Here is a 57671-nt window from a genome sequence, read left to right on the forward strand (position 1 = left end):
AGGTTAAAAAGAACGCCAAACGGAGCTAGAATGAACGCTATCGCCGAAGCCCATCCTGCAATGACAACTCCGATCAATGCTATAAATGGTCCCAAAACGATTACTAAATTAAAGAATCCCAAACCAATGACTGCCCAAACTGCCCGCATTACATTACCTGCTGAAGTAGTTTGCTCGACCTGACCAAGACGATAGGATGCCATCAGTTCCTTGGAAATCTGTTTAGGATTCCCAAGAGATTTGGAGATTTCCTGCTCTGACTTCCCTTCTTCCATTCCAATTTCGAAGTACTCTTCGTAATCTTGAAGGATATCTTCCCGTTCCTCTAAGGAAAGTCTGGTTAAAGAGGCATTCAATTGTTTTAAAAATTGTTCTTTATTCATTGGTTCACACCTTCCTTGATTAATTGATTGACCCCATTGGAAAATTCATTCCATTCCGTCAACAGCTCTTGAAGGTATCTCCGGCCTTTGTCGGTTAAAGTATAATACTTGCGCGGAGGCCCTTCTGTTGATTCTTGTAAATATGTCGTAAAATACTCTTCCTTCGTCAATCGTCGTAAAAGTGGATATACCGACCCTTCCGATATTTCAATTTGATCTGAAATCTTCTGTACAAGTTCATACCCATAGCGATCCTGCTTATCCAATAAGACCAGGACACACAGCTCCAGGACACCTTTCTTAAATTGTACATTCATTGCACCATCACTCCTTCCAAGAGTTCTTCAGTATAGTTCAATAAACAGTACTGAACACCGAACAATACATCTTATGTAAATAAATTACCACACGGTACTGTTCATTGCAAGGTACTATAAATATTTTTTTGGTACTACATGCGTTCCAATAAGGGTAGAAGAAAATTAGCATTATATTCAAAGCGGCAAGAGAATACGATGTATAATAGTAAAATGTGGAAGGAGGAGTTACTTTGGCCAACAAAGAAATAACGAAAAAGCTATTCGAGTTTCTAGAACATGAATTTAATTACCTTGAAAAGGAAGGAGTCATCTCCCAGCAAGAGAAAGTGAGGATGTTAGATTCCTATGACGTAAAAGGAAATTTGAGCTTCATCACTATTCTATTATCCATTGGGGCACTTCTTTTAGGTTTAGGCGTATTGACCTTCGTAGCCAGCAACTGGATTTATTTAAGTAAAGCGGTTAAATTCCTGCTTATCATTGCATGCCTAATCGGAGTGAACTTTGCTGGCGTGAAGGTGCAGGTACGCTTTCCCAAAACGTCACGAAGTCTGCATTATGCAGGTATTCTGATCTTTGGTTCAGGGATTTTTCTAATTGAGCAGATGTTTAATATCAGCATCAACTTCAACAGTTCCTTTTTATTATGGGCGATCGGTACGGTATTCATTGGATACTATTTGAAGGATGTCTTCGTTCTCCTTTTTACCTCTTTCCTGCTTTTCATTTATATTAACGGAAGTATATTCGTTGATGAAACAGCTTATCCGCTTGCCATTCTTGTATTTCTGCCGGCTTTATACATTCTGTTAAAGAAATTCGATTACCCTAAATATCTGACCTTTTTCATTAACGCTTTAGCCATCAATACAATTGCCTTATTTCTTATGGAATTCGTGCCTAAGCTGGAGTTTGAAAATTCGAATACGATTGTCCTTTCCATTCTGTTTGTTCTGGGAATCGTGCTTGCCTATATTCCGGTAAGAGCCAAATTACAAAACATCACCCACATACAAGGGCATATCTTACATGGTATTACTGCACTCTTCCTTACCTTTGATTTTTCAATCTGGTTCCCTTTAGCTTATTTCGTTTTTCTGCTTTATCTCATTCTAAAAGGCAGTTTGACCAGTATCGTGATAATATGTGTACTGATCTTCAGATATTACATCTATTCTTTTGACTTCCTGCCAAAATCACTTACATTCATCATCGGCGGAATCATGCTTATCGGTTTTGGCTTCTTCTTCGAAAATCAACGAAAAAAAGGAGGGGAGCTCAATGAATAATCCATTATTCCGGCCACTTATCGTATTTTCCATTCCAGTCTTGATTCTGTTAGTCTTGGCGTTTCCTCCGGTCTGGACAACAATGACAGGAGATGTAATCAAGATCAAAACAGCCCCGGTCGACCCGACTGACTTGTTTAGGGGAAGCTATGTGGCTTTGAAATACGAAATTGAATCCGTTAAGCCATCACAGGTCGATGACTCGATTAAAACCGAGTTCCATACAAGAAATATGGGGGATTTTAAAAAGGTATATGTACGTTTAAAACAAAATAAGGATGGACTATATGTTGTCGATTACGTAACGAAAGAAAAACCCGGCAAAGGCGTTTACCTTAAAGGGAAATTGGAAATCCCATATGACCTGCACAATGCTGAAACCATTCAGATCAGATACGGTTTGGACAATTATTTCGCATCCGAAGAAAAGGCAAAGGAAATGGAGAAGGAAGCATTGGCCAATCCTTCAGTCGCCGTCGTAAAGGTTCGTAATGGGAATGTTGTTTTAACGGATATCATCATTGAATGAATGAACCCGGAAATGACTAGCAAAAAGAGCATCGGTTTTACGATGCTCTTTTTTGCTGGACTTTTTTCATATGAACATCAGATGTTACTTAATGACTCGCTTTGCCCCTATATATTTTTCTTTCCAATACTTATCACTCATTTTGACGACCTTGACCCCTTTGGTGGTGGTCCCGATAAATGTACCATTTCCATAATAGATTCCTACAAAAGAAACCTGCCCTTTCTTACCTGTCGCATAGAAGACCAAATCTCCCGCTTTTAAATCTTTTTGCTTAACGGCCTTTCCGATTTTATACTGTTCCGCACTCGTTCTTGGAATCTTCATTTCTGTCGCGGCATTTTTATATACATACTGGGTTAGACCGCTAGCATCAAACCCTTTTGGGGTCGTCCCCCCATATTTATAATTGCTTCCCACCTGCTTCTTTGCCAAAGCGGCAACTTCATCGCCATAATTGATAGAGGCTGAAGCATTAGCCGGATTGAATATGAATGCCATCAATAATGCTCCGATCAAAACTATGGCTGCAAGCCATTTTGAAACTGGTAAACTATAACTCATCCTTTTTCCTCCCCAAACTGAAAATGAACCACAATTTTAAATGTATGCTGCATTTCGGTTTTCAGACCAAAATCATTTTAATTAGTGCGATCATCATTTCTGCAAAAAAAAAAACAAATAAACAGATAACGCCGTTGTGTAGCAAGTTACGGTGTTATCTGGTATATTCTACTCTTCAATAGATGAAAGAATAGTGCCCATTACTTAGGCTCATCGTATTGTCGTGCATTCTCACTATCGCTTAGACCTTTAGTAGTATGATCGACCACACCGCCGACCCCAAAGAATGTAAGCGCTATGAAGTTAATGATGCCTAAAGCCCCGTTCAATGCATCATCAGTAATGGTAAAGCCTATAGGGGTAATGAAATTGTTTATGAACGCGGCAACCATCTGCGCCAATAATAAAAGCCCAGGAAGGAGTACCGTGAATATAAACGTCGGATTCTTAAAACGCACTTTCCAGTTGATCATTGCTTTTCCCCCTCTCTATCATATTAAGTCCGAAATAGTTGCAGACTTACTATATATTATGCGGCTTGTCCTTTTTACGTTCGGAAATTCCATAAATAATCTATCTCTCTAGTTTCCCATTAACATGAAAAAGCCCATCAGTGGATGGACCTTCTCTTAAACTATCAAATAGTTTTAAAAAACGATAGAGCGCCTCACTTTAACAAGTAAGTAACAACTTTCTCAAGCTCTATATACTCCTTTGCGTGCCAGTTGATTCCTTCCTTTACTTAAATAAGCTTCTGCCTCTATAGGTAATTTGGAAGTCACCGTCCGCTTACCTTTTCTCTCAATCTCCCCCGGAAATGATACTGGCGGCAAGTCCTCTGCCAGCCAAAATGGTTTATACTGCTGAGGCAATTTATAACCTGACTATATTGAACGCTTGATCTCAAACTCCATTTTTTTCCTCCAAAAACAATCCGATCCGTTCGGCAGCTTCTGTCAATCTTTCGGCCGGCTGGACCAAGGCCATCCGAACATACCCTTCACCCTGCTTCCCAAAAGCATCGCCTGGAACGACCGTGACCCCTGCTTTTTCAATCAATGCATAGGAAAAATCACGTGATTTCCAGCCAGCAGGAATTCTGGCCCAAATAAACATGGTAGCTGAGGTTTTCGGCACATGCCACCCCCCTCTAGCAAGACCTGATATCAATGCATTACGTCGGGACTCATATTCCTTAACCTGTTCGGACAGCAGCGAAAGATTGGAAGTCAGTGCCATCTCGGCAGCTTTTTGGATAGGATAAAAAACTCCATAATCGATGTGTGATTTCAACGTTCCCAGGATGTTCAGCACCTCTTGATTACCCACCGCATACCCGATGCGGCAGCCGGCCATGTTAAAAGTTTTGGAAAGTGAGTTAAACTCGATCCCCACTTCCTTGGCACCAGGAATGGACATAAAACTAATTTGCGGATGATCATCAAAAATCAATTCGGAATAAGCAAAATCGTGAACCACCATGATCTCGTTCTTTTTCGCAAACGATATGACTTCCGCAAAGAAAGCTTCATCAGCAAGGGCGGTGACAGGATTTCCTGGATAACTGATGATCATCATTTTGGTCTTTTTCAATATTTCTTCCGGAATTCCGTTGAGCTGCGGCAGGAATCCATTTTCGGCAGTAAGCGGCATCGGATAAATGATTCCGCCGGCAAGCTCTACACTCGCTTCATAAATTGGATATCCCGGATCTGGCACCAACACATAATCTCCAGGGTTTATCATCGCCGTTGCCAAGTGTGCAAGGCCATCCTGCGATCCCATCAGTTGGAGGACTTCCCTTTCTGCATCCAGCTCCACCCCATAACGCTTCCGATAAAAATAACCGACTGCCTCATGGAATTCAGGCGTACCTTTTAACGTATACCCATAGGAACTCGGATCCTGCGCATACTTCACAAGCGTATCCACTACGAAATCAGGCGGTGGTAAATCCGGACTTCCTACACTCAAATCGATAACATCCAGCCCACGTTTCATTGCATCCTGCTTGCGTTCCGCCAACTCTGAAAATATCCCTGTTGTGAATCTTCCGACTTTTTCAGATGGAGTCATATTCATTCTACAATTCCCCTCCATTAATGATTTATATCTATCATTATAGCAATCAATCTCGAGTACTTTAAGAATTCATCAGTATATGTTCCAGAGCCTCATCAAGATGAGGGAATTTAAATGCATACCCCGCCTTTTCCAATCTCTCAGGTATGACCCACCGGCTTTTTAATATCAATTCTGTTTCGGTACCCATAAAGAAAGCCCCCATTTCAAGCATGGGTGTTGGACAGGGCAGTCCAATCCTAATATTCATGAGCTTTCTCAAATGAGCCATCAATTCACGATTTGTAACTGGATTCGGAGATGAACAATTATACACCCCGCTCGAATCCTGATTCTTTCTCAGAAAAAGGACAATGTTAAATAAATCTTCTAAATGTATCCAACTGAATTTCTGATTTCCTGATCCTTGATGGCCCCCCAGACCAAATTTAACCAAATTCCTATATGGGGTCATCACTCCCCCATCTCCCAATACAATGGCGATCCGTAAAGCAATTTGTCTCGTCTTGGGTAATCGGAAATCGAAAAATGAGCGCTCCCACGCTTTCGCCACATCTACGGAAAAGCCTGAACCGATTACACCATCCCCCTCTGTCATTGGTTTATCCTCAGCATGCCTGTATATCGTTGCAGTACTTGAGTTTATCCATAATGAAGGAGGATTTTCACATTGTTCAATCGCCTTACCTAGCACTTCAGTCGTATCGGTTCGTGAATCCAATATTTCTTTCTTATTCTTGGCATTGTAGCGGCAATTGACCGTTTTTCCTGCTAGGTTTATTAACATATCCGAATTATCGATCGTTTCCCTTATTCCTTCTATATCTTCCCAGCCAGTATGCGGGGTTTGCCTGGAGATGATCCTTACCTCATATCCCAAATTCCTGAAATGCTTTTCAAAGTATTGACCGACAAAACCAGTCCCGCCAGCTAGAACCACTTTCTTTAGCATATATCCAACCCGCTTTCTTTTATGAGTGAATAGGTCCAATGATAACCAGTTCAGCCCTTATTGTGAATTACTTCACAATTATACCATATTATTACATCGACTGGTATCACCACTACATAACGTAAACGTGTTCAACAAATGGTGAACTTGTCCAAGCACAAAGGAATAATACACATAAATTAGTAATGTGAAAATTTATTAAACAAAGGGATGATTGCAGTGTCAAACAAAAAACTAAGAAGAACTGGTGAATCCGATAATGCTGGTTCCACAACTGGCGGTTCAGGTAATGGCAATTCAGAAAATGGAAATAGCAGTGTTAGGACTGCCTTGAGAAGAATCTTAAAAGATTTATTAAACAATAATGGAGGTACTTCAATCAAGGAACCTATTTCAATCAAGAAATTCAGAAAAGATTAAGAGATTTCTTTTTTGAGATTAACATGGAAACCCTTTGGAATATTCTAAAGGGTTTCTATATTAATAAACAATAATATGATCTCCGCTTTTTGGTTTAATAGAGAAAAAGGAGAAGTTATGATGTATTTTCGAGACTGGAAACCTAAAAAAGATATCAAGACTTTAACGGATATTACAATAAGTAATTTTCGGGTTTCGTCTGATACAGTGCATGAAATTTTGCAAAAGTCCCATAAGGTACTTGTAATTTGTAATGATAAAGGTAAAATAATGGGATTTCTTTGTTATAATCTTTATTTATATAAATTCGCTCATGTTAATTATGTAGTCCTTGACAAGAAATATAGAGGAAAGGGAATTCTGCAATCCCTTTTACCGAAATTAGTGGCTCATGCGAGAGAAAAAGGAATCCTTGCAGTGTCCGGTTTGGTAAACAGAAATAACCCTGAAGCATTGCAGAAATTTAAAGACTTTGGCTTTAAACCAATTTTAACTTATCAAGATGACATTCTAATTCAATCCTTTTTATAACAAGGGCCTCCTGCCCCAGCTTTGCGTAATTAAGAAGATAGATTGTGAAAACATGGATTAAATATGAAGCATGTGTTCCTCCATACAAAACTAATGAAACCGCCTGTAAATTCTGCACGAATTCATGGGCATTTTCCCTGTACTCTCATAAATAATAGTAAAAAATTCGCTACCTCAAGTAGTTCATTGAATTTTCTATTTTTTCAAATGAATCCCATTATTTTCACCATCCATTCGTGTATAGTGAATGTATACCTGCAAAAAGGGGGATCTTTATGAAATCGATAGAACTTATCATCTTGAATCTGGAAGAGGTTAGAAGAAGAAACATTAAACTATGGACTTCAATACCTAAAGGCACACTACATTGGAAGCCAGACGACAAGGCAATGAGCTGTTTAGAAATGGTTAGACATGTCCTTGATAGTGAGCATTACTACCATTTATCCATTAAAAATCAAGGCAGCTTACCCGTTTATGAATCACCATTTGAAAAACAGCCGCTTATCTCTGTCGAAGCCGAATTAAACTTTGCGGAACCTTACAGGCGTGACTTTTTGGAAACAATCCTATCCTTCAGCGAGGACGACTTATCCACTATTAAAATTGACCGCTCCGATATTGGGTATATCAGGGATTTAGGAGATATGTTGCTAAGGATCGCTTATCATGAGTCTGTACATACTGGTCAATTATTGGACTACTTAAGAACTGCTGGAGTTCCTAGAATTAGCGTTTGGGATTAACTGCATCATTTTCATAGGGTAATTCATCACGGTGAAGCACCCAGACTGTAGGCAAACTCGATGGAAATCGTGTTTGCCTACAGTTTTTTTATTGCTTGTACAATTTGGACATTGATTTTCACTCCAGGCACTTGCTCCAATTAACTTAGTTTTAAATTCCCCTGTACTTTATTGTTTTAAAATAGACTGGATCTGTTTGATTATCGTGGAGCATCAGGGAACATATGAGCTGCATCTGCGGCAAAGGCTTCCGGTTTTCCAACTTTCTCAATCAATTGTTCAACAAGTGGCTCTAAGTTTGACTGTCATGTGTATTTCCAGGTGTTACAATCATTGATCATCAAGAAAATGTTTCATGTAAGAAAATTGTGGAAAAGTAATGGTATAGGAGGGATAAGAAATGTTATCTAAAAAACCAGCGGCCAGAATGGTTAGCGCCGTTATTCTAACCGGCTCCCTTTTAGGGGCAGGTGCATCGTTTCCAACAGAACCGGTTGGGGCTGCATCCACAATGGATTCCGCTTCTGGCATAGCTAAGGAACACGCTCTTACCACCTTACACGAAATCTACAACAAAGCTTTTTCAGGGGAAATGCCTTATACTGCCTTGGGTTTGAAAATTGATGAAAACACCCAAAAAGAAGTATATGACACATTTGGTCCTCCCCCTGAGCCAGGTAACACAGATGAAACTTTTGACTATTACCATGCAGAAATGGGGCATCCAGGATTTGCATTTGCCTATAACGATGACAAAACCATCTCACAAATCCGATATTTTGGGACAAATGTAGAACGGGACCATAATCTTGGAAGCATCACTCCTAAAGTTTTAGGAAAACAACTCGGCAGTGCTGACGAAATACGCCATATTTCCAGTACGAATGAAGACAACTACATTTACAAGACAGGGAACTATGAACTGCAATTCATTGTCGGTGAAGATCAAACTGTGGATCATATCAATCTACTCGAAGCTAAATAATATAATTGTCGCAGGCTGTAGAGAAAGAAAATTTTCTCTACAGCCTTTTTTGTTTCATGCCCTCCCCTTCTTTCTTCTTCTTCCAAACCGCTGTCACCTTCCCGTAACATATTATGGAAGCAACCCGGCCATTTAATTTACAAAATCCATACTCCCCCCAAACGGGCTCTTAATATTTTCACAATAAAATTAGCTTGTTCAACATTATTTCAATATATGGAGGGTGTCCGAAAGATGATTAATAAGTTCAGGGCTTTCACAGGAACGGTTCTAAGCATAGCCATCCTATTTCAGGGTCTTCCGGTCGCGGTTGCTGCAAATGATTCAGCAGACACTCAGACAAATCCGGGAGGCAGATGGATGAAGGGGGAATATCATGCCCATACCACTCAGTCCGATGATGCCGAGGGCTCACAGAGCCTTGAGAGCTTGCTAAATAACGCATTTGATAAGTATGGTATGGATTGGATGGGAATTTCCGACCACTTGAGGATGTCTTCAAGGGATGCTGAGGGAAATTTGATTACAGGTGGGCCGATACCGCTATCTCAGGGAATCATACAATATCAGACCCCGAAAATGGAGCAATTGCAAAAAGAGGGCAAATTTAAAAGTAAAGTCATCTTTTCAGGCTTCGAATGGGATATGCCCACATACGAGCATGTCGGCATAGGAATTTTGGGAGACAAGCCGGGCTCACCGAAAAGTCTGAAAGCTGGCAATCAGTTCGAATATCTGTTCACCAACCAGGATGAAAAGAAGTTTGATCCTGATGATGTAGCCGTCTGGAGAGCACAGGATCAAAGAGCTAATAAGACATCCGAGGATGCTCGAACAGCATTGGCATGGCTCGAGAAAAATTATAAGAATACAAGTTATGCCATATTGAACCACCCATCAAGAAAAAGGGTGTACAACATATCTGATTTTCGCGACTTCAACAATATAGCCCCGGATGTCATGTTCGGGTTCGAAGGTATGCCAGGTAACCAGATGGAGCCGGATAGAGGCGGTTTAAATCTGACAACACCGGAAAACAGGACCTACGGCGGTTCCGATCACATGCTCGCTAAGGTAGGTGGTGCTTGGGATGCCCTTCTTGGGGAAGGCCGTAAGTTCTGGAACTTTTCCAATTCAGACTCCCATTTTGAAATCAGTGAAAACCGCCTTTACTCAAGCGGCTACTGGCCAGGTGAATATTCCAAGAATTATACATGGGTAAATGGTTCATCGATGCAATCCGTCCTTGATGGCATGCGATCAGGGAAATCCTTCTCCGTTTTTGGTGACTTGATCGACGCCCTTGATTTCCAAGCTAAAAACCGAAACAACAAGGCAGATATGGGCGGGGATCTTAAAGTTAAGGAAGGACAGATGGTCAAGATCACCATCCGATTTAAAAGCCCCCAAAAGAACAATAACGGGGACCCGGTCAAGGTGGATCACGTGGATCTAATTTCCGGGGAAGTAACCGGGAAAGCAGTACCTGGTACACCTGCTTATAATAAAGCCACCAATGATACGACAAAAGTGGTTAAACGCTTTACAAGTAAAGACTGGAAAACCGATCGCGATGGTTTTCATACCATCACTTACAAGTTCAGAGCAAATAAGGATCAATATTTCCGTTTGCGCGGCACGAATCTCGGGGTTAATGTCTCTGGAGAAACGATGGACGGTGAACCGCTGATTGATGCAAAGACTGAAATCGAGGATAACGAAAAACGCTTTTTAGAAATAAACAAACGTAACTATAAAGACCTTTGGTTCTATTCGAACCCTATCTTTGTTAGTGTAGAGGATAAAAATCATAAAAAACGTTAAGTTAAAAAGAATCCTGAAATAGTTCTGGACAGTCCAAAAAGCCCCTCTCCGCTTAGCTAATAGTTGACGTGGATAAGGGGCTTTTTGTCTCCTTAGAATGGATATCGGTTCAGCTCCTTCCCTGGTTGACGATACACCTTTCTTTTACTTTTATTTTCACATCAATGCGTGAAAAACCGTATAATTCACCGAGTTTCATTAACACTAATGATATAAGTTATTTTCATTGACTTTTTTCCTTTTCTTGTATAGTATCACAGAGTATCAATCCCTATCAGATTACTAGGAGGTTTACCCAAATGAAAAAAATGGTTGCACTTTTATCGCTATTGTTAGCTTTCACGGTTGTACTTACCGCTTGTGGTACCGATACAAAAAATGAGGCAAACGATACCGACAATAAATCTTCTTCACAAGAAAGTCTATATGATAAAGTCAAAAAAGATGGCGTATTAACTGTTGGAACGGAAGGTACATATCCTCCTTTCACATTCCACGATGATTCAGATAAACTAACGGGGTTTGATGTTGAAATTGCTAAAGAAGTGGCAAAACGCCTTGGAGTGAAAGCTGAATTCAAGGAAACACAATGGGACGGCATGTTTGCAGGCTTGGATGCAAAACGTTTTGATATGATCGCAAACCAGGTGGGCATCGATGAAGACCGTCAAAAGAAATATGATTTCTCTGACCCATATATTCAATCAGGGGCCGTATTACTGGTACACAAAGATAATACGGATATTAAATCCTTCGATGATTTAAAAGGCAAGACCTCTGCACAATCTTTAACGAGTAACTACAATGACATAGCCAAATCTCATGGTGCTGAAGTTACAGGTATTGAAGGATTTTCTCAATCCGTACAGCTTATTGGTTCTAAACGTGTAGATGCCACGATCAATGACAAATTATCGTACCTTGATTATAAAAAGCAACACCCGGATGCACCTATCAAAGTGGCTGATGAGGAAGAAAGCGGAGTTGCAAGTGGTTTAATGTTCAGAAAAGACAGTGGCAAATTAGTGGAAGAAGTAAACAAAGCACTTAAAGCAATGAAAGACGACGGCACGTACGCGAAAATCTCGGATAAATGGTTTGGTGAAGATGTTTCTCCTAAGTAATATTTTCACCGACCCCGAGCGTATGAACCAGCTTGTTTCCATCGCTCAAACCTCCCTCTATCCTATGATAGAGGGAGCTATTCAATATACGATTCCACTAACATTGATCACATTCGTTCTCGGCCTTATTCTTGCTGTACTCACAGCATTGGCTAGATTATCTTCCATAAGGATTCTTCAAATAATTGCGCGTGTATATGTGTCAATCATCCGCGGGACACCTTTACTTGTGCAATTATTTATCATTTTCTATGGACTTCCAAATTTAGGTGTAACAATCAATCCTTTCATATCGGCCATTATAGGATTCTCTTTAAATGTGGGAGCATACGCTTCAGAAATTATCCGAGCAGCCATTTTATCCATACCAAAAGGGCAATGGGAAGCAGGCTATTCAATCGGGATGACATATACCCAAGCTTTAAAGCGCATCATTTTGCCTCAAGCTGCGCGGGTATCCATTCCCCCATTATCCAATACGTTCATTAGCCTTTTAAAAGATACATCGCTTGCCTCACTCATTCTGGTAACGGAATTATTCCGTAAAGCTCAAGAAATCGCTGCAAAAAACTATGAATTTCTACTACTTTACATAGAAGCAGCTGCTTTATATTGGATTTTGTGTACAATACTATCTTTCATTCAAGGAAGTTTAGAGGACAGACTTAATCGTTATGTAGCAAAATAAGAACCGCAGTAGTTAAAGGAGATTTTAAAATGATCAACATTAAGAATCTTCATAAATCGTTTGGTGACCTTGAAGTATTAAAGGGCATCGATTTGGAAGTGGAGCAAGGTAAAGTCATTGTATTGATCGGTCCTTCGGGTTCAGGTAAAACAACCTTTCTTCGGTGTTTGAATCTCCTTGAAGTACCCACGGACGGGACGATTGAAATTGATGAAACCATAATGGACTTCAAAAAATCCGTTAAAAAAAATTCAATTACATCTTTTCGCAGTTTAACAGGGATGGTTTTCCAAAGCTATAACCTCTTCCCCCACAAAACAGCATTGGAAAATGTAATGGAAGGACCCATCATTGTAAAAAACATAGCCAAACATCAAGCAAAGGAAACGGCTGCTGCCCTGCTTACAAAAGTCGGCTTAGGTGAGAAAATCGATTTTTATCCGTTTCAATTGTCCGGCGGACAGCAGCAACGAGTCGGAATTGCAAGGGCCCTGGCCATGGAGCCAAAGGTCATGCTATTCGATGAACCCACTTCCGCTTTAGATCCCGAACTAGTTGGAGACGTGTTACAGGTCATGAAAGACCTGGCGAAAGAAGAAGGCATGACAATGATCGTGGTAACCCATGAAATGCGTTTCGCCCGTGAAGTCGCCGACGAAGTCATTTTCATGGATGAAGGAAAAATAATGGAGCGGGGAACACCCGAGCAGATCTTCACAAACCCTAAAGAAGCGCGCACACGTAAATTCCTCAATCTGATTCAATAAAAAAACGGTGCTATTAAAGCACCGCTCGCAGCCCCCCCCATTTTTTGAAATGGGGGTTTTTTGCCCACCATCAAATTAATGAGATGCTGGGACCTGTCTAGTCTGTGTCCGTGCATGGTATAACTGAAAAAGAAGCAAAGCAAAAACGGAAAGGATCGCTCCCGATATAAATGGTAAATCAATCGAAATTGAAAATAACCAACCGCCGATCGGAGGACCTGCAATCCTGCCGAACGAGTCGAAGGAAGATAACAGTCCAGTGACACTGCCATGGCCCGTCATGGAACTTTTGGTCAGTAACGCCGAAATTGCCGGACGGATGAACCCATTTCCCACTCCGAAAATCGTCAGGAAGATCGCCGATGTCCAAAAGCCGGAAGAAAACAGGATGAGTATGAACCCAGCTGCCGAGATGATGATTCCCATTCGGATGACCGCTCCTTCTCCATATTTCTTTGTCATCCTACCCACTAATCCACCTTGAACGATTGCACTGCCAACTCCCATGATCATAAAGATATAGCCTAATTGGACAAGACTTATATCAGCCTTTTTGGCTGCAAAATAAGCAAAAGTCGTTTCTAGTCCTGCCATAGAAAGAGTGACGATCAATTGCAGAAAGAACATGGTTTTAAGTGGCCCTCTAAAGGCTTTCCACATAGATTCTTTATTTTTTGACTGCTGGGCCCTCTTTTCAACTGTATGTGATTCCTTCAGTATCGCAATCACTAAGAATAAAGTAATCAAAGAGGTAATTCCAGCAATGTAAAAAGGTAAATTCAAACTTGATTTGGAGAATACCCCTCCAATCGCCGGACCAAAGATGAAACCAAGCCCTGTAGCGGCCCCGATGATCCCCATCCCTTTTCCGCGATCTTCCGGCGTCGTGATGTCAGCCACATACGCCATTGCGGTTGGCATGTTTGCCGATGACAATATCCCGCCAATAATCCTTGCTACAAATAATACCCATAAGGAATCTGCCGAGGCCGTGATAAAAAACGAAAGAGCCAAACCAGCAATCCCGATTATCATGACAGGCTTACGTCCTATCCGGTCAGATATACGTCCCCACACCGGGGCAAAAAATAATTGCATTAATGAATAAACAGCCATTAAAAGTCCAAGCTCAGTAGGACTGCCACCAACCTTTTCTGCAAGAAACGGAATGACGGGAATAATGATCCCAAATCCGACCATGACTAAAAACATCACTAAAAAAAGAACAGGTAACACTTTTTTTGTTTCCATTATTTTTTTCTCCTTTTACTCTTCCACATTCGCTGCATAAGCAATGAATTCCTGAATCATATTACTTAGCATAATCTTCCTGACAATACTTTAAACAGTTTATCATACAACCTTTACCAAATCAGTATGAAGAACGATCTTCTTACCCAAACCACCTTAACTAAATACAGAACAGATAACAGGATTCCTGATCTGAACATAAATTTTTCATGTAATCGCACTTTCGTGAAAAGAATGGATGGGTTCGTTAAAAAACTTTCCCTCCCCTTATTTTTTGTTAAGGGGTACTCTATACTGTAGGGTATGATTGATGTGTAGGAGGTAAAAGAATGTCTAATGATCAGTGGATTTTAATTATTGACGATGAAGAAGATTTGGCACGTCTCATGGAGACGGTTTTACATAAAGAAGGTATCCCGAATATTGTTACGGCGGGGACGATTGCGGATGGGTGGGCAAAGTTTCAGAAGTTCAATCCATCACTAGTCTTGCTAGATATTATGCTGCCAGATGGTGAAGGCTATGATTTATGCAAGCAAATTCGGGAAGTGTCGAACGTGCCCATTTTATTTTTGTCGGCAAAGGATGAGGAAATTGATAAGCTTTTAGGTTTGGCGATTGGCGGGGATGATTATATTACCAAGCCATTCAGTCCGAAGGAAGTTGCATATCGGGTAAAGGCGCAGCTGAGGCGTGCGGGCTTTTCAGAGGAAAAAGCTGCTCCGAAAAAATTTCAAATTGGTCCTTTTGAGCTTAGTGCAAATGAAAATGAAGTGAAAAAGGATGGCAAAACGCTAGAGCTCACAGCTAAAGAAATCGGACTGATGAGCTGTTTTATGCATCACCCAAATCAGATTTTAAGCAAAGAAACTTTATTTGAACATGTGTGGGCCGATGATTACTTTGGCTCTGATAATACAGTTATGGTTCATATTCGCCGTTTACGCGAAAAAATCGAGGCAGATCCTTCAAACCCTTCTTTTTTAATAACCGTTAAAGGACTTGGTTATAAATTACAAACCAAGGGTGAAACAAGATGAAGTGGAAATTGACACGGCGCTTTTTAGGATCCGTTGTGACAATTGTTGTAATCGTAGGAATCGTAAATACAATTTTACTTTTATGCTTACTCTTTGTTCATTTCGACACGGAAGAGGAATCTGCGGAAAACTTTAGCCGATCTTTTTCACAATATGTAGAACTGATAGATGACAAACCAATGGTAAATGAAGATGGGCTGGAAAAACTGCGGAACAATAACGCCTGGATACAATTTTTGAATGATAAGGGCGAACAAGTTTCTGCCTATTACACACCTCAAAAATTGCAAACCGTATATTCTCCTGTTGAAATCGTCCAAATGTATAAGTATAAAGAAATTGATGCAGAGACGACTGTTTTCGTCGGCGAAGCTCATGATTTCAGCTATTTTGTAGGGGTTAAAGATCGAGGAATAGGCCGATATGTAATGTCCTATAATTATGTTCACATTTTAAAGTACATCAACATCATACTTTTACTGTTTTTAACCGTGGATATTATTATCGCCCTAGTCATTGGATTATTATTTGGTAAAAGATTAACGACACCACTTAACACTTTAATAGAAGGAATACAGCAGCTTCGCGAAAGACGTTTCAAAAAGATGAGTATACCAAAAGGCGTTTATGAAGATGTATTTCACAATATGAATGAACTATCTATAAAGTTGGATCAGTATGAAAAGGAACGTGATCAACTCGACCAAATGCGTGAGGAATGGATTAGCAATGTTTCTCATGACATGAAGACGCCACTTGCTTCCATCCATGGATATACAGAATTGATGAAAGATAATGCCACTGAATTAACACCACAGGAATTGTATGAGTTTACATCCATTATTAATAGACAGTCCGTATATATGAAAGATTTATTGGATGACCTCAATTTAACGATGCGTTTGCGCAACCAACAACTTCCTTTGCAATTTGAAGTTGTTGATATCGTTGGGTTTATAAGAGAAATGACGATCGAGCTTTTAAATGATTCACAATTTGGTGATAAACAGGTTGAGTTTGTGGCAAATGTGGATAAAGCAACACGTAAAGTGGATAAAAAATTACTGAAACGGGCGATTTTTAACTTTATCTACAATGCGCTCGTACATAATGATGAAAATGTCGTCGTGAAAATACAAATTGATGATATTGGTCCACAATCGGAACTTCATACCAAAATTACCATTGCCGATAATGGCCGCGGTATTCCCGACAAAGACTTGGAACAGGTTTTTGAACGCTACTATCGAGGTACGAATACTGCCAGTACACATGGGACCGGTTTAGGAATGGCCATTGCAAGGGACATTATTCTGGCTCATAAAGGTAAACTTGATTTGACTAGCGTTGAAAATAAGGGAACCACAATTACGATACTTTTATAATTATTTAAAGGGCTGTCCATAATTTACAGACAGCCCTTCTTTCATTTATTTTGTTCGTGCTTTTTTTGGAATATCCTCAAATTTCACTTCATCATATGACGAAACCTCATCACCATTTTTCACGTACATCTTTAAGTAAGCGTCTTTTCGAAGATTTTTTTGTGCCGTGAATTCAAGTGGTATCGTTTCACCATCTGCATTTTTGGCGTCCAGTTTATAAGAATAGTAAGTCATCACTGAACCATCATCCAGTTTGGTTTCATGTTGTACCCCATCCTCTGTAATTTGCAAATAATAATTATCGGCATTCATGCGGTTAAAGTCCATTTTAGTAAGTGCGAAGACACCTGCCGCTCCCAAAATAAACAAAATGCCAACTACCATAATAAATTTCTTCATCTCGATCATCCTTCTGTTTTATTATTTTGTGTGATAATACGATTATAGGAAGCTACCGTTAAGATATAATACAGACCGTAAATGACCGTATAGGCGATCATCCAGATCAACACAGGTTTTTCCAGGTCCATCATCAATAAGCCCGAGAAGGCTTTTAAAGCAACCGCACTGTGTAATAACCCCACTGCCAGTGGAACGAAAAAGATTACAAACACTTGTGATGCAATGGACTTCCGCATTTCTTTTGCGTTAACGCCCATCTTATGGAGCATATTGTATTGTGATTTATCTTCCTCAGCTTCCGTTAGAACTTTAAAGTAAATGATACTGCCTGTTGCCGCTAAAAAAACAAGACCAAGGAAACTTCCGATAAAGAGCAATGAGCCTACACCTTCAATGCTTGTTTGAAAATCTTGAGGGGCACTGGAAAATAGCGCTTCTTCAGGCAATTGTTTTGCAATTTCCCCCGATAAATCAGTGGAAGCTTGATCAACTCCGATAACACGATAGTTTAGGGCTTCCCCTTCTTTTTGCAATGATTTAAATTGATCATTCGATACAACCACTGCAATGCCTGCTGTTTTGGCATTTAAAACTGTTTGTGTTTTAAAGCTTTGGAATGTGATTGCCGTGTTGTTTTCTGTCCTGATCGTCTTGTCCCTGTATTCAGATGAAAATCTTTTGTCATATCCAATATCTAAAATGACTGCTTTGCCATTATTCACAAGCAATGCATCCTTACCTTGTACTTCTGCTAATTTGTTATATGTTCTTTCATCGATTATCGTGTAAATCCTTTTATCAGAGCTATCGAATGCTGATCCCTCGCTAAGTTCTTTTGTATTGAATGTGACAGATAGTGCTTCGACATTTTCATCATACTTTGTATCTGGCAATATAGCGCTGACTTGCCGATCGCTTTTTGCATCCGTTTGCTGATACATGAAGGTGTTCGGATCAACGGTCATAACTTGGTCATTCGCGTTATAATAAAGGCCATAAACCGCACCGCCAGCCGTTACCGTTGTAGCACTTAACACTGCAATTACGGTCAATGTCCGTGCATTACCCCGAATACGATATAGCAGCTGCGAGATCGTCATCAGATGCAGGCCTTTCCATAGCCATTTTTCATTTTTCTTAATCACCGCTAACACATAGCCTGTCACGCTATGAAACAATAAAAACGTACCGGCAATAACGGTTGTCAAAATGATGAGTGCCGTCATCAAAAAGCCGACTTTTTCCCATACTTTAGAAGTAAATAGATCTTGCATCGCCAACCAATAACCCATGACAATCAGAAAAATTCCCAGAATGGCTACAATCATCGATGGCTTCGGAGCCGCTTCCCCTTTTTTCGTTGCATGGAAGAGATCGATTAGTTTAAATTGATAAATCAACCGATAGCCCTGGAATGATGTCACCAAGAAAATAATCAAAAATACGATTGAGGTGTTCAAAGCAGCAGATTCCGAAAATGTAAATGGTGCTATGACATCATAGCCCATTAAATAGATCAAAATCGTCATGAACCCTTTTGAACAAAGAAATCCAAGTAAAATCCCCACAACCAATGAAACCAAGCCTAGCAATAGGTTTTCAAAGAAGAGCATAAAACCGATCTGACGATTACGTACGCCAAGCAATGCATATAATGCCACTTCTTTTTTACGTTTTTTCATGAAGAATGAATTGGAATAGGCAATAAAAATGGCAACGAAGAAAATCAGGATGACAGCCGCACCACTCATTAATGAATCCAATTTCTGTGATGAAGCCGTTTGTTCTGCAACTGTGTCACTATATTTTAATGTTACAAATGTAAAATAGATGATAATGCTAAATACCATGGATGCGATATATAAAAAATATTGGGAGAGGTTTCGAGCAATATTCTTTCTCGCCAGACTAAATAACGTCATCTACCTCACCTCCAATTGTTGCAAGGACATCCATAATTTCTTGGAAGAAAGCTTTACGTGATTGGCCACGACGATATATTTCTGTTGAAAGCGTACCATCCTTGATGAAAATGATCCGCCGGCAGAAGCTTGCGGCATATGCATCATGTGTCACCAACATGATGGTGGAATTATTATTTTCATTTAGTTCACTTAAGCTTTCCAGCAGACCTGTTGCTGATTTTGAATCAAGTGCACCTGTGGGCTCATCTGCCAGAATCAATGCAGGCTCTGTCACAAGTGCCCTGGCTGCAGCTGTCCTTTGCTTTTGCCCGCCGGAGATTTGGTATGGATATTTGGCTAATAAGCCTTCAATCCCAAATACTTTAGCAATACGATTCACCAAGTTAGTAATTTCTTTCGCTGGAATTTTTGCAATCGCCAGTGGTAATAATATATTTTCCTTAACAGTCAATGAGTCAAGCAAATTGTAATCCTGGAAGATGAAACCAAGATTATCACGTCTGAAATCCGTTAAGTCTGCCCCTTTCATATCGTGAATGCTCGTATCATTCATGAAAATTTTCCCTTCAGTCGGCGAATCTATGGTTGCCAACATATTGAGCAACGTCGATTTCCCCGCTCCAGAAGGTCCCATGATTCCTACAAACTCCCCTTCATGAATCTCAAAAGATATATTTTCCAACGCTGTGAAGGCAGCGCTTGATTTACCATATGTTTTTTTTATATTTTCCACTTTTAATAATGGTCCCATTTGTTTCACCTCTTCAGTATTGTTGATACTTATACTTTACATGCCCATTCTTACAGCATCTTTGTGCCAACCTTACAGCAAGCTTAAATCCATAAAAAAAACGCCTGCCATTTAAATAGGAAGACGTTTTTTTATGGATTTTTTGAAAGTAAAAGTATTTAACTTTGCTTCAGAAGCCTGCGATCGATTACAAAATTACCAAATGGAATGAATGAAACGATGAAAATCATCGCCATTTTTAAAAAGGACCATTTTGATATGATGCTCACATAAAGTAATAAAAGTCCAAATACAACAAATAAGAAACCATGGATGCTGCCTAAAATGAGTGTTGCTTCCCCAATATCCAATATGTACTTAATGGGCATACCAATGGCAAGCAATAAAACATATGAGATTCCCTCAATTATTGTAATAAACCGAAACCAACCAATAGCTGTCGAAAACATTCGCTCATCCCCTTATTCATTGTACAAGTACGGCACACAAATCCAGCTTCTTGTCCCCAATCCAAAATCTGTTACTTCATCATATTATATTACTGTGCCATCCACTAATAAATAGTACCAGGTTTGCCTAAAAATAGAACAACAAAAGCCCAATCCAAGGATTGGGCCTGTTAACAACGCAAGGTTCAAATTTACTTAAAGACGTTCAATTTCGAAACCAATTCGCTCCCTCATCCATATGCACGAAGGGAATATCCGTATCAATTACACCGTTGATTCGTTTTAACTCAACATCTTCCCCTTCGAGCCATTTTGCAAAATCTATTGAAGTCGGCTCCTGGTTCCCTCCCAAGGCAATCCAAGCTTTCATCTCCTTAGGTAAATAAGCGGATGTATGAATCGTTCCCGCCCAGCTGCTATATAAATCCGAGAAGACACCTTGATTGGTATCATTAAACAACCTATAAGCATCGTAGGCAGATGAAAGTCTTCCTTCCTGATCTTGGATGATCTCCAATCGGCGTTTTGAATCGATAAGATGGTTACGGTTTTCATTTTTCATGATTTCAAAGTGATTTGTACAGGCATTTGACGTGCGCACCTCTACATTTCTCGGGGAGGTTTCAACGATATAGGTACTTCCGCTTTTATCATAGACGACGTAAGTGAAAGAATGACGATGCGGGATTTCCTTCAACATCGCGACCGCTTCCTGAACGTTCGCACAAGATTCAACAATCAGTCTGCCAATCATGCAACAGATGAAACCATCGCCAGGGTTCTTGCGATTCATGAAGTTATAGCCTATCACCAAACCTTTTTCATTCATTCCATCCATTCGACCAGTCCCTCGCTGACTCGGGCCGATGCTTGAATACCCTTGATCGGTTGGCTGGAATAAGACATAGCGTCCTTCATAGGTCTTTGGGTGGTAATCATAATTGCGAATGAGATAATCATCGCCTGTCATGATGGAACAGCCCGACCGAACATAATCCAAACGGTATCCACCAAACTCTTGCAGCACGCGGTCAATTGGCCATTTCAGCGCTTCTTGCAACCCCAGTAATTCTTCCCAAACTCCAGGGGCGAATTGTGTAATGGCTTTCCTGACCTCTTCTTCTTCAACCGTAAACCGAGGCTGCCTGATCTTCCACTGATCTTCACGATTTTTTACCGTTAGTGAATCTTTTAATTCCTCCCCTTGCATGTATCCAAACTCATAATGTGTACCCCGAAATTGTATGACATCACTATATATCTGCTTCACGGCTTATCCCTCATTTACAGTAGTTGCTATTCAAGTTAAGAATACTTGAAGTATTGTTGAAAATAAAGAAGATAAGCCTTTAAATTTATGAAACAACTCACCACCCCGTACCTCCCTCATAATCTGTAACTAGGCACATTTATGAGGGGGACGGATCATGGAGATGGAATTAACGGCACTCCATTGGATTTATGTTGTATTCATTGCATTGATAATCGGGTTTATGGTAAAACGTCGTGATACTACCCTCATCTGCATAATTGGTATTTTCCTTTTGGCTTTAGTGGCTACAGGCAGTTTAGCCTCTTCCATAAGCGGGATATTCAACAGCTTCATTTTCGCAATCACGGAATTAATGTCCACGATATTAATCATTTCAATCATCGTTGCCATGAGCACGGTTTTAACGAAGTCGGGCATTAATGATGTCATGATTGCACCGTTTGCGAAATTCATTAAAAATCCTACACTTGCCTTTTGGGTAATCGGAATCGTCATGATGATGATATCCTGGTTTTTCTGGCCATCACCTGCCGTTGCCTTACTTGGGGCTGTTCTGCTCCCTGTTGCTTTACGGGCTGGTTTACCTGCTCTTGGTGTAGCGATGGCGATGAACCTATTTGGTCACGGAATAGCATTATCAGGGGATTTCATCATTCAGGCTGCCCCTAAACTAACGGGCGATGCGGCTTCCATACCAGTCGGTGATGTCATCGCTGCGAGCATCCCACTTGTCATTACAATGGGGGTCGTCACCACCCTCTCCGCCTTTATCCTTTTAAAGCGGGATATGAAGCTGGGAAAAATCAATGCGGCGGATAATGAGGGGATCGTCCAAGATCAGACAATGAATGAAGATTTGCTTACATTGAGACAAAAGAGGTTTTTTGCCATTTTCATTCCGATTGCCTTTCTGTTGGATGTTGTGGCATTGTCGATTTTGAAGTTGCAAGGCGGAGATGCAACGGCATTGGTTGGGGGCACTGCCGTTTTCATTTTGCTGATTTTATCCCTTGTCGCACATAAACAACAAGGTCTTGAAAAATCAACGGCCTATTTGATTCAGGGTTTTCAATTTGGCTTTAAAGTATTCGGACCCGTCATTCCGATCGCCGCATTCTTCTATCTAGGTGATTCTGGATTCAATCAGATCATCGGTGACTACTTACCAAAAACATCCCTCGGCATCGTCAATGACCTTGGTGCCGCCTTGGCAGCCTCCGTTCCTTTAACGAAAGAAATAGCCGCCGTCACATTAACGGGCATCGGTGCCATCACTGGCTTGGATGGATCGGGCTTCTCAGGCATTTCTTTAGCGGGATCTGTCGCCAAACTTTTTGGCACGGCAATCGGTGGCGGAACCGCCACCTTGACTGCACTCGGGCAAATAACCGCGATTTGGGTTGGCGGAGGTACCCTGATTCCATGGGCACTGATACCAGCAGCTGCCATATGTAACGTCAGTCCCTTTGAACTTGCCCGCCGGAATCTGCTTCCGGTAACCATTGGTTTAGCAGTGACTACAATTGTCGCGATGTTTCTCATTTAATCGATTTGCGCCGATTTGTGTGGACTTTACATTGAAAAAGGACTGAGTAAAAAATCAGTCCTTTTTCATTTCAATCCGATATAATTGTAGAATTCCGTCGATATATTCCTATTTTCGGAGGTATAACTGTAGATTTCGTCGATATATTTTTCCTTCATACCCAACTTATTCGTTATTGAATTTCTTTTTTGAAATCCATATGTTCGTTACCAATATCGCTACTGCCGTCAACTCAAGTGCCGCTAATGCACCCCAAATCGCTTGTGAATTGACTGTGCCTAAAATCAGTACTTCCATGGCATGTTTACTCATGCTTGCCGGATTCACATTGTCTATTACCGGACTTAATCCAACTATGATTCTACAGCCGAGGAGAAATACTATCGAAATTAATGCAATAATACCCTGACTATTAAAAATGGTACTGATCATCGTCGTGAATGAAACGATAAATAGGATCCACAGCAGATAGAACAGCAAGGCCACTATTAAATCCGCAAAGTCAACGCTCGTAAACAAGAAAACTGCATACAGATATGAAACCAAATATCCCAATGCTATACTGAAGGCAACAAACAGATAATTGGAAATGATCTTCCCGCTTATGTAAGATCCAACCGTCACGGGCCTTGTAAGAATGAAAGCCAGCATACCATTTGCTTTATCGGATTGTACGACTCCCATCATGGAAACGATGATGATCATGACCCCTAGCTGATCAAATTGAGACCCTAAGGTACTGGCAAGAACTTCGCCGCCTTTTTGGGCTGCCATGCTTGGATCAATGGTGATCCCTTGGGCCCCGCCCAGTGCCTCTAATATTGAAGGTAAATAATAACTTACGACTGGTTGAGTTATTCCTAAAAATACAAATACAAGCGGCAGCCATATCACTTTATATTCACGTACCATCTGAACAAATTCCTTTTTAGCCAAAACGGTAAAATCACTCATTTTTCCACCACCAATTTTAAGAAAATCTCTTCCAATGTATCGTTATCTATTTCGAACCTTATAAGATCAACATTATGCTCCAGAGCATTCGCCAGTAACATATTCTTGTTTAATTCAATATCTTCCACTTCTATCTTCAATTTATTTCCAATCACCTCTACACCTTTGACAAAGTTCAAGCTTTTAACGTTTTCAATCCATTTTTGACTTTTAGAGGTTATGTCGACATTGATTTTATTTCCACTATCCCTGTTTAATAATTCTGATATTGTTGTGTCCTCAATTTTTTTACCGCTTTTTATAATGACAAACCTCTCACATATTTCTTCTGCATCGCTTAATATATGCGTCGATAATAAAATTGTCGTATCTTTCTTTATCTCTTTTATGATATTCAACACTTCTCTCCGGCCGATTGGATCTAATGCCGAAACCGGTTCATCCATGACAATCAAAGCTGGTTTATGTAACAATGCCTGTGCAATTCCAAGCCTTTGTTTCATTCCGCCTGAAAAAGTCCGCACCTTTGAATTCTCTTCCCCGCTCAACCCCACTTTCGACAATATCTCTGGAATGCCGCTTAATAATTCTTCCCTCTTGATACCCGAGAGCTGCCCCATGAATGTAAGGGTTTCTTTGGCAGTCATCCATTGAAAGAAGTTAGGATATTGTGGTAAGTAGCCTATTTCCTTTTTCATTTTTGAAATTCCCTTACCATCAAGCAATACTTCTCCCCTAGTTGGATCAATAATATCTGCAATGACTTTTATTAGTGTCGACTTACCAGCCCCATTTGGCCCAATCAATCCAACACATTCCCCAGATTGCAATTCCATTGAAAAATTATTGACCGCTGTTTTTTCTTTGAATTTTTTTGTGACATTATTAATCTCCAATTTCATATTCTGTCACTGTCCTTTCTACCAATAACGAAGTAAAGAATTGGACCGATAGTATTTGCAAAAATAATGATGAGTGTCCACAATAAAACATTTTTCCGCGTCTTTCGATTTCTGTATAAATCAATTAATGCAATAAGGATTAAAATCATCCCAATAGCAATTACCGGTAAAATAATCGGCAGAATAGGCATGAAATCAATATCTTTCAATTCGTTCCATCCATAATGCAATTTCATATATACCACTCCTTAATAACAAATTTTATTATCATTATCAGTAATGATAACATTTAAATTGGTATTTTTCACCTATTTTTTTCTTGATAAAATATTGTTTGAGGTTTTATTGTTATTTATAATGATAATATTATCATGTTAGATAATATATGATATTTATTAAGCTTTATTGCATGAAGACATTACAATTGAAATTATTTCATTTCCAATGTGAGGAGAATAAGATGATTAATAAAGCCGAAATTTTAATGCATCCTGTAAGAATGAAGATTACCCAAGCTTTAATGAGAAACAGGGAAAATGGTTTAACGCCATTAGAAATGTTAAAAATCATTAAAGATGTACCCCAAGCAACATTATATAGACATATACAGGTTCTATTTGATTCAGGGGTCATCCGCATTGTAAAAGAGAAAAAAGTGAGATCCGTTTCCGAAAAATACTATGTTTTAAATGAAGAAGAAGCGCGACTTAGCGGGGAAGAATGGAAAAAATATTCTAATGAGAAAAAGGTGAACTACTTTTCTTATTATCAATTATCCCTTATGACTCAATATCAAAACTATCTTACTAAATTAGAAGAAAGAGATTGTGCTGAAGATGGTTCAACCTTTTCCCTTTTAGAACTAAAGCTTGATGATGAAAGCTTTATTAACTTTCAAAATGAATTGAACGATTTAATGGTAAAATACTACAACGCTACGAAACAAAGTGCTAAACAAGACTCTCCTATTCGAACAATCGGCGTTACAATCATTCCGGAATCATAAGTAAATGAAAAGGCTGTTCTCAAACCTTGGACTAAAAGAACCATGAATACTATAGATTCACCAACCAAAATGGTTGCAGTCTCCGTTTTGAAACAGCCCTTCATTATGGAAGAAACTCCAAGGTTAAAAAGGATATCCCCGCTGTCAGCAGGTTCCCAATGCTTCCTTGATACTGCTGTACACTTCATCCCACAGGTGTTTTTCTTCAGCAAAAGCCGCAGTTATCTTTTTGATGACTGCTTTTTGCGCTGCCTCGAAACGTTCATCACCCTTGGCAGGCAGGTCTGACCTTAACTCCATTACATACTCTTGTACCTTTGGTGCACGTGGTCCCCAAATAGCTTTTTCTTCACCATTCTTATCAATGAATATAAAAATGGGAATTGAACGCGCTGTTCCATTCGTTAAGTATTGATCCATCAGTTCAAGATTTTGGTCTCGTAAAACCATCCGAGTTTCAATATTTGCCTCTTCAGCTATATTCAGCAGTATTGGAATGTTCATCATTGCGTCTCCGCACCAGTCTTCAGTAATGACAATGGCTCGAAGTTCCTTCGTCTTTAATTCATCGAAAAAACCTTGGTCCTCTGCAGAAACGGAAAAACCCTCCTGAATCGATTGTAAGTTTTCTTTATGAACCTTCATCGAAGATACAAATTCTTTAGCGGGAATCCCCTTTTCAAACCATTCATTCAGTGTCGTCATTCTTTTTCTCCTATCTATTTTTAAGTTAAAAATACCATAAACCCCTTATTTTTTCATTGTTTCCACCCTGAAAAATAAAATTCCAATTTGGTAAATTAAAACCATGTTTTCTTTCCCGTGTAAAGGGAAAACTCTAAATACATTCAATAGCTTACTAACTAACTATTTTATATTCATTAGAACATTGTTTTCTAGTTTAGGAGATGAAATTTGTGGAAGGTTTTTTCTTTGCGCTACTCCCTGCATTGACATGGGGCAGCTTAGTGCTTGTTTCCGAAAAGCTCGGAGGCAACTCTTATAATCAAACACTAGGCATTACAATCGGTTCATTACTGTTCGCCATCATGATGTCTTTCATCAATCCGCCGGAATGGAGCAGTACAGTGTGGATTGTCGGTATCATTTCCGGGATAGGCTGGGCATTCGGGCAGTTATTTCAATTCAACAGCGTCAAGGAAATCGGGGTATCGAAAACCGTTCCAATTTCAACAGGACTGCAAATTCTCGGAAATACGTTTTTTGCAGTGATCATTTTCAGGGAATGGAATGACAGGTTGACAATCATCATCGGCATTGTTGCAATAATCTGTTTGATTACAGGTGTCTTGCTGACGAGCTACGGCGATGGTGATAACAAAAAAGCAGGAAGCATGAAAAAAGGGGTTTTTTATCTTGCCATATCAACGGTGGGTTATGTTACATATGTCATTGTCGTCAGATGGAATGAAGTTGACGGATGGTCGGCGATCCTGCCGCAAGCAATTGGCATGTTCCTGGCTGCCCTGCTCCTATCCATCAAACATAAACCGTTTAATAAATATGCCGGAAGAAATATTCTAACCGGAATGATGTGGGCAGTCGGTAATATCGGCCTCCTGCTCGCCAATCCAAAAGTGGGCGTTGCCATCGCATTCTCATTTTCCCAAATGGGGATCGTCATTTCCACTTTAGGCGGCATCTTTCTTTTAGGCGAGAAAAAATCCAAAAAGCAAATGGTCTTCGTCATCACCGGGTGTGTACTCGTAATTGCTGGCGGAATCATGATCGGCTTTACAAAAGAATAGTCAAAGGAGCGATAAATGATGTATGACGATTTAGAGAAAAAAGTGGTAGTGATCACTGGGGCGGCAAAAGGGTTAGGAAAAGCCATGGCCGAAAGGTTCGGTAAAGAAAAAGCGCATGTCGTATTAAATTATCACACTGAAAATGGCGACCATAAGGAAATCATCAAAACGATTGAAGCGGCAGGCGGGAAAGCCGCAGCCATTCAAGGCGACGTTTCAAAGGAGGCGGATGTGAAGAAATTGCTTTCATTCGCTGTGGACACCTTTGGCACAATCGACATCATGATCAACAATGCTGGTATTGAAAATGAAGTGCCTAGCGAAAAATTGACTCTTGAAGATTGGCAGAAAGTCATCGATGTAAATCTAACCGGAATGTTCCTGGCAAGCAGGGAAGCAATCAGTTATATGCTCGATCATGGTATTAGGGGGAATATCATTAACATGTCTTCCGTTCATGACCGTATCCCTTGGCCTCATTTTGTCCACTATGCAGCAAGTAAGGGCGGAGTCAAGATGATGACAGAAACCCTTGCACTTGAATATGCTCCTAAAGGGATTCGCATTAATAATATTTCACCCGGTGCGATCGACACACCCATCAATGCCGAAAAATTCAATGACCCAAAAGCTAAGCAAGAAGTCATCGACCTGATACCGATGGGATATATCGGAAAACCGGAACAAATTGCGGCTTGTGCCGCTTGGCTAGCTTCCTCCGAATCTAGCTACGTAACGGGAATGACCTTATATGCTGATGGCGGAATGACCAAATACCCAGGATTCCAAGCTGGAAAAGGCTGAACTTAACTAAAGAAAAGAACCATTGCAATGACTAAAAAGAATAAAACCAATAAAAAAACCAATGGTGAAATGACGCGTTTGACCCAATAAAGGAAAAGGTTCTTACAACCGGAAAAAAGAGCAATCCTATAAAGGATGCTCTTTTTTTTTCGCTTATTTCTACCTGGCAACAGTATCATATTTCGTTTTATTTCATTTTAGGATATTGTATTTTCTTTATCACGGATATCGGGCCCTTCCCAAGCTTAGTGTTCACTATGAATCATATTAAAAAGAATTTAAAGGATTGAATCATAACCGTGAAAAAAATCGATCATATTTCAAGGACGAAATAAAAAAAGATGATCCCATTTAATCTGAGATCATCTTTCCCTTACTGCCGGCTAAGTGTTAGCGAATGCCTTTCATGTAGCCTTGAATCTTTGGTGATAAGGCCATCAGGGCAAGTCCAAGGACCATTGAGGCAACACCGATCACTCCAAAATAAGCCATTTCGGTTTGAGGTGTGTAGAATCTGACGATCTGTGCGTTCAGTGCTTGTGCTGCTGCACTTGCCAGGAACCACAGGCTCATCGTTTGTGCCGAGAATGCGGCCGGAGCCAATTTTGTAGTAGCTGAGAGTCCTACAGGAGATAAACAAAGTTCTCCAAGTACTACAAGGAAATAACTAAGTACAAGCCATAGCGGATTGACTAATGCGTCCGATCCACCGAAATAAACAGGAAGCAGGATCACCAGGAATGATAAACCGGCGAACAGTAAACCGATTGAGAACTTTTGAGGAATGGTCGGCTGACGCTTTCCTAGTTTAATCCATAACCATGCGAATACTGGTGCAAGGGTAATGATGAACAAAGGGTTCAAAGATTGGAACCATGCCGGGTTTATTTCTATTCCAGCAAAATTCAACTGTGTCCGTTTGTCTGCATAGCTTGCTAATATAGTTGCACCTTGCTCTTGAATCGCCCAGAACATGACGGCTGCTATAAACAAAGGAATATAGGCAATCAAGCGTGAACGTTCAACAGAAGTCGTTTTCGGGCTGCGATACATGAAAATGAAATAAAGTGTCGGAATAACGATCCCTAGGATACCTACAAGATTAATGAAGGTTTCAATCGTTAAGATGCCTGCAGAAGCCGTGATGCCGATAATGGCAGCTATGATTAGTGCAGCTATCCCCAATTTAGTGAATACTTTTTTCTTTTCATTCTGTGATAATGGGTTAGCAGGAAGAGTTCCAGCCAGGCCCAGGTTCTTTTTCTTTGTTGTAACAAAGACGATGAGTCCAATTAACATACCAATTGCCGCAAGTCCAAAACCAAGATGGAAGCTATAGTCCATTCCGACTGTACCGACAACAAACGGTGAAAGGAATGCACCCATGTTGATACCCATATAGAATATACTGAAACCGGAATCCCTGCGTTCGTCATTTTCTGCGTAAATTTCACCGACAATGCTGGAAACATTCGGTTTTAATAAACCAGTACCCAGAACGATAAGTACCATGGAAACAAAGAACATGGAGAGACTGCCTGGTACAGCAAGGACAATATGCCCGAGCATGATCAAGATACCACCGTAAAATACGGCTTTTGAAGTCCCGAAAATCCTATCGGCGAGCCATCCGCCAATTATACCTGACATATATACTAAAGATCCGTATATGGATACAAGGGCAAGGGCTGTGGGTTCATCAAGACCTAGTCCCCCTTTAGAAACTTCGTAATACATATAGTAAACAAGAATGGCCTTCATGCCATAATAGGAGAAACGCTCCCAGAACTCAGTAAAGAAAAGGGTGAATAGTCCTTTAGGGTTTCCAAAAAAACCTTTTTGAGGTACACTATCCACAATTTTCTGTTTATTTATCGTTGCCATACCTAGTCCTCCTTTTATTATTGTATAATAACATTTTATTTTCTCTATTGTAAACAAATATTTAGTATATTTAAATAATTAAATTCAAAATAAATAGAAGTGCCTTTCCACCACACAAGCCAAAGTCCGGATTTATACTAAAAAACAGTCCATATAATCTAATAGAAAGCGGCCATCAATGATATATTACCCTAACTTCACTAATGGTATTACTTTGGTAGCCATGCACATATTAATGAGAATCAAAATGGCAAATTTTGAATAATCAAACCATTACCGTTATATACACCGTATAATAGATATAAAAACGAGGAGGCACCTTAATGTTCGGGATCATAACCGTCGTGATGATTTTTTCCATCCCTATACTTGGAATACTGACAACCCATTTTGAAAAACAGTCAAAAACCAAACACAAGATGCTGCAAGTTGAATTGGAACTTGAAAAACTTAAACATGAAAACTTTCTTATGGAGACGGAAAAAATGAGGCTGGAACTGGATCAGATGAAATTCGAACAAAAAAGAGACGAGCCAAGGTTACTGTAAACAAGTAACGTTGGTTCGTCTTTTTTAATGAGTTTTGTACCGTTTTAAAAACCCTCCGCCCGTCATAAGAATTACAATAGAGCCATTTTAATGGATATATTGATCGCCAACAAGAAGGTCTGACAGCACCTTTGTCGGGATGATGAACTCGACTGCCCCCATATATCCCGGCGCAGCTTCGTAGCTGTTAAAGGCAATGACTAGCTTGCCATCTTCGTTAATATAAAAGTTTTGGTTTTCATCGATGCCTTTAAATGCAGTAAGATCATCATCTTCGACCCAATATATCTTTTCCGGATCTTCAGCCATCTGCCGCTTCATCTGTTCCTTGATGTTTTCGCTGATCACCCGAAGATAACGATCATCTTTAAATAAGCTATTTAACGTTAAAAGCACTTCGTTCTTCTTGTCGACTGTATCGAATTGACTTTCCGTGGAACTGGAGGCCTGAATCGTATCCGTATAACGCTGTACCGATAATATCGTTTCATTATCCGTCAATATCACATATCCGCTTTCCACCGAGATATTGCCCTTTTCCCCATCCTTCAGTTTTGACATGGAGTCCGTGAATTCCTTATATAGCTGTTTGCTTTCCGATAAGTATTTATCATTCAAGCTATCTTCGAGCTGTTTATTCTCCAGACCGGATATAGCAGGTGTTTTGATTACTGCCGAGGAATTATTCGCTTCTTCTTTCCATTCGACGAAGGTAATCACTTTGATGACCTTCTCGACTATTGGAATATCACTCATGGCTTTCGCCGCTGCCGGGCTGATGTTTACGGAAGCTGTCACGATTAGAAGGACTGCAGCCGCTGACAAGAGGATATTCCTGCCAACCCTCGGCTTCTTCCTTGGCTTTTCATTCAAGGCTGCTTGAACGACATCATTCAATTCCTTTGGTATCGGTATTTTAAGATATTCTTCCCGCAGATCTTTTAAATTTTTTTCCATCTTTTCGTTTCCTCCCGTTCAGTCATGTTGATCCGCAATAGTTGCAGCGCCTTATATAATCTCGTTTTAACCGTGCTTACGTTCTCTTCCAGCACTTCCGCTATCTCGTCCAACTTCAGGTCCTCAAAGAAACGGAGGACGACTACCGTTTTGTACTTGACTGAAAGTCCTTCCAGGGCCTTTTGCAAATCCAGGTCAGGATAGTGATCTTCCTCACCGCTGCGTAAGTATTCTATTGTTTCGTCATCGGCGACGGTCAGTTTCTTTTCCTTCCGCAATACATCCAGTGCCGTTCGGACGATGATCTTATATAACCAACTATCTATAGAAGCAGCGTCTTTGATTTTGCTGCTGGAGGCTAGCGCTTTCCTGATCGATTCCTGCACGATATCAAGGGCATCATCTTGGTTTTTGACATAGTAAAAAGCAAGTCTGTACAAATTATCTTGCCGTTCGGTTATCCGGGCCGCGAGTAATTGATTCATATCTGGATTTTTCATTGCATGATAGAGCTCCTTACATTTAAATTCCGTATCCTAGGTACATAGAATAGACGTTGATGGAGCCATAAAAGTTTGAAAATGAGCAAGGAAATATATAAATATAAAAAAATGAAATTTTTTACAAACTTTTAAGACTTTTGGCGCGTCTATATAGTAGAATGATTATCGAGGTGGAGTGCATCATGAGAAAATTAAATTATAAAAAAGTCTTTATTTTTCTATTTTGTCTAACAGCTGCTGTGGGAACATTGGGGTTAGCCATCAAAAGCCTTGCTTTTGATAAGAAAAGAACCGTTTCGGCCTATACAACCGATAAAAATTACCCAGAAGCCGATATTCAAACGTATGTGAAAGATAATACGAAAGGCGGATATTCAGCCAGCAGGCCCGTTCTGCATTTGGAAAATATCGACAAGCAGCTAGAAGCCTACATAAAGAAAGAAATTAAGGATTATGAAAAGAAATGGAAAGCATCCGACGGAAAAGCTTCCGAGCTTAACCTCACCTATACGATCCTCCATTTCAGCAAACAGACCATTACGATTTCCTTCGATAAATATGAGCAAGTGGAAGGAAAGAAGCAGTCTGGAACCCAGATCTTCACTTATGATATTCCATCTCAGCAAAAGCTCTCCATGGAAGACATCTTTGCCACGGATACTGATTATTTATCCGTTTTATCCGATATTGTTTTTGAAGAGTTAACGGAGAAGGAAGAAGAAGGCATTTCAAACAGTCTCATTAAAAAGGAAAACAAACTGAAGGCAGCCAACTTCAATTCTTTTTCAGTCTTGAAAAATACGCTTGTATTCTACGTTAAGACTGATGATTCAACCAAGACCCATACAATAGCCATCAAGAAGGAACTTTTTAAAGATAGTTTGCTAGATTCATATCAAAGTCAAGATTTGAATGAGGATCGTGTAAAGGAATGGCAGCCGAAACATATCGTTGCCAAACTGCCCGTGCAAAATGAATGGATCGACCCTTCAAAAAAGGTCATTGCCTTGACGTTCGATGACGGGCCGCATCCAAGTCATACCATGTCCATTCTTGAGAACCTGAAAAAGTATGATGGTCACGCGACGTTTTTCGTGCTTGGAAGCCGCGTTCAGCACTATCCGGAAGTTCTTCAAAAAATGCTGCAGCAAGGAAATGAGATCGGCAACCATTCATGGGATCATCCGCAGCTGACGCGCTTAAGCAAGAACAAAATCGAAGATCAAATCGAAAAGACCCAAGACGCTGTAGAAAAAGCTACAGGTGCTGAGCCAAATCTCGTCCGTCCCCCATATGGAGCGATTAACAATAATGTGCGTGAATACATGGAGGATATGAAAGTCACACTTTGGGATGTCGATCCCGAAGATTGGAAAGAACGCAATGAAAAGAAAATCGTAAACAAGGTGATGAGTAAAGCCAAAGATGGCAGAATCATATTAATGCATGATATCTACCAAACTAGCGCCCAGGCTGCCGGAAAAATCATCAAACAACTGCATGACCAAGGCTATCAACTGGTCACAATCTCGGAATTGGAAAAGGTAAAGAAGGATCGTGAACTTTCCGGAATTACCATAAGTGAATAATCAAAAGAAAAGAGCCTGTTTCGTGATTCGGAACAGGCTCTTTTCTTTCAAATAAAATAAAGCAGGCCTTTGATCTTATAGCAAAGGTCTGCTTATTATTTCATTCACCAAGATCTACATTATGATAAACTTGTTGAACATCTTCCAAATCTTCCAATGCATCAATCATTTTTTCGAATTGTGCTTGTGCATCTTCTGGAAGGGTTAGGTCATTTTGTGCAAGCATCGTCAGCTCTGCCACTGTAAAATCGCTGATTCCTGCATCCTTGAATGCTTGTTGTACAGCATGGAATTGTTCAGGCTCGGCATAAACGATGACACTTTCTTCTTCTTCCATGATGTCACGTACATCAACATCCGCTTCCATTAACAGTTCAAGAACATCATCAGCCGTTTTACCTTCAATCCCGATGACAGCCGTTGCATCGAACATATAAGCAACAGATCCGCTGACACCCATATTCCCGCCATTTTTCCCAAATGCGGCACGTACATCAGATGCCGTCCGATTCACGTTGTTTGTCAATGCATCCACGATGACCATTGAACCATTTGGACCGAATCCTTCATAACGGAGTTCGTCATAGTTTTCTTCCGAACCGCCTTTTGCTTTTTCAATCGCACGGTCAATTATCGCTCTTGGGACATTGTACGTTTTCGCACGCTCAAGTACGACCCTTAATGCCTGATTGGATTCTGGATCTGGTTCACCTTGTTTTGCCACTACATATATTTCCCGTCCGAATTTAGCATAAATCCGACTAGTATTAGCATCTTTTGACGCTTTTTTTTCTTTAATGTTATTCCACTTACGACCCATTATATTCCACTCTCTTTCATCATTGATATATATGAATAGATTATTAAGATACGGCCCTAGGAGAAAACCCACAAAGGGGGAATTCCTTTGAAGATAGGCTATACGTTTACTAGATTATATTATACATCAATTGTATAATTTTGAAAAAGTCCTGCACATCCCTCACTGGCATTTATCGGTACTTTGCGCTATTTCTTATGAAATACTATGGAAAACATCAGCAGTGGTATAGTATGAAGTGATCGGAAAGGAGAGATGATCCATGAAGGACAACCAAATCATCATCGGGATACCCGGTAAATGGAAGGACCGGACAGAATTGATTCAAACGGTCGCTTCCCAAAGCGAAGGGTATCTGTTAGCCGGGAATGTTTTTCATAACAGTGATAAGAACATTACGTTTCAGGCGGAGGTCCATGATTATGAACCCACTTTAAAAGAGAGCTTTTCTTACGCCAGTAAAGACGCCTTTTCAGAGAATGCATTAGAGGAAATCAATGACCATACCTTTACCGTTTATATAATAGCCGATGTATCCGATACCGGAACTGTTATCGATTTGATCGATGCCGGGGCAGCGATCCTAAGGGCAGGCGGAATGGCAGTGAAAATAGAAACCGCTGGAATTGCCCATTCAAAGGAAGATTGGCAGCATCTTCATTATAGCCCGGATATTCTTTCGGTATATGCCCATTTTGTCACGATCATCGGAGAGGAAGACTATTATTGTTCATTCGGAATGAAAGCCTTTGGTCTTCCGGATGCCGTGACACTTAACACAATGAGTCCGAAAGAGGCGGCTGCTCTGCTTAACACATTTAATTATTACCATGTAGGTGAACGGCCTCTCTTTAAGAATGGCGAAACGTTTAGCATTCAGCAAGATGCACCAGACTTTATATTGACGGGCCTTCAGGACTTTAGATATGAAGAAGACCATCCCTTCTACAACCCGTTTGGATTATGGAATTTAGGGACAAGTAAATAGAGGAGCGATTCGCTCCCCCAGACTGCAGGCAAATAAAGCGAGTGCCTGCAGTTTTTTTATTTTAAAAGTGTTCCAATCGACTTCAGAACTCCGCCCCCTTTCCGCCCCCTTTCCGCCAACTGTCTGCCAAGCCTCATCAAAGCAAGCGCCTGCGGGGTCTTGACTAGCCAGCCTTTTGGCAGGAGTGTTTCAATTTTCTTCCATACAATAAGGATTACAGTAAAAAACATCAAGGATACCAGCTTGGTTCGGAATAGACCATCCTGCAGTTTTCATTTTAAAAAACGTCTCATTTGATTGGAACGGAAGGTACGAGACTCCTGCGGACAAGCGTGGCCAAGGGAGACCCCGCAGGCGCGAAGCGTCGAGGAGGCTGCCGGACCGCCCGCGAAAAGCGAGTGCCTGGAGAGGAATTCAACGTCCTAGTCTTAATCATCATCCGGAATGAGACCATCCCGAACCCCCTTTTGCCGACAAACTGAGTGGAGTAATTCGCTTCTCCATTTTATTTTGTCAACCGAGTTTTTCACGCTTTTCTTCTTCATGTTCCTTCTTCACGAGGGACATGCCGCTCGCTTGATATTTGAGGATCTTTTGAATGACCGTGCCAAGATGTGCCCCAGCTTCAACAGGAGGAATCCCTCCTTTATGGATGTTGGAAATGACCATCCTCTCCGCTTCAATGGTGCCCAAACGTGGTTTATAGCATATATAAGCGCTCAATGATTCAGCACTGACCAGACCAGGCCGTTCACCGATCAACAGGACAATGACTTCAGGTCCAAGGATTTCACCGATATCATCCATCACGGCAACCCGGCCCTTTTCAATATAAAAAGGTGTACCTGTATCCAGACCTACCACTGCCAAAGATTGTTTGAAAGATAAATAGACGTCCTCCACATTTTCTTCGATCGCCTTGGCACTTAAGCCATCGGAAATGATGATTTGAACCGTTGGGGCCTTTATGCATTTGGCTTCTAACACCCGCTTTGCTTCATCCGAAAGCTTCCTGCCATAATCCGGACGCCGTAAATAGACTTCCTTATCATCGGCCTTCGTTTTCACCTTGAATAAATCCAAGCGCTTCAAAAGAATATCACTGACTTCACCATATACAGCATCGACGGCCGCCGCATGGTCAAAACGAAATTTCAGCCAAGAATCCGTTTTCGGCCGGGTGCCTGACCTGCCTACACCTATCCGTGCTGGGGTTTTCGCTATCAAGGCATTCAAATCTTCCTTATGATTCATTCCCATTTCATCCACTCCTAATGGTTAAATATAGTTGGATCACCGGCACGCTTCGTTAATTTTCCATTCTCCATAATCTCCATCTTCTCCAGCCAAGCTTCATATAATGGGGCAGGCCGCTTATCCATCGTTTGCCTCAAAGTCGCTATATCGTGGTAACTCAAAGACTGATAGTTTAACATGCAGTCATCCCCCATCGGAGTTGCGATGATGAAATTCACACCAGCAGCCGTTAAAAGTACACCCAAGTCCTCGATATCATTTTGATCAGCCTTCATATGATTCGTATAGCAAATATCCACACCCATCGGCAGTCCATGCATTTTTCCCATGAAATGGTCTTCTAACCCGGCTCGGATGACCTGCTTGCTGTTATATAGATATTCAGGTCCGATGAATCCGACGACCGTATTGACAATGTACGGATCAAAATAGCGGGCAAATCCATAGTTCCTGGCTTCAAGCGTCACCTGATCGATTCCGAAATGCGCTTCAGCCGATAACTCGGAGCCTTGCCCCGTTTCAAAATAAAGATGCTGCGGGCCTGTGCCGGTCCCATAGGCCTTCGCGATCTCATTAGCTTCTTCGAGCAATTGTACGTTAATTCCAAAAGAGCGATTGGCCGTTTCCGTTCCGGCTATGCTTTGAAAGATCATATCAGCAGGCGCACCTTGCTGTACGGCCTTCATTTGCGTGGTCACATGCGCAAGCACACAATTTTGGGTCGGAATGTTCCATTTCTGGATGACATCCTGTGTCGCATGAAGCAGCCGCTTTACGCTTTCGACCGAATCATCTACAGGGTTGATTCCAATGAGTGCATCCCCGATTCCATAGGAGAGGCCTTCTTTTAAAGAAGCCAGCATGCCATCCACATTGTCAGTCGGGTGGTTAGGCTGAAGGCGCGAAGCAAGCGTTCCTTTGTATCCGATCGTGCTATTATTCTTGGTGAGCACTTCGATTTTATTGGCTGCATGGATAAGGTCGAGGTTCGACATCAATTTGGCTGCCGCAGCAATCATTTCACTATTCAATCCCCTGCTTAATCGCTTTAAATCCTCGCCGGTCGTGTCGTCACTCAAAATATATTCTCGCAGCTCGGCAACGCTCCAATTCTTCACAGATTGATAGATGGTTCCATTGATGAGACCATCTATGATCCGCGACACCTCATCCTCTTCCGGGGAGAGCAGGGGATAGTTCCTAATGTCCGCCAAAGTCAATTCGCTAAGCACCGCTTTCGCCGCAATCCGTTCCTGGACAGAATCTGCTGCAATTCCCGCAAGTCTATCTCCTGATTTCTCTTCATTCGCTTTGGCCAGGACTTCTTTCAACGATTTGAATTGATGGATTTCCCCAAAGTATTGAGTGGATAATTTCATCGTATGATCCTCCTTTTCCTAACTGTGAAAGGTTAGCGTTTTTACTACAACCGGAACGACTCCTGTCCGAAGCAGCCTTCCTATATCCAAATAATCACCATGTTCCACTTCTGTCTGATCAATGCAGATGACCGGCAGATCCGGTTGGTTCGCTAGAATGGTTTGACCAAGTGCCTTCCCATAATCACTATCCATGACAACGATCAGAGGCTGCTGCCGATTCGGTTTTTGCTTCAGTGCCTCGGTGAAAGCGACTGCGAGCCGGTGAATGTCCCGAAATGATTGATAAGGTAAATTCGTTAAATAAAAGGCAAAATTCAGCCCCTCCTGCAAGGCGTCGTATATTGTGATCGCATCCTGAACAGCTTGTGCCATTTTCGCGGTTACATCATCAAGCCCGCCATGAAAATCGACCCGATAGACTGGAATATTACGAACTGGCAGATGAGAATCATTCACCTCGATGGTTGCTCCGCTGATTTCAGTTGTATGTGCGCCTGCTCCAAGTACAGTTGCCCGAACCGTTTCAACGGGCTGTTCCCACTCCCATGCGGCCAATTCTTCACTTTCCTTGATAGAGGCCGCAAGCATCATGCCGATATCCCGGAAGCTTTTGTCCTCCCGTTCTTCATGATAAATGCAATCACTGACACCGCCAGAGAACATCAACACTTCTATTCGTTCTGTCCAAGATGGCCCCTTCCCGACTAATAGAAGTTCATCTTCTTTTGTGAAGGAGCCAGCCAAAAACCTCGAAAGCACCTTCGCCATTTCATTTGCGATGATTGACCCTTCACCATTCAAAGGAGAGTGCCCTTTTGATTTCAGCCATTTTCCTATTGAAGGAGCAACCTTCACCTTCGCTCCGTCCCACTCCACCAAACGGCCTCCTATATGCAGTGTGCAGGTTCCGCAAAGCATGCCTGAATGGTATACGGCAATATTCGCGGTCCCCCCGCCAATGTCTATGTTCGCTACAGTCTTTCTTGTCTTGATGGAATGTTGATAGGCACCGGATCCCTTGGCGGCAATGATTCCCTCCAAATCCGGACCGGCTGCCGCTACAAGGAATTCCCCCGCCGCTTTAGATAACCGGTACACCATTTCTTCTGCATTTTGTTTGGTTGCCGTTTCCCCAGTGATGATGACAGCCCCTGTTTGTATGTTTTCAATCGTGATTCCTGCTTTTTGGTATTCACTTTCCACCATTCTTTGAACAGCAGGTATGTCAATTACCGTCTCGGATAAAAGCGGGGTCCTGAAAATGGGACTTCGATACAGAATTTCCTTATCGGTAATTTCGATTTTTGGCACCTGTCCGCCACCCGCCACATTCCTAAGCGAGAGCTCGCTGATAATAAGTTTCGTCGTACTGGTGCCAATATCAATTCCTGCACTGATGATTCGTTCCACCTGTTCATTCATTAAAATCACACCCCAGTTTTACACCACTTGGATTTCATTGCTGTTTTCTTCTTCGTTTTTCGTTTTATATTCATTAATGCCGATAACTCCTGCTGCACGATCCTTTTCTTCTAATTCCAAAGCTTTCGGAACGGACAGCCAGTAAGCAAGACCGATTCCAATCGCTCCGGCAGATAGCTTACCGACAATGATCGGTAATATTAAGGAGGGCTGAAAGTTGGCTGTGAATGATAAATGATCGCCCAATAGGAAGGCCGCACACACAGCGAAGGAGATGTTTATGACCTTATCCTTCGGCGGCATATCTTTAACAAGCTTGAACATTGCTAATATATTGGCTACCGTGGCTAATATCCCCGCACTCCCAGCTTTACTCAACCCAATTTTCCCTCCCATCGCTTCCAAAGGCTTGCCTGCATATTTTTGAATCAGGTAAATCATTGGAAATGCACCTGCCAGCATTATCCCGATATACCCCGCCGTTTCCAGGGCACGGAACTGGTCTGCCTTATCGGCCATGATCGGATGGAAACCCCAAGCACCAAATACTTTGGAAAACAATCCCGTGAAAATTTCAACGATCGAAAACACGAGTACTAGTTTAATCGCGGCGTCCAATATTTTTCCAAACCACATGAAACCTTTGATCATCAAATCCGGCAGGAAATAAAGGCCTAACGCGAGCAAGACCACAAAAATAAGAAGAGGGGAAAGATTCAGGGCAATTTCCAAATAGCTCAACGCGAATTCGTATGTAGAATCCGCATTCGTGGAAATCACTTCGCGGATTTTCGAATTCGTTGCCACCACCAGCACGCTTGAGATAAAAGCGCCAATGGGAATCGTCAGGATTCCTGACATGACACCAAGTGCCATGTATTTATGATCACGCTTCTCCAGCATCGCAAGCCCCATTGGAATTGAGAATACAATCGTTGCCCCAGACATGAAGCCGACAATCATCGCCATGATCCATCCTTCATACGATTCCTTCAGCTCGGCCGCTAATTGGTAGCCCCCCATATCCGTCGCCAAAATCGTTGTTGCGGCGAGGGCGGGATCTGCACCGATCGCAGCGAAAACCGGGCCGCATACTGTATTGATGAACCATGATAAATAAGGGATCGAGGCCATGATTCCAGCTGCCGGGATAAATATATGGCCAACGGTATGCAAACCTTCCATGAAATGTTTCCCCAAGCCTTGCTCACTGTCTTTAATCGATGCAATAGCACCGACAACGGCACACACCATAATGATATAAATAACGAATTTACCTACCATCTCCATACATATTCCCCCTGAATTCCGATTTGATTTGGCCTATCGACTTTTAAAAAAAGGGTATAAAAAAGACGCCTCTTATAGCCCAAACTTAGGTTACCCGGCAGAAATGCCTGCCTACAACCAATTTGGTCCATCAAAGCGCCATTGCTTCATCTATTTACTTGTTTTTGATCATTTGCAATGATTCGTCGTGCCACCGTCTCCATGGAAAGCTGCTTATCCATGCTTAGCCTTCTCAGCTTATTGTAAGCGACTTCTTCCGTTACATTCTTCCTTTTCATGATGATACCTTTTGCCTTTTCAATGACTTTACGATTTGTGAGAGTTTCATCCAATTGAGCATTTCGTTCCTGATACTTCTTTGTATTGGCTGCTTGCAGCAAAGCTATCTCCACTGCCGGAATCAGATTCGCCTCCGTAATTGGCTTTACAAGATAACCTACGATATTCGCCCGCTTCGCCTCATCGATATATTCACGCTGACTGAATGCGGTTAAAAGCAGGACTGGAATCTGAAAGGTATTGGATATCACATCGCTAGCCTTGAGCCCATTCATTTTAGGCATTTTGATATCCATCAAAACGAGATCCGGCTGTAGTGCATGTGCCAATTCAATTGCCTTCTCGCCATTACGTGCATGTCCAACCACATCGAAGCCTGCATCCTTGAGCATGATCGTTATATCAAGCAGAAGTATCGATTCATCCTCCACGACCAAAATCCTCTTGACCACTTCTCCCACCTACCTCTTGTATGGAAATCTTACAGAAGCCAGGGTACCTTCTTTAATCCGATGAATCGAAAACTCCCCATCCAAATCGTTTTCCACCGTCATTCGGATGATATCCAGCCCCAAAGAAGGTTTCATAGCAGGTGTATACCCGATGCCATCATCTCTTACTTGAATTTCCAATACAGGATCATCCTTTTGCAAGCATACGGTAATCTTCCCTTCCGACCCTTCCTTGAAAGCATGCTTCACACAATTATGGATGAGCTCATTCACCACCAGCGCGACAGATATGCCAATGTCGGAATCAATGGAATGAAGCTCACCATTATATTCAATGCTTAGGCATTGACGGGCATGACCCTCCGTATGAACAATCATATCGCCTATTTTCCTAATAAGCTCCAGCAGATCCACATGTTCGACCTCACTGCTTGCCAAAATGATTTCATAAACCGACGAGATGCTTAACACCCGGTTCAGACTGACCAATAAATGGGGCTTGATTTCTTCAGGGGCCCCTATCCTCATTTGCAGCCGAAGTAAACTGGCCACTGTCTGCAAATTATTCTTCACCCTATGATGAATTTCACGAATGGCTACTGATTTGCTAATCAGCTCTCTCTCTTTATCCCGCAGTTCAGTCAGGTCCCGGATGATGATGAACGTTTCATTGGAATTCTTATTGCCCAAATGGAATTTCTTTATTTGGAAAATCTTTTTACCAATGTTCATTTCCTTCATTAAAATGTCCTCTTTTGAAGCAAGAACATCGGCAAAGCCAGGAAAATATTCAAAAATGGATTCACCTAAGACACATTCCGTCATGCATATTTCCGATACTAGGTTAATGGCAGAAGGATTCGTATAGACAAGTCGATTTTGATTATTAATCAGGAAAATGGACTCCTCGATAAATTCAGGAACTAAGGAATTCTGCTGATCTTGCCTATCAAACTGATTTGAAGTTTCAGGTTCTTCATCTATCACCTTTTCCATGATCAAAACGGCGATGACCCGATTGCATTCCCCCTTGATTGGAACGACACTTTGCTGGACCATTGCTCCCTCTTGAGTCAATGCCCGATTCACGAACATGTCCTTTCCGGTACGCAATACATAAAATACGGCCGGTTCAAAAGCCTCATAGGCAAATTTTCCGACAACCGGATGATCGTAAACCGAATTCACGTAATGCCCGCATGCCTCTGCCACGACAATGGCATGCTTCCCTTCACGCACCGGACAATCAATAAACACATTCGCTTTATTCAAATTGGCTATCAACGATAAATTCGTTGATAGGTTTTCAAGAATTTGAATATCACTGTCCTGTAAAAGAGTATGCAACTCACATAAATCTCGGACAGTCATTGTCCGTTCCATAGGCAAAACTCCAATAAACGTTTATTCATGGATATTATTATTGATTATTATAGATATCGACCCTATTTTTGTCAATATTCAAAATATTCTAATGTAATGTATTCTAACATAAGATAGCGCTATTTAAATAGTATTCCCTATAAAAAAACATCCTAAATTAGCCCTTTTATCTAATTTGTATTTCTGTTCAACAAAATTTTTTCCATTTCCTAATATTTTCGAATTATTCATATTATCTAATTTATCAAATTATTTTTAGTGATTATGAACAATGACAATCCATAATCATTAAACTAATATGTAATAAATAGATACATAAGATGTCACTTAACATAACATCTGCACAAACATGCTAATAAACTAAAGATGAAGGGGGAAAAATAATGGCATTAGAAAATGATTCGAAAAAAATTCTCAGTATCGATGAAGTGACTAAATTCAAAAAAAGAAGTTTAATATGCCTCATATTTATGTCATATTATTCGTATTTATCTTCCTTGCAGCACTCGCAACTTATTTCGTTCCTGCTGGTGTTTATGAGCGAATTCCAGGTCCTGAGGATCGATTGACGATTGATCCAAATTCCTATCGACTCGTTGAACAAACACCTATTACTCCAGTAGACTTCATGACAGCTATACCAAAAGGCTTGGTAGCTGCAGGGGAGATCGTTTTTTTCACATTCATCATCGGAGGAATATTTTCAGTACTACGGAAAACAGGACTTATTGAAATAGGAGTGGATAGATTAGCAAGGCGATTTTCGACAAAAAGCATGATGTTAATTCCTATCCTCACAGTAGTATTTGCTATTATTTGCAGTTTGATTGGAACGCAGGAATTAAGTTTAGTGTATGTACCTGTCATCCTCCCCCTAATGATTGCCTTAGGATTTGATTCTATGGTTGCCGTCTCTGTAGCTTTAGTCGCAACTACCGCTGGGTTCATGACAGGCTTTCTTAACCCCATTAACACTGGGTTAGGTCAAAAAATCGCAGGTCTTCCCCTATATTCCGGTATCGAGCTAAGGATTATCGCTTTTATCATTTTTGTTACTGCAGGGATGGCTTACATTATGCGGTATGCTAAAAAGGTTAAAAATAATCCAAAGTGTAGTTTTGTATTTGATGAGGATCAAGCCAAACGGACGCTATACTTAAATAAGCCTGGATCTGAAATATATAAGGTGAATAAAAAACAGAAAATTGCATTAATTTTAACAGTCGGCTTCTTGTTCCTACTCGTATATGGCGTTTTAGCAAAAGGTTGGTTTATGTTGGAAATGGCAGGTCTCTTCATTATCATGGGAATCGTTGTCGGTTTAGTTGCCGGGTTAAACTTATCGGAAATTTGCGAAGGATTTAATGACGGATTTCGAGAAGTTTTGGTCGGTGCCATGATTGTGGGTGTTGCAAGAGCTGTCGCTGTTGTTATGGAGGATGGTCAAGTGATGGACACGATCGTTCATAGTCTAGGTAATCTTGTCGGCGACTTCCCCGCTGTATTTAGCGCTCTTGGCATGTTCATTGTACAAATGTTATGTAGTCTTTTAATTCCCTCCGGCAGCGGCCAGGCCTTAGTTACCATGCCCATCATGGCTCCATTGGCCGACATCATCGGTGTTACAAGACAAACAGCCGTGTTAGCTTTTCAGCTGGCAGACGGGATCGGTAATATATTATATCCAACATCTGGCTATTTCATGGCCACCCTTGCCTTAGCAGGAGTCGCCTGGCAAAAATGGGTTCGCTTTTACCTGCCCTTGTTTTTTATCTGGTTCATCTTATCGGGCGCTTTCTTGATCATCGCTCAAACAATTCACTGGAATGGTTAAATTCAAATTAAAGATATTACAAAATACTAAAGCAACGTTGGATTATTACGTTGCTTTAGTTGAATTACAAGCAATTAAATTAAATGAATCCGCCATTGACCCTAATCGTCTGACCCGTAACCCACTGCGCTTGTTCACTTACTAAAAACGAAACCACATTGGCAATATCATCCGTTTCACCTAATCGTCCGAAGGCATTCATTTTTTTCATCCCTTCGATTTGCTGCTCCGATTTCCCTACATTAAACAGCTCTGTGTTAACCGGTCCTGGAGCAATTGCATTGATCGTAATCCCTTTTGGGCCGAATTCTTTTGCCAAATGTCTTGTGAACTGTTCAACTGCCCCTTTTGTACCGGCATACATACTATACGAAGGAAACATCTGGCCTATTACGGAGGTTGAAATATTGACGATCCTGCCTTCCGTCTCCATATATTTCAAAGCTTGTTGGCAAGCAAAGAATGTCCCTTGGCGTTCACTGCAAACTGTTTATCAAAGTCTTCTTCCGTTGCTTCGGAAAGTGGTTTATTTATCATCAGTCCCGCATTGTTCACTAAAATATTGATTTTCCCGAACGCTTGGAGCGTTTCTTCGAAGAGATTTATAATTTGGGAAACTTGGCTAATATCTGCTTGGATAGCTACCGCATCCCCGCCGTTCTTCTTTATACCTTCAACCGCTTCATATGCCTTTTGAGAACTGCCTGAATAGTTGATCACCACTTTTGCACCCAAATCAGCAAGCTGTTCCGCTATAGCACGACCAATACCTCTTGATAAACCTGTAACCAAGGCAACTTTTCCATCCAACCGATTTTCCACTCATTTCCCTTATTTCTTTTCATGATAGGATTTAATAAACATCCTTCCAGTCTATATTTTACCACCTTACTCCCTTTACCATCTGCCTAGAGTCGCCCTTTATCTCCCATACTCATGAATTTCACCTCTTCTGGTTATAGTAAAGAAGAAAATAAACGAAGGAGGTACATTCCATGAAAAGTTCAAAGGAGTTTGTTGAAAGCATTCAAGAGCAGCAAAAAAAGGAAGAAGGCAATATGCGCCGTCAAGGCAATGGGAATCCCGCTCAGAAATTACCGAATAAAAAACATTAATCAAGTCCTTCTTCAAAAAATCCCAGCCTTAAATTTCAGGCTGGGATTCTTTTCACTCCGATGCACTTTTTTTCTTCTTCATCTCTTCGATTTCTTTAGAAAATGTTTCTTCTATCTCATTTTTATTTCCATATAAAAAGAGGTTATCCCCTAATTTGATTTTATACTCATATAGCTCTTTTCTGATTTTCACTTCTCCGCTTTCAATAAATAAAATATTGATGTCGGCTCCATGTGATATGACATCATAGGCTTTGACATCGATGAACTCCGAGTCCTCATAAATATCGATCTCCATGACCACGTCTTCATCTTCTAAAAATAGGACCTCTTCTATCGGGTGTTCCCATAATTCATAATGATTGTACATTTCACTTTTCATCTTATTCGATAATCTATTATTCAGGAATGGAACTTTCACTAAAACGGTTAAAACCAGCAGTATTCCAATAATGATGCTTAACTCCATCAAGCGTAAATCATCTGTAAGCAATGTACTGATCGATGAAATGATGACAGCAAGCGAGAATGCACCAAATAAAATTAAGAACATGCTTATTTTCCTTCGAACGGGGTGATCGATAATGGATTTTGACTCGTCAGTTGTAAAACCAGTGCCCGTCAGCATGGAAATAACCTGAAATCTTGCCACTGTGCTTTTTAATCCAGTCAATTTCATCAAGGTGACCGATATTTCAATAACAAGAACAATGATTATAAAATAAAGCAGCATAAAAAGTAAATTCATCAACATGATCACTTCCTCATCTATGGTTTACCCCAATCCCGTCAAAAGAAATCGCATTCGTTGTCTTTTCAAGTCTCCACCAATATATTCACTTAATGCAAATAACTGACATGAAAACAAAAAACACAGTAAGATCCCATTGGATCTTACTGTGTTTTATTCCTTTATTCTAATCGGATTCCTATTTCCGTTCTAATCTTGCTTTTCAGGGGAAACCCGATTTCTCAAATGGTCTTCAGCAGCAATTTTTTTAACAGCGGTGTAAATTGCTCTGGCAATTCAGCTACACTCGGAATCATTAGTCGTTCTTTGCCATAGATGTTTTTCATCGTCATCTCTTCACTTTCATCGATGCCTCCATCGGCTAAAAACAGGCCGATGACTTCGATGCCTTTTTTTCTGGCTTCCGAAACAGCAAGATGTGTATCGACAATGCCATTTTGATCATAATCGGCAGCTGCCGGCTCACCATCGGAAAACACGAGCAAGAAACGGTTTTTTTCGCGTCTTTTTTCCAATTCCATTGCGGCAACCCTGATACTGTATCCGTCCCGGTTATCTTCCTCAGGTTCAAGCTGCATGATTTTAGCTCCTGAGTTTAGATAAAGAGAATCAGAATGGGATTGGATCACATGGAAGTAGTTTGGCTGATATCCTTCTCTCACTTCATTTGCATCTTCCCAAAAGCCTACTATCGAGTGGGGGATCCTTAATTTCTTCAGTACTTCATGAAACAGGACCACCCCTCGTTTCGTTTCATCCATCTTGTTATGCATGGATGCCGAGCAATCGATAAGCAATGTGAATACGGCATCCATTTCATTTGAATCCTGGTTCTTTTTATAAAAAACCCGAGGATTCTCTTCAAATACAAGCGGCAGTAATTTCTTTGATAAACGGCCAAAAACCAAATCTTTTCTAGGTGCATTCTTTTTATTTTCCAGTGTTTTTTCAATTGTACTGGAGAGTTTTCTCTTAAACGGTTCGATATCCGCAACAAACTCACGGTAGCGCTTCTCTTCCGTAAGTGTTGGTACTTTTGCTTCCTTGATTACCTGAACCACGTCTTTATTTTCTTCACCAAATGGATGTTCACCGCTTTTACCCATATTGGTTTGTTTCTTCTCCAGCGTTTCTTGCTGATTGTATTCCTTTTGTTGACTTTCACCTGATGAACCCTGGATCGAAGCCAGTGCTTGGTCGGCATCTTCCGCTTCCCGGGCACCTCCGCCCATCAGGCTTGTTTTCGTTCCCTGCTCCAATTCAAATTGGAGAAACGTCGAATTACTCTCGCCGTTCTTGTTCTCCCGATGCCAAGTCGAAAATTTTTCATCAATGAACTCACTTTTTTCTTCGTCTGCATCATCTGTATCATCGTTCAACAGTTCATCATTTCTAGTCAGTTCATCAAATAAGGTATTTGCTTTATACTTTTCCACACTTGCAATGGGGAAAATGAAATATTCATTCATCGTATCCTCGTATCCATCATTGACACGGAAAACGATTTGCTCGCAAATCCTTGTGATATCACTGGTTTTAGTGGCTTCAAAGACCGAATGGATGAACGGTTTGAGCTTCTCCAGTTCTTCCAGCTGCCTTTCATTGGCTCTTGGAAAAATCGGATCCGGCCTGTCAGATTGAAGCAGTAAATATATGAGGCAGTATAATTCATCCAGTGCAAAACTTCTTGTGACATTCGTCGCCAATTGGCTTTCGAAATATTGTTTAAGGTAAGCCCCCCTTACCGAAAACCATTTTTTCGTGCCTGGCCTTTCTTTCTTCACCAATTCTTCCAATCGCAAATCTTCCAGCAAAGCGAATAATTGGGCTGCAAACTTCGGAAGTGAACTTTCCCCGATGCTGTCCTGGTACTCCTTCATGCTCTGGATTGTCGTATGATGCAGCGTGCCTATCGTTCTAAGGAGCACGTCTGTTTTCAATCCCGCTTCCTTCACTTCCTTATTGCCATTTTCCCAAAAATGGCTAGCTGTGACCTTATTCTCGATCAGATCAATGAAGGAGCCATAATTGTATTCGAATTCCAGCTCAGGAATGCCGGATAAAACAGTCGAGAGATCCTGAAGCTGTAAAAAAAGAGCCGTATCTATTATTGAATCATTGAACCGGATATACTTCATGAGGCATTCTCCTAGTTAGAATAATGTGTCAGCCAAGTTCTTCACGAACTCACGCTCCCGTTCCTCGTCCAACTTATCCACAATGGAACGAAGAATCGCCCGTTTCGCCGGGATCAACACACTCAGATCGCAAGCATCAAGCAAAGCCCTGATCGATGCCGCATCTTCAGCCACCTTCCCTTGATTCACGGCATTTATCAAATCACTCGACAGTTTAACGAACAAATCAATACTTTTTGGGTCCTCCAGCTTTGTATTGGTTTCTATCAATTGCTTTAACTGCTCCCCTTCGATATAAGGAACTTCAATGACGACAAACCTATTTTTTAGCGCTTCATTCAGCGGCACTGTTCCGACATACCCTTCGTTGATTGCAGCAATCACATTAAAGCCTTCTTTTGCCGTTATGACTTCATTCGTGAACGGATTCGTTATCGTCCTTCTGTAATCAAGCACGCCATTGATAAGCGGCAGAGTTTCCGGTTTTGCCATGTTGATTTCATCTATATATAGGAAGTGACCGTGATTCATCGAATTGGTCACTGGTCCAGGTACGAATTCTATCACTTGTTTTTCCTCTTTGTAAGCCAGCGTCTTGAAGCCCAATAAGCTTTCTGCATCCAAGTCGACTGAGCAGTTGACGCTGAACATCGGCTGGTTGAATAAGTTCGATAATGTCTCGGCAAACTTTGTCTTTCCAGCCCCTGTCGGACCCTTCAAAAGGATATTCTTTCCCATGCTCAAGGCCGTGATGGCATCCACCATCAACTCCATCTCGGGAGGCAGATATCCGCCGCTCCTGATCAATTCCTCAAATTGAGAAGGATTCTTTTTGCTTGCTTGTAATATATTTGCTATTTCTATTGGTAGTCGATTGATCATTATGTTCCTACACCCCTTTCTGAACATTTTAAGGCTCTTTCCCATTAAAAACAAACACTAAGAAAAGGAGCTGTCATCAAGACAGCTCCCCAGACTGTGGATAAACTCGGAATAAAACGAGTTTCCCCTGCAGTTTTTCATTCTGAAATCCGCTCCCTTACTCCGATACCAAGACTCATCAAAGCAAATTGCGTGTCACAGATTTCTTCAATCCAATAAGAGTTTCATAAAACAATAAAAAACCATAGAACTAGTTCGCTGCAGTTTTTTATGTAAAAGACGTTCCTGCCTGATTTCTGAAATCCGCTTCCTTTCCGCGGATGCCCAGCCTCATCAAAATAGGGGCGGGGTAAGACCATTCCGAACTCACTTTTGTAGACAAACTAAGGAGCTGTCAGCAAGACAGCTCCTTTCAAGAATCCATGTTAGTGAATGATATCCCTTAATAGGCTTCCTTAGGGTCGCCTTTCAATAGGTATACCATGTAGCCCAATACACCGCCGATGATGGCAGGAATTATCCATCCCACCCCTACACTATATAGTGGAAGGTATTGAGTGAAAAGGTCCGAAACGGAATCCATTTTAATGCCTGATGCCACTATTCCATCCATTATGCTGATGATGGCCGTTAATAATAAGCTTCCTAAATATACCTCCGATTTCCCTTTGAATAAGGAATGGAAGAACGTTAGGACAATCAAAACGATCGCCACGGGATAAAGCGCCGTTAACACAGGCACTGTAATGGAAATGAGCTTTGTCAAACCTACATTGGCAACAGCCGCACTGAAAACGGAGAAGATGACGACATATGATTTATACGATACAGCAGGCAGTATTTTATTGAAATACGTAGCACAAGCCGTTATCAAACCGATGCTTGTCGTCAGGCAAGCAGCGATCACAATCAACCCTAACAACACGGCACCAGCCGGTCCGAAAAAATGATTCGAGGCTTGAGCCAAAACGTCTCCGCCATTACCCAGTTGACCGAGTTTTTCCACACTTGTTGCCCCGACATAAGTTATGGACGCATAAACGATCACCAACAAGGTGGCAGCAATTAAGCCGGCTTTCAAACAGAAGCCTAACACTTCTTTTCTTGATGTTATCCCTCTATCTTTGATCGCGTTGATGACGATGATCCCAAATGCAAATCCGGCCAGCGTATCCATGGTCAAATATCCTTCTTTAAACCCCTTGAAGAAAGAATTATCTGAATAATCAGCCACTGGTGACTGGATTTCACCCATTGGGTTAATAATGGCGACCACAATGAGAATCCCGATGAAAATCAATAATAAAGGTGTTAATATTTTTCCGACGATATCGAGCATTTTTGATGGATTGATGGATAACAAACAGGCAATTCCAAAGTATATGATCGTGAATATCAGCAATGGTAAAAAACCGACATCATTAGATAGGAAAGGTTTAATCCCTATTTCGTAGGACACACTCCCCGTTCTTGGAAGCGCGAAAAGCGGTCCCAAAGATAAATAAAGAACGACTGTGAAAATGATGCCGAATAACGGGTGTGCCCTGCTTGCAAGCGATTGAACATCATTTTTCCCCGAAAAACCAAATGCCAGTATTGTAATGAATGGCAATCCAACACCAGTAATGATGAACCCTAAACTGGCCGACCACAAATTGGTCCCCGCGGATTGACCGAGCATGGCAGGGAAAATTAAGTTTCCTGCTCCAAAAAATAAAGCAAAAAGCATTAATCCTGTTACAATGACAAAAGATAGCGGTGCTTTCTGTGACATATAGAGCCCTCCATTGATTTGATTATCTTAACGAAGAAAAGTTGTCCATCAATTTCCGGTAAAAAGTGACATGAACTTCGAACCATTCTACTTATCTGTTAAAATGGACCTTCATGAAACTATGAATCATCCATAACTCTTCTTACTATAAAATTCGGCGGAACGTTTGTCAAAGCTATTTCATTCATTATTCGGAAAAATCTTTCTTTTCTTACTTCTTTCCAAGAAAACGAGAGAGACATTCAGATTCAACAGGAAATTTGAGTAAAAAGTACCGCAATTTATTTTGCAGGAAAAATGTTTTAATATTTAACCAAACTATAAAAAACAAGAATATAGGAGGTAAACATGAATACTGAAAAAGAAAAGATGGTGAGCGGGAAACCTTACATGGCCGCTGATCCGGAATTAATCACAGATAGGGAAAATGCCAGAAAGTTGACCCGGTTATACAATCAGACAACGGAAAGCGAAGGGGACGAACGAACTGCACTGCTGAAACAGCTTTTAGGTTCCACTGGGCTAAATGTATATATTGAACCCACTTTCCGTTGTGACTATGGATACAACATTTCTGTCGGGGAAAACTTTTATGCTAATTTTGATTGTGTCATTTTGGATGTTTGTGAAGTGAAAATTGGCAGGGACTGCATGTTGGCTCCCGGAGTGCATATCTATACAGCCACACATCCGCTGGATCCCTTTGAACGCAGTTCTGGAGTGGAATACGGAAAGCCGGTTACGATAGGGGATCATGTATGGATTGGCGGAAGGGCCATCATCAATCCCGGCGTTACAATAGGGAGTCATTCCGTCGTCGCTTCAGGGGCCGTCGTAACAAAGGATGTTCCTGAAGGCGTTGTTGTCGGTGGAAACCCAGCGAAGGTCATCAAGCATATTGAAGGAATTAAATAAGCAGAGCCCACTCCCCCTGAGTGGCTCTGCCTCCTTTTTTTCGTTAAATTTTCTTCAATGCTTCCGCGATTGCAATATCGCCAGAGATTAAATCAAAAGAACGCTTGTAGGTATTTTCTTCAGTCAATGACGCAAGAATCGTTCGAGCCACATCTTCACGGGCAATCGAACCTCTTTCCAATTCCTCGGCAGCTGTCACTTTTCCCGTTCCCGGTTCATTCACCAGACCGCCAGGCCGAATGATCGTATAATTTAAATCGCTTTGTAACAATGCCCTATCCGCATAGTGCTTTGCCACATAATACGGTTTGATCGCTTCATTCCAGTTTTCGCGATTATTGGCCTGAAAAGCACTCACCATGATGAATCGGTCGATTCCCAAGCTTTCTGCCGCTTCAATCGTTTTAACTGCACCATCCAGATCAATCAACAGCGTTTGATCAGCACCGGTGCTTCCTCCGGACCCTGCTGTGAACACGACGGCATCACAGCCTTTTGCCGCATTCGCAATCTCATCCACTGATCCAGTTAAACTGACGACCGCAGATTCAATTCCACTTCTCTCTAAATGCTTACTTTGCTCTTCTTTGCGAACCATCGCCCGTACACTATGATCCCGGCTATCTTTTAATAAATCTACAAGCTGTTTACCGATCTGCCCGTTTGCCCCAACTACGAATACTTTCATAAAGGTCAGCTCCCATAATGGTTAGTTTGGTTTCCATTAAAATTATTTCATGGACTCAGAGCATTATCAAACAATCAGCCCGCCGATTCTGCTTTAACATTGGAAAAAGTTTGGCAACCACCCTTATATATTTTATAATAAGAACAATACGTGTTCTTCGGAAACACAAAGGGGAGGTGTAAAGATGGCAATAAGAATGTTAATGCCACCTTCTGCAGCGTCTCATGCAAAGCCTAGTATTGGAGGCGATACTTTGCATGGGGTTGAATTAAGCTAAACTTAATCGCCCGCCTTATCATTTCTAATATTCGGCTTTGCACCTTATTTCATTCTTAATAAAGAATAAGGGGCTGGCAGAAATGAAATATGTAAAAGCGACGGCCGTTTTACCTGAAAAGCTGATCGTTGAAATTCAAAAGTATGTGCAAGGTGAAACCATATATATCCCTAAACCCGAAAAGGCCCATCACAAATGGGGAACCCGTTCGGGATCAAGGGAATTGATCGATGACCGGAATGCCTCTATAAAATATGCATTCAAGGACGGGCATACCATCCATCAATTAGCAGAGGAACATTTTCTCTCCGCGGAAACCATCAAGAAAATCGTATATTCTAAATAAGGATTACACGGGTAGCACTGATAATGATATCAGTGTTATTTGTATGCAGAGTATGTTTCTTAGCCGTTTTCCCCCTTTTAAAGCAGATGCAATTTATGTAAAGTAAAGAGAAACGGTAACACTTGCAGAAACAGGAGTGAAGAAAATGGAACCTTTTATCAGGAGCGAGCAGTATAACTTCATAAAATCCCAAACACAAATTCTCATAAATGGACACGCGACTGCCAACGATAAGGATGTGATCAACACCCTGAAAACAGTCGCCAAAGAAAGAGTATTAAGCTTATTCAGTGACTTGTACGAAGAGCAAAAACAACTGCTGGACCCAGTGGATACCATCAAAGATCCCGCACAAGCCGAAGCCTTTCTCTTACAGGTGAAGCCATTTGTGATCCCATTTAAAGAAGTAACCGAAAAAACGATAAAAAAACTATTTCCTAAAGCAAAGAAATTAAAAACCCCTTTGTTGGAAAACATCGATTTGAGAGAGATCTCATACCTAGGATGGGATGATGTCGGATCCGGAAAGAAATTCATCATTGCCCCCCATCATCATAAACTCACCGGATTGCATGGAACCATTAAACCTGCCAACAAAAAAGGGATTTGTGCCATATGCAGCCGCTTTGAAGAAGTAGGGATGTTCATGTCTGAAACAAAAGGAACCGTCCAAGGTACATTCATTAAAAAAGGGAATTATATTTGCCTGGACAGTATGAAATGCAACCAGAACATAACCAATTTGGATAAAATGACCGACCTGATCGAACGGCTTAAATAAAACGGAAAAGCAATCCTTCAATGGCGAAGGATTGCTTTTTGTCCTTGTTAAAAAATTCTCATTTTGTCCTGCCTATGGAACTCTAGTATAATGGAAGCGATACATGAAAGAAGGAATGATATATTGAAAAGCAAAATGAATAAGTTGTTTGAAGATCAAAAAAACATTCATGTGCTGTATTCCTATAATGAAATGGAACATTACCTTAACCAGGTTTTAAGTTATATCCAAGATGGCATCATGGCGGGAGATTACGTCATTCTTGTTGAAAATGACCGTATTTACCCCATTATTCAAAAAGAGCTGAGCACTCGGTTAACGGAAGATCAAATGGAGTTCCTTCATTTTGTGAACAACTTCGATTTCTATTGTTCAAGCGGCAGTTATCATCCTCCTGCAATCGAAGAATACTTTAATAAAATGGTACAGCCCTATGTGGAAAATAAAATCTCTTTCCGATCATGGGCACATGTGGAATGGGCAACCCTGGAAGAGCCGCTGCACATCATAGAGGAATTTGAGAGAACAGTAGATGAAGCTGTAAATCTACTGTCGTTTCCATTAATTTGTGCGTATAAAGGTGACAGGATGCCAGACTACCTTAAAACCATACTGTTGGAAACACATCCTTATGTCCTAAAAGACGATGATATCATCATCTGTGAACAATACTTGCCACCTAGTTTGAAATAATACACTTACACGCTTAGGAATTCCCTTAAGCGTGTTGTTTTCCGTACATTATTGAAAATTTTTGGGTTAGTTATTCTTTGGGTTTTGTGCTTTACATGTGAGTTTCGGCGCTTTACTCGTGAAATCAGGGCATTTACTCGTGAGTTTCGGCGCTTTACTCGTGAAATCAGGGCATTTACTCGTGAGTTTCGGCGCTTTACTCGTGAATTCGGTGCTTTTACTCGTGAGTTCCGGCGTTTTACTCGTGAGTTCCGGCGTTTTACTCGTGAGCACATTTTTCCCACCACACAAAAAAAGAAGCGCCATAATGGCACTTCTTTTTTTGAAATTAAGGCAATACCGATGCGCCCATCAAGTAGCGGTCCACTTCTCGAGCTACTTCACGGCCTTCATTGATGGCCCAAACGATGAGGCTTTGCCCCCTCCTTGCATCTCCGGCAGCGAAAACTCCTTCGACATTGGTTCTGTAATCGCCATAAATGGCATCAATTTTTTGATGCACTGTTTCTACGCCAAATTGAGCTAATAGCGGCATTTCCGTTCCTTCAAATCCGATTGCGATGAAAACGAATTGTGCAGGCCATACTTTTTCAGTTCCTGGTACTTCCCGGAAAATGTACATTCCGTCATCGCCTTTGATTTTTTCCATTGAGATTGTGTGCAGTTCTTTAACGTTGCCATTTTCATCGGCGACGATTTTTTTTGTTTGGATTGAATATTGACGCGGATCTGCACCGAATTTCGCTTCCGCTTCCTCATATGCATAATCAAGGGAAAACACATTCGGGTAGGCTGGCCACATATTATCAGATGTACGGGCCGTCGGAAGGATTGGATGCTTCCCGAATTGTACGACGCTCTTACATTCCTGGCGAAGGGCAGTCGCGACACAGTCAGCCCCTGTATCCCCGCCGCCGATGACGATGACGTCCTTCCCCTTAGTGTCTAAAAACTTGCCGTCTTCAAAATTGGAGTCCAGCAGGCTTTTAGTCGAAGTCGTCAAGTAATCCATTGCAAGGTGAATGCCTGTTGCTTCACGTCCTTCAATTTTCAGGTCACGCTGCTTTTGGGCACCTGTGCAAAGGATGACTGCATCATACTGATCTTGCAGTTCTTCGGCTGTTATATCTTTGCCTACTTCTGTATTGGTAATGAAATCGATGCCTTCCTGGGTCAATAATTTGATCCGGCGTGCAACGACATCTTTTTCAAGCTTCATGTTCGGGATGCCGTATGTCAACAGCCCGCCTGCACGGTCTGAACGCTCATAAACCGTGACCGAATGACCTGCTTGATTCAACTGGTCGGCACTCGCCAATCCTGCCGGTCCTGAACCGATGATGGCAATTTTCTTGCCGGTCCTGCTTTCAGGGATGCGAGGCGTGATCCAGCCATTTTCAAATCCTTTATCGATGATGGTCCGTTCAATGTTCTTGATGGTAACGGCAGGATCGCTTATCGCTACCGTACAAGACCCTTCACAAGGGGCCGGGCAGACGCGCCCGGTGAATTCAGGGAAATTATTCGTTTTCGATAAACGGTCCAATGCTTCTTTCCATCTGCCGCGATACACCAAATCATTCCACTCCGGAATCAGATTATGAATCGGACAGCCCGTTGTGACTCGGTTCAATTCCATGCCCATATGGCAGAAAGGGGTGGCGCAGTCCATACACCGCGCTCCCTGTGTACTTAACTTTTCATCAGAGAAAGGAGCTGTATACTCTCTCCAGTCGTTTAAACGAGTGAGAGGATTCCGGTCTTTTGGTTTTTCTCGCGGATAATCCATAAATCCTGTTGCTTTTCCCATCTTTCTCTCCCCTTCCTTACTGCATCACAGCTTGTTTAGTGATTTTTTTATCTTGAACGGCATTTGCTTGAAATGCACTCATGATCGCTTCTTCATCCGTCAGCCCTGCACGCTTCTGCTCATTGATGCTTTTGATCATCCGTTTGTAATCTTTCGGAATGACTTTTACGAATTTCTTAGCGAAATCCTCCCAGTTTTCCAGTACATACGATGCTTTGGCACTTTCTGTATAATGAAGGTGGCTGTAAAGCA

58 protein-coding genes and 2 pseudogenes (2 of these 60 cut by a window edge) are annotated in these 57671 nt (G+C 41.2%); 25 read left to right on the plus strand and 35 right to left on the minus strand.

The annotated features are described in order from the left end of the window. Positions 1-383, minus strand: partial view of an HAAS signaling domain-containing protein gene (locus tag ACIROD_RS23595; RefSeq protein ID WP_101225494.1) — the 5' portion only. The gene continues 172 nt to the left of window position 1, outside the view; only the first 383 of its 555 coding nucleotides appear in the window; it begins with the start codon at positions 381-383; its stop codon lies off the left edge, out of view. After that, positions 380-700 carry a PadR family transcriptional regulator gene (locus ACIROD_RS23600; RefSeq protein ID WP_101225495.1) on the minus strand — a complete coding sequence of 107 codons (321 nt, stop codon included), beginning with the start codon at positions 698-700 and terminating at the stop codon, positions 380-382. The genes ACIROD_RS23595 and ACIROD_RS23600 overlap by 4 nt, the downstream gene beginning before the upstream one ends. 233 nt (positions 701-933) lie before the next feature. Between ACIROD_RS23600 and ACIROD_RS23605 the strand changes: the two genes are divergently transcribed. Then, the gene (locus tag ACIROD_RS23605) at positions 934-1992 is read left to right on the plus strand and encodes a DUF2157 domain-containing protein (protein ID WP_402944901.1); all 1059 of its coding nucleotides are present in this window, start codon (positions 934-936) and stop codon (positions 1990-1992) included. Further along, entirely contained in the window at positions 1985-2521 is a 537-nt protein-coding gene (locus ACIROD_RS23610) for a GDYXXLXY domain-containing protein (RefSeq protein WP_101225497.1), read from the plus strand. The genes ACIROD_RS23605 and ACIROD_RS23610 overlap by 8 nt, the downstream gene beginning before the upstream one ends. A gap of 84 nt (positions 2522-2605) precedes the next feature. On the opposite strand, the gene ACIROD_RS23615 is transcribed toward ACIROD_RS23610, so the two are convergent. The 4 genes from ACIROD_RS23615 to ACIROD_RS23630 form a co-directional block, all read right to left on the minus strand. After that, entirely contained in the window at positions 2606-3085 is a 480-nt protein-coding gene (locus tag ACIROD_RS23615; RefSeq protein WP_101225498.1) for a C40 family peptidase, read from the minus strand. A 200-nt stretch (positions 3086-3285) separates the two neighbouring features. Beyond that, positions 3286-3558, minus strand: a complete 273-nt coding sequence (locus tag ACIROD_RS23620) for a phage holin (RefSeq protein WP_101225499.1) — start codon at positions 3556-3558, stop codon at positions 3286-3288. Positions 3559-3988: 430 nt separating this feature from the next. Beyond that, the gene (locus ACIROD_RS23625; protein ID WP_101225500.1) at positions 3989-5167 is read right to left on the minus strand and encodes an LL-diaminopimelate aminotransferase; all 1179 of its coding nucleotides are present in this window, start codon (positions 5165-5167) and stop codon (positions 3989-3991) included. 61 nt (positions 5168-5228) lie between these two features. Then, positions 5229-6119, minus strand: a complete 891-nt coding sequence (locus ACIROD_RS23630; RefSeq protein ID WP_402944907.1) for a TIGR01777 family oxidoreductase — start codon at positions 6117-6119, stop codon at positions 5229-5231. Between the two features lie 219 nt (positions 6120-6338). Here ACIROD_RS23630 and ACIROD_RS23635 point away from each other — a divergent pair, with 219 nt between their 5' ends. From ACIROD_RS23635 to ACIROD_RS23670, 8 genes are all read left to right on the plus strand, one after another. Further along, positions 6339-6539: a hypothetical protein gene (locus ACIROD_RS23635; RefSeq protein WP_230178429.1), complete on the plus strand. Its 201-nt coding sequence runs from the start codon at positions 6339-6341 to the stop codon at positions 6537-6539. 120 nt (positions 6540-6659) lie between these two features. Then, a complete protein-coding gene (locus ACIROD_RS23640) occupies positions 6660-7070 on the plus strand; it encodes a GNAT family N-acetyltransferase (RefSeq protein ID WP_402944909.1) in 411 nt (136 codons plus the stop codon). A 275-nt stretch (positions 7071-7345) separates the two neighbouring features. Further along, entirely contained in the window at positions 7346-7816 is a 471-nt protein-coding gene (locus tag ACIROD_RS23645; RefSeq protein ID WP_230178433.1) for a DinB family protein, read from the plus strand. Positions 7817-8216: 400 nt separating this feature from the next. Next, the gene (locus tag ACIROD_RS23650; RefSeq protein ID WP_230178435.1) at positions 8217-8801 is read left to right on the plus strand and encodes a YjgB family protein; all 585 of its coding nucleotides are present in this window, start codon (positions 8217-8219) and stop codon (positions 8799-8801) included. Between the two features lie 234 nt (positions 8802-9035). Continuing rightward, complete coding sequence (locus ACIROD_RS23655; RefSeq protein ID WP_402944914.1) at positions 9036-10625, plus strand: S-layer protein; 1590 nt, start codon at positions 9036-9038, stop codon at positions 10623-10625. Between the two features lie 299 nt (positions 10626-10924). Then, positions 10925-11749, plus strand: coding sequence for an amino acid ABC transporter substrate-binding protein (locus ACIROD_RS23660; protein ID WP_402944918.1), 825 nt, complete (start codon positions 10925-10927; stop codon positions 11747-11749). Then, the gene (locus tag ACIROD_RS23665) at positions 11733-12437 is read left to right on the plus strand and encodes an amino acid ABC transporter permease (protein ID WP_101225507.1); all 705 of its coding nucleotides are present in this window, start codon (positions 11733-11735) and stop codon (positions 12435-12437) included. Before ACIROD_RS23660 ends, ACIROD_RS23665 begins: the two co-directional genes overlap by 17 nt. A gap of 29 nt (positions 12438-12466) precedes the next feature. Then, a complete protein-coding gene (locus ACIROD_RS23670; RefSeq protein WP_101225508.1) occupies positions 12467-13204 on the plus strand; it encodes an amino acid ABC transporter ATP-binding protein in 738 nt (245 codons plus the stop codon). 75 nt (positions 13205-13279) lie between these two features. On the opposite strand, the gene ACIROD_RS23675 is transcribed toward ACIROD_RS23670, so the two are convergent. After that, the gene (locus tag ACIROD_RS23675; RefSeq protein WP_101225509.1) at positions 13280-14455 is read right to left on the minus strand and encodes an MFS transporter; all 1176 of its coding nucleotides are present in this window, start codon (positions 14453-14455) and stop codon (positions 13280-13282) included. 329 nt (positions 14456-14784) lie between these two features. Between ACIROD_RS23675 and ACIROD_RS23680 the strand changes: the two genes are divergently transcribed. After that, entirely contained in the window at positions 14785-15495 is a 711-nt protein-coding gene (locus tag ACIROD_RS23680) for a response regulator transcription factor (protein ID WP_402944923.1), read from the plus strand. After that, complete coding sequence (locus tag ACIROD_RS23685) at positions 15492-16880, plus strand: sensor histidine kinase (protein WP_402944925.1); 1389 nt, start codon at positions 15492-15494, stop codon at positions 16878-16880. The genes ACIROD_RS23680 and ACIROD_RS23685 overlap by 4 nt, the downstream gene beginning before the upstream one ends. 45 nt (positions 16881-16925) lie before the next feature. On the opposite strand, the gene ACIROD_RS23690 is transcribed toward ACIROD_RS23685, so the two are convergent. From ACIROD_RS23690 to ACIROD_RS23710, 5 genes are all read right to left on the minus strand, one after another. Continuing rightward, positions 16926-17279 carry a YxeA family protein gene (locus ACIROD_RS23690; protein WP_101225513.1) on the minus strand — a complete coding sequence of 118 codons (354 nt, stop codon included), beginning with the start codon at positions 17277-17279 and terminating at the stop codon, positions 16926-16928. A gap of 5 nt (positions 17280-17284) precedes the next feature. Beyond that, a complete protein-coding gene (locus tag ACIROD_RS23695) occupies positions 17285-19204 on the minus strand; it encodes an FtsX-like permease family protein (RefSeq protein ID WP_402944929.1) in 1920 nt (639 codons plus the stop codon). Then, positions 19191-19958, minus strand: coding sequence for an ABC transporter ATP-binding protein (locus ACIROD_RS23700; protein WP_402944932.1), 768 nt, complete (start codon positions 19956-19958; stop codon positions 19191-19193). The genes ACIROD_RS23695 and ACIROD_RS23700 overlap by 14 nt, the downstream gene beginning before the upstream one ends. 158 nt (positions 19959-20116) lie before the next feature. Further along, on the minus strand, positions 20117-20407 hold the full coding sequence (locus tag ACIROD_RS23705) for a DUF3817 domain-containing protein (RefSeq protein ID WP_034305497.1): 291 nt from the start codon (positions 20405-20407) through the stop codon (positions 20117-20119). A gap of 205 nt (positions 20408-20612) precedes the next feature. Further along, entirely contained in the window at positions 20613-21677 is a 1065-nt protein-coding gene (locus ACIROD_RS23710) for a C45 family autoproteolytic acyltransferase/hydrolase (protein ID WP_402944937.1), read from the minus strand. A gap of 157 nt (positions 21678-21834) precedes the next feature. Here ACIROD_RS23710 and ACIROD_RS23715 point away from each other — a divergent pair, with 157 nt between their 5' ends. Continuing rightward, positions 21835-23226, plus strand: coding sequence for a hypothetical protein (locus tag ACIROD_RS23715; RefSeq protein WP_101225517.1), 1392 nt, complete (start codon positions 21835-21837; stop codon positions 23224-23226). 165 nt (positions 23227-23391) lie between these two features. Here ACIROD_RS23715 and ACIROD_RS23720 read toward each other — a convergent pair whose 3' ends face one another. The 3 genes from ACIROD_RS23720 to ACIROD_RS23730 are packed head-to-tail and all read right to left on the minus strand — an operon-like array spanning position 23392 to position 25318. Next, positions 23392-24180: an ABC transporter permease gene (locus tag ACIROD_RS23720; protein ID WP_402944942.1), complete on the minus strand. Its 789-nt coding sequence runs from the start codon at positions 24178-24180 to the stop codon at positions 23392-23394. Then, positions 24177-25082 carry an ABC transporter ATP-binding protein gene (locus tag ACIROD_RS23725; protein ID WP_402944945.1) on the minus strand — a complete coding sequence of 302 codons (906 nt, stop codon included), beginning with the start codon at positions 25080-25082 and terminating at the stop codon, positions 24177-24179. The genes ACIROD_RS23720 and ACIROD_RS23725 overlap by 4 nt, the downstream gene beginning before the upstream one ends. Beyond that, complete coding sequence (locus tag ACIROD_RS23730; RefSeq protein WP_101225520.1) at positions 25079-25318, minus strand: PLDc N-terminal domain-containing protein; 240 nt, start codon at positions 25316-25318, stop codon at positions 25079-25081. The genes ACIROD_RS23725 and ACIROD_RS23730 overlap by 4 nt, the downstream gene beginning before the upstream one ends. A 224-nt stretch (positions 25319-25542) precedes the next feature. Here ACIROD_RS23730 and ACIROD_RS23735 point away from each other — a divergent pair, with 224 nt between their 5' ends. Further along, a complete protein-coding gene (locus ACIROD_RS23735; protein ID WP_402944950.1) occupies positions 25543-26088 on the plus strand; it encodes a helix-turn-helix domain-containing protein in 546 nt (181 codons plus the stop codon). A gap of 144 nt (positions 26089-26232) precedes the next feature. Here ACIROD_RS23735 and ACIROD_RS23740 read toward each other — a convergent pair whose 3' ends face one another. After that, positions 26233-26793, minus strand: a complete 561-nt coding sequence (locus ACIROD_RS23740; RefSeq protein WP_402944954.1) for a thioredoxin family protein — start codon at positions 26791-26793, stop codon at positions 26233-26235. 203 nt (positions 26794-26996) lie between these two features. On the opposite strand from ACIROD_RS23740, the gene ACIROD_RS23745 reads away from it, so the two are divergent. Together ACIROD_RS23745 and ACIROD_RS23750 are read left to right on the plus strand one after the other, a co-directional pair. Then, positions 26997-27857 carry a GRP family sugar transporter gene (locus ACIROD_RS23745; RefSeq protein ID WP_402944957.1) on the plus strand — a complete coding sequence of 287 codons (861 nt, stop codon included), beginning with the start codon at positions 26997-26999 and terminating at the stop codon, positions 27855-27857. Between the two features lie 18 nt (positions 27858-27875). Continuing rightward, the gene (locus tag ACIROD_RS23750) at positions 27876-28661 is read left to right on the plus strand and encodes a glucose-1-dehydrogenase (protein ID WP_402944959.1); all 786 of its coding nucleotides are present in this window, start codon (positions 27876-27878) and stop codon (positions 28659-28661) included. Between the two features lie 390 nt (positions 28662-29051). Here ACIROD_RS23750 and ACIROD_RS23755 read toward each other — a convergent pair whose 3' ends face one another. Then, positions 29052-30545: a peptide MFS transporter gene (locus ACIROD_RS23755; RefSeq protein ID WP_260359112.1), complete on the minus strand. Its 1494-nt coding sequence runs from the start codon at positions 30543-30545 to the stop codon at positions 29052-29054. 323 nt (positions 30546-30868) lie between these two features. Between ACIROD_RS23755 and ACIROD_RS23760 the strand changes: the two genes are divergently transcribed. Further along, positions 30869-31093 carry a hypothetical protein gene (locus ACIROD_RS23760; RefSeq protein WP_101225526.1) on the plus strand — a complete coding sequence of 75 codons (225 nt, stop codon included), beginning with the start codon at positions 30869-30871 and terminating at the stop codon, positions 31091-31093. An 87-nt stretch (positions 31094-31180) separates the two neighbouring features. Here ACIROD_RS23760 and rsiV read toward each other — a convergent pair whose 3' ends face one another. Together rsiV and ACIROD_RS23770 are read right to left on the minus strand one after the other, a co-directional pair. Continuing rightward, positions 31181-32050 carry an anti-sigma-V factor RsiV gene (rsiV, locus tag ACIROD_RS23765; RefSeq protein ID WP_402944966.1) on the minus strand — a complete coding sequence of 290 codons (870 nt, stop codon included), beginning with the start codon at positions 32048-32050 and terminating at the stop codon, positions 31181-31183. After that, positions 32035-32550 carry an RNA polymerase sigma factor SigV gene (locus tag ACIROD_RS23770; protein WP_402944969.1) on the minus strand — a complete coding sequence of 172 codons (516 nt, stop codon included), beginning with the start codon at positions 32548-32550 and terminating at the stop codon, positions 32035-32037. Before ACIROD_RS23770 ends, rsiV begins: the two co-directional genes overlap by 16 nt. A gap of 185 nt (positions 32551-32735) precedes the next feature. Here ACIROD_RS23770 and ACIROD_RS23775 point away from each other — a divergent pair, with 185 nt between their 5' ends. Further along, positions 32736-34142 carry a polysaccharide deacetylase family protein gene (locus ACIROD_RS23775; protein WP_402944972.1) on the plus strand — a complete coding sequence of 469 codons (1407 nt, stop codon included), beginning with the start codon at positions 32736-32738 and terminating at the stop codon, positions 34140-34142. Between the two features lie 100 nt (positions 34143-34242). On the opposite strand, the gene ACIROD_RS23780 is transcribed toward ACIROD_RS23775, so the two are convergent. Beyond that, entirely contained in the window at positions 34243-34962 is a 720-nt protein-coding gene (locus ACIROD_RS23780; RefSeq protein WP_101225530.1) for a YebC/PmpR family DNA-binding transcriptional regulator, read from the minus strand. A gap of 262 nt (positions 34963-35224) precedes the next feature. Here ACIROD_RS23780 and ACIROD_RS23785 point away from each other — a divergent pair, with 262 nt between their 5' ends. After that, positions 35225-35950 carry a DUF4261 domain-containing protein gene (locus tag ACIROD_RS23785; protein ID WP_402944976.1) on the plus strand — a complete coding sequence of 242 codons (726 nt, stop codon included), beginning with the start codon at positions 35225-35227 and terminating at the stop codon, positions 35948-35950. Positions 35951-36006: 56 nt separating this feature from the next. Here ACIROD_RS23785 and ACIROD_RS23790 read toward each other — a convergent pair whose 3' ends face one another. The 7 genes and pseudogenes from ACIROD_RS23790 to ACIROD_RS23820 all read right to left on the minus strand — a co-directional run bounded on the left by ACIROD_RS23790 (position 36007) and on the right by ACIROD_RS23820 (position 43415). After that, complete coding sequence (locus ACIROD_RS23790; RefSeq protein ID WP_402944979.1) at positions 36007-36180, minus strand: hypothetical protein; 174 nt, start codon at positions 36178-36180, stop codon at positions 36007-36009. 283 nt (positions 36181-36463) lie between these two features. Next, a pseudogene (gene eutC, locus ACIROD_RS23795) lies at positions 36464-37195 on the minus strand (ethanolamine ammonia-lyase subunit EutC); the annotation flags it as partial. A gap of 26 nt (positions 37196-37221) precedes the next feature. Further along, complete coding sequence (locus tag ACIROD_RS23800) at positions 37222-38586, minus strand: ethanolamine ammonia-lyase subunit EutB (protein ID WP_101225534.1); 1365 nt, start codon at positions 38584-38586, stop codon at positions 37222-37224. Positions 38587-38604: 18 nt separating this feature from the next. After that, positions 38605-40011 carry an ethanolamine ammonia-lyase reactivating factor EutA gene (locus ACIROD_RS23805; RefSeq protein ID WP_402944982.1) on the minus strand — a complete coding sequence of 469 codons (1407 nt, stop codon included), beginning with the start codon at positions 40009-40011 and terminating at the stop codon, positions 38605-38607. A gap of 18 nt (positions 40012-40029) precedes the next feature. Next, the gene (gene eutH / locus ACIROD_RS23810; protein ID WP_402944985.1) at positions 40030-41301 is read right to left on the minus strand and encodes an ethanolamine utilization protein EutH; all 1272 of its coding nucleotides are present in this window, start codon (positions 41299-41301) and stop codon (positions 40030-40032) included. A gap of 146 nt (positions 41302-41447) precedes the next feature. Continuing rightward, positions 41448-42032: an ANTAR domain-containing response regulator gene (locus ACIROD_RS23815; protein WP_230178460.1), complete on the minus strand. Its 585-nt coding sequence runs from the start codon at positions 42030-42032 to the stop codon at positions 41448-41450. 9 nt (positions 42033-42041) lie between these two features. After that, positions 42042-43415, minus strand: a complete 1374-nt coding sequence (locus tag ACIROD_RS23820) for a sensor histidine kinase (RefSeq protein ID WP_402944989.1) — start codon at positions 43413-43415, stop codon at positions 42042-42044. 457 nt (positions 43416-43872) lie between these two features. On the opposite strand from ACIROD_RS23820, the gene ACIROD_RS23825 reads away from it, so the two are divergent. After that, the gene (locus ACIROD_RS23825; protein WP_081088795.1) at positions 43873-45249 is read left to right on the plus strand and encodes a YfcC family protein; all 1377 of its coding nucleotides are present in this window, start codon (positions 43873-43875) and stop codon (positions 45247-45249) included. 79 nt (positions 45250-45328) lie between these two features. Here ACIROD_RS23825 and ACIROD_RS23830 read toward each other — a convergent pair. After that, positions 45329-46071 (minus strand): annotated as a pseudogene (locus ACIROD_RS23830) (SDR family oxidoreductase). Positions 46072-46244: 173 nt separating this feature from the next. On the opposite strand from ACIROD_RS23830, the gene ACIROD_RS23835 reads away from it, so the two are divergent. Continuing rightward, complete coding sequence (locus tag ACIROD_RS23835; protein ID WP_048686276.1) at positions 46245-46364, plus strand: DUF4023 family protein; 120 nt, start codon at positions 46245-46247, stop codon at positions 46362-46364. A 52-nt stretch (positions 46365-46416) separates the two neighbouring features. Here ACIROD_RS23835 and ACIROD_RS23840 read toward each other — a convergent pair whose 3' ends face one another. The 4 genes from ACIROD_RS23840 to brnQ all read right to left on the minus strand — a co-directional run bounded on the left by ACIROD_RS23840 (position 46417) and on the right by brnQ (position 51909). After that, positions 46417-47118, minus strand: coding sequence for a hypothetical protein (locus ACIROD_RS23840; RefSeq protein WP_232783026.1), 702 nt, complete (start codon positions 47116-47118; stop codon positions 46417-46419). A gap of 218 nt (positions 47119-47336) precedes the next feature. Continuing rightward, complete coding sequence (locus ACIROD_RS23845; protein WP_402944993.1) at positions 47337-49253, minus strand: vWA domain-containing protein; 1917 nt, start codon at positions 49251-49253, stop codon at positions 47337-47339. Positions 49254-49268: 15 nt separating this feature from the next. After that, entirely contained in the window at positions 49269-50135 is an 867-nt protein-coding gene (locus ACIROD_RS23850) for an ATP-binding protein (protein ID WP_230178466.1), read from the minus strand. 442 nt (positions 50136-50577) lie between these two features. Then, on the minus strand, positions 50578-51909 hold the full coding sequence (gene brnQ / locus ACIROD_RS23855) for a branched-chain amino acid transport system II carrier protein (protein WP_402944996.1): 1332 nt from the start codon (positions 51907-51909) through the stop codon (positions 50578-50580). 348 nt (positions 51910-52257) lie between these two features. Between brnQ and ACIROD_RS23860 the strand changes: the two genes are divergently transcribed. Continuing rightward, a complete protein-coding gene (locus ACIROD_RS23860) occupies positions 52258-52824 on the plus strand; it encodes a sugar O-acetyltransferase (protein ID WP_230178468.1) in 567 nt (188 codons plus the stop codon). A 43-nt stretch (positions 52825-52867) separates the two neighbouring features. Here the strand turns inward: ACIROD_RS23860 and ACIROD_RS23865 are convergent, their stop codons facing one another. After that, on the minus strand, positions 52868-53512 hold the full coding sequence (locus ACIROD_RS23865) for an SDR family oxidoreductase (RefSeq protein ID WP_101225542.1): 645 nt from the start codon (positions 53510-53512) through the stop codon (positions 52868-52870). Positions 53513-53871: 359 nt separating this feature from the next. Here ACIROD_RS23865 and ACIROD_RS23870 point away from each other — a divergent pair, with 359 nt between their 5' ends. From ACIROD_RS23870 to ACIROD_RS23880, 3 genes are all read left to right on the plus strand, one after another. Next, positions 53872-54135, plus strand: coding sequence for a CD3324 family protein (locus ACIROD_RS23870; protein WP_101225543.1), 264 nt, complete (start codon positions 53872-53874; stop codon positions 54133-54135). A gap of 145 nt (positions 54136-54280) precedes the next feature. After that, entirely contained in the window at positions 54281-54916 is a 636-nt protein-coding gene (locus ACIROD_RS23875; protein ID WP_402945001.1) for a FusB/FusC family EF-G-binding protein, read from the plus strand. A gap of 123 nt (positions 54917-55039) precedes the next feature. Continuing rightward, entirely contained in the window at positions 55040-55609 is a 570-nt protein-coding gene (locus tag ACIROD_RS23880) for an MEDS domain-containing protein (RefSeq protein ID WP_402945003.1), read from the plus strand. A gap of 328 nt (positions 55610-55937) precedes the next feature. Here ACIROD_RS23880 and ACIROD_RS23885 read toward each other — a convergent pair whose 3' ends face one another. Together ACIROD_RS23885 and gltB are read right to left on the minus strand one after the other, a co-directional pair. Then, a complete protein-coding gene (locus ACIROD_RS23885) occupies positions 55938-57419 on the minus strand; it encodes a glutamate synthase subunit beta (RefSeq protein WP_101225546.1) in 1482 nt (493 codons plus the stop codon). A gap of 16 nt (positions 57420-57435) precedes the next feature. Next, a protein-coding gene (gltB, locus tag ACIROD_RS23890; protein WP_402945006.1) for a glutamate synthase large subunit crosses the window boundary here: on the minus strand, positions 57436-57671 show its 3' end. The gene runs 4315 nt beyond the window's last position; 236 of the gene's 4551 nt are visible here — the last part of the coding sequence; its start codon lies off the right edge, out of view — the gene reads right to left on this strand; the stop codon is at positions 57436-57438.

The sequence above is a fragment of the Peribacillus sp. NPDC101481 genome, assembly GCF_044767165.1.
Taxonomy (GTDB): domain Bacteria; phylum Bacillota; class Bacilli; order Bacillales; family DSM-1321; genus Peribacillus.

Excerpts from the sequence above, each read along its gene's own strand:
- ACIROD_RS23600 (WP_101225495.1), bottom strand. The coding sequence starts at position 700 with ATGAATGTACAATTTAAGAAAGGTGTCCTGGAGCTGTGTGTCCTGGTC.
- ACIROD_RS23610 (WP_101225497.1), top strand. The coding sequence starts at position 1,985 with ATGAATAATCCATTATTCCGGCCACTTATCGTATTTTCCATTCCAGTC.
- ACIROD_RS23615 (WP_101225498.1), bottom strand. The coding sequence starts at position 3,085 with ATGAGTTATAGTTTACCAGTTTCAAAATGGCTTGCAGCCATAGTTTTG.
- ACIROD_RS23620 (WP_101225499.1), bottom strand. The coding sequence starts at position 3,558 with ATGATCAACTGGAAAGTGCGTTTTAAGAATCCGACGTTTATATTCACG.
- ACIROD_RS23625 (WP_101225500.1), bottom strand. The coding sequence starts at position 5,167 with ATGAATATGACTCCATCTGAAAAAGTCGGAAGATTCACAACAGGGATA.
- ACIROD_RS23630 (WP_402944907.1), bottom strand. The coding sequence starts at position 6,119 with ATGCTAAAGAAAGTGGTTCTAGCTGGCGGGACTGGTTTTGTCGGTCAA.
- ACIROD_RS23640 (WP_402944909.1), top strand. The coding sequence starts at position 6,660 with ATGTATTTTCGAGACTGGAAACCTAAAAAAGATATCAAGACTTTAACG.
- ACIROD_RS23645 (WP_230178433.1), top strand. The coding sequence starts at position 7,346 with ATGAAATCGATAGAACTTATCATCTTGAATCTGGAAGAGGTTAGAAGA.
- ACIROD_RS23650 (WP_230178435.1), top strand. The coding sequence starts at position 8,217 with ATGTTATCTAAAAAACCAGCGGCCAGAATGGTTAGCGCCGTTATTCTA.
- ACIROD_RS23655 (WP_402944914.1), top strand. The coding sequence starts at position 9,036 with ATGATTAATAAGTTCAGGGCTTTCACAGGAACGGTTCTAAGCATAGCC.
- ACIROD_RS23660 (WP_402944918.1), top strand. The coding sequence starts at position 10,925 with ATGAAAAAAATGGTTGCACTTTTATCGCTATTGTTAGCTTTCACGGTT.
- ACIROD_RS23665 (WP_101225507.1), top strand. The coding sequence starts at position 11,733 with ATGTTTCTCCTAAGTAATATTTTCACCGACCCCGAGCGTATGAACCAG.
- ACIROD_RS23670 (WP_101225508.1), top strand. The coding sequence starts at position 12,467 with ATGATCAACATTAAGAATCTTCATAAATCGTTTGGTGACCTTGAAGTA.
- ACIROD_RS23675 (WP_101225509.1), bottom strand. The coding sequence starts at position 14,455 with ATGGAAACAAAAAAAGTGTTACCTGTTCTTTTTTTAGTGATGTTTTTA.
- ACIROD_RS23680 (WP_402944923.1), top strand. The coding sequence starts at position 14,785 with ATGTCTAATGATCAGTGGATTTTAATTATTGACGATGAAGAAGATTTG.
- ACIROD_RS23685 (WP_402944925.1), top strand. The coding sequence starts at position 15,492 with ATGAAGTGGAAATTGACACGGCGCTTTTTAGGATCCGTTGTGACAATT.
- ACIROD_RS23690 (WP_101225513.1), bottom strand. The coding sequence starts at position 17,279 with ATGAAGAAATTTATTATGGTAGTTGGCATTTTGTTTATTTTGGGAGCG.
- ACIROD_RS23695 (WP_402944929.1), bottom strand. The coding sequence starts at position 19,204 with ATGACGTTATTTAGTCTGGCGAGAAAGAATATTGCTCGAAACCTCTCC.
- ACIROD_RS23700 (WP_402944932.1), bottom strand. The coding sequence starts at position 19,958 with ATGGGACCATTATTAAAAGTGGAAAATATAAAAAAAACATATGGTAAA.
- ACIROD_RS23705 (WP_034305497.1), bottom strand. The coding sequence starts at position 20,407 with ATGTTTTCGACAGCTATTGGTTGGTTTCGGTTTATTACAATAATTGAG.
- ACIROD_RS23715 (WP_101225517.1), top strand. The coding sequence starts at position 21,835 with ATGGAGATGGAATTAACGGCACTCCATTGGATTTATGTTGTATTCATT.
- ACIROD_RS23720 (WP_402944942.1), bottom strand. The coding sequence starts at position 24,180 with ATGAGTGATTTTACCGTTTTGGCTAAAAAGGAATTTGTTCAGATGGTA.
- ACIROD_RS23725 (WP_402944945.1), bottom strand. The coding sequence starts at position 25,082 with ATGAAATTGGAGATTAATAATGTCACAAAAAAATTCAAAGAAAAAACA.
- ACIROD_RS23730 (WP_101225520.1), bottom strand. The coding sequence starts at position 25,318 with ATGAAATTGCATTATGGATGGAACGAATTGAAAGATATTGATTTCATG.
- ACIROD_RS23735 (WP_402944950.1), top strand. The coding sequence starts at position 25,543 with ATGATTAATAAAGCCGAAATTTTAATGCATCCTGTAAGAATGAAGATT.
- ACIROD_RS23740 (WP_402944954.1), bottom strand. The coding sequence starts at position 26,793 with ATGACGACACTGAATGAATGGTTTGAAAAGGGGATTCCCGCTAAAGAA.
- ACIROD_RS23745 (WP_402944957.1), top strand. The coding sequence starts at position 26,997 with ATGAAATTTGTGGAAGGTTTTTTCTTTGCGCTACTCCCTGCATTGACA.
- ACIROD_RS23750 (WP_402944959.1), top strand. The coding sequence starts at position 27,876 with ATGTATGACGATTTAGAGAAAAAAGTGGTAGTGATCACTGGGGCGGCA.
- ACIROD_RS23755 (WP_260359112.1), bottom strand. The coding sequence starts at position 30,545 with ATGGCAACGATAAATAAACAGAAAATTGTGGATAGTGTACCTCAAAAA.
- ACIROD_RS23760 (WP_101225526.1), top strand. The coding sequence starts at position 30,869 with ATGTTCGGGATCATAACCGTCGTGATGATTTTTTCCATCCCTATACTT.
- rsiV (WP_402944966.1), bottom strand. The coding sequence starts at position 32,050 with ATGGAAAAAAATTTAAAAGATCTGCGGGAAGAATATCTTAAAATACCG.
- ACIROD_RS23770 (WP_402944969.1), bottom strand. The coding sequence starts at position 32,550 with ATGAAAAATCCAGATATGAATCAATTACTCGCGGCCCGGATAACCGAA.
- ACIROD_RS23775 (WP_402944972.1), top strand. The coding sequence starts at position 32,736 with ATGAGAAAATTAAATTATAAAAAAGTCTTTATTTTTCTATTTTGTCTA.
- ACIROD_RS23780 (WP_101225530.1), bottom strand. The coding sequence starts at position 34,962 with ATGGGTCGTAAGTGGAATAACATTAAAGAAAAAAAAGCGTCAAAAGAT.
- ACIROD_RS23785 (WP_402944976.1), top strand. The coding sequence starts at position 35,225 with ATGAAGGACAACCAAATCATCATCGGGATACCCGGTAAATGGAAGGAC.
- ACIROD_RS23790 (WP_402944979.1), bottom strand. The coding sequence starts at position 36,180 with ATGTTTTTTACTGTAATCCTTATTGTATGGAAGAAAATTGAAACACTC.
- ACIROD_RS23800 (WP_101225534.1), bottom strand. The coding sequence starts at position 38,586 with ATGAAATTATCCACTCAATACTTTGGGGAAATCCATCAATTCAAATCG.
- ACIROD_RS23805 (WP_402944982.1), bottom strand. The coding sequence starts at position 40,011 with ATGAATGAACAGGTGGAACGAATCATCAGTGCAGGAATTGATATTGGC.
- eutH (WP_402944985.1), bottom strand. The coding sequence starts at position 41,301 with ATGGAGATGGTAGGTAAATTCGTTATTTATATCATTATGGTGTGTGCC.
- ACIROD_RS23820 (WP_402944989.1), bottom strand. The coding sequence starts at position 43,415 with ATGGAACGGACAATGACTGTCCGAGATTTATGTGAGTTGCATACTCTT.
- ACIROD_RS23825 (WP_081088795.1), top strand. The coding sequence starts at position 43,873 with ATGCCTCATATTTATGTCATATTATTCGTATTTATCTTCCTTGCAGCA.
- ACIROD_RS23835 (WP_048686276.1), top strand. The coding sequence starts at position 46,245 with ATGAAAAGTTCAAAGGAGTTTGTTGAAAGCATTCAAGAGCAGCAAAAA.
- ACIROD_RS23840 (WP_232783026.1), bottom strand. The coding sequence starts at position 47,118 with ATGTTGATGAATTTACTTTTTATGCTGCTTTATTTTATAATCATTGTT.
- ACIROD_RS23845 (WP_402944993.1), bottom strand. The coding sequence starts at position 49,253 with ATGAAGTATATCCGGTTCAATGATTCAATAATAGATACGGCTCTTTTT.
- ACIROD_RS23850 (WP_230178466.1), bottom strand. The coding sequence starts at position 50,135 with ATGATCAATCGACTACCAATAGAAATAGCAAATATATTACAAGCAAGC.
- brnQ (WP_402944996.1), bottom strand. The coding sequence starts at position 51,909 with ATGTCACAGAAAGCACCGCTATCTTTTGTCATTGTAACAGGATTAATG.
- ACIROD_RS23860 (WP_230178468.1), top strand. The coding sequence starts at position 52,258 with ATGAATACTGAAAAAGAAAAGATGGTGAGCGGGAAACCTTACATGGCC.
- ACIROD_RS23865 (WP_101225542.1), bottom strand. The coding sequence starts at position 53,512 with ATGAAAGTATTCGTAGTTGGGGCAAACGGGCAGATCGGTAAACAGCTT.
- ACIROD_RS23870 (WP_101225543.1), top strand. The coding sequence starts at position 53,872 with ATGAAATATGTAAAAGCGACGGCCGTTTTACCTGAAAAGCTGATCGTT.
- ACIROD_RS23875 (WP_402945001.1), top strand. The coding sequence starts at position 54,281 with ATGGAACCTTTTATCAGGAGCGAGCAGTATAACTTCATAAAATCCCAA.
- ACIROD_RS23885 (WP_101225546.1), bottom strand. The coding sequence starts at position 57,419 with ATGGGAAAAGCAACAGGATTTATGGATTATCCGCGAGAAAAACCAAAA.